Origin of the sequence: Corynebacterium sp., assembly GCF_030532195.1 — a bacterium.
Classification (GTDB): Bacteria; Actinomycetota; Actinomycetes; order Mycobacteriales; family Mycobacteriaceae; genus Corynebacterium.
The window spans coordinates 57293-114963 of sequence record NZ_JAUNLP010000004.1 but is presented as its reverse complement, the minus strand read 5'-3'; the positions used below and the strand labels follow the sequence as shown (position 1 = coordinate 114963).

General features: G+C 59.8%; 54 protein-coding genes (2 of these 54 running past the window's edge). 11 read left to right on the top strand and 43 right to left on the bottom strand.

Annotation, left to right across the window (positions count from 1 at the left end):
* A protein-coding gene (gene guaB, locus Q4E11_RS05940) for an IMP dehydrogenase (RefSeq protein WP_303164384.1) crosses the window boundary here: on the bottom strand, nucleotides 1-151 show its 5' portion. 1379 nt of this gene lie to the left of the window's left edge; 151 of the gene's 1530 nt are visible here — the first part of the coding sequence; its start codon is at nucleotides 149-151; its stop codon lies beyond the left edge, outside the window.
* A gap of 174 nt (nucleotides 152-325) precedes the next feature.
* On the opposite strand from guaB, the gene Q4E11_RS05935 reads away from it, so the two are divergent.
* Nucleotides 326-694, top strand: a complete 369-nt coding sequence (locus Q4E11_RS05935) for a DUF5319 domain-containing protein (RefSeq protein ID WP_303164574.1) — start codon at nucleotides 326-328, stop codon at nucleotides 692-694.
* A gap of 136 nt (nucleotides 695-830) precedes the next feature.
* Nucleotides 831-1154, top strand: coding sequence for a WhiB family transcriptional regulator (locus tag Q4E11_RS05930; protein WP_303164383.1), 324 nt, complete (start codon nucleotides 831-833; stop codon nucleotides 1152-1154).
* Between the two features lie 91 nt (nucleotides 1155-1245).
* Here Q4E11_RS05930 and groL read toward each other — a convergent pair whose 3' ends face one another.
* The 10 genes from groL to Q4E11_RS05880 all read right to left on the bottom strand — a co-directional run bounded on the left by groL (nucleotide 1246) and on the right by Q4E11_RS05880 (nucleotide 12124).
* The gene (gene groL, locus Q4E11_RS05925; protein WP_303164382.1) at nucleotides 1246-2850 is read right to left on the bottom strand and encodes a chaperonin GroEL; all 1605 of its coding nucleotides are present in this window, start codon (nucleotides 2848-2850) and stop codon (nucleotides 1246-1248) included.
* 18 nt (nucleotides 2851-2868) lie between these two features.
* On the bottom strand, nucleotides 2869-3168 hold the full coding sequence (gene groES, locus Q4E11_RS05920; RefSeq protein ID WP_209654806.1) for a co-chaperone GroES: 300 nt from the start codon (nucleotides 3166-3168) through the stop codon (nucleotides 2869-2871).
* Nucleotides 3169-3324: 156 nt separating this feature from the next.
* Nucleotides 3325-4182 (bottom strand): hypothetical protein, encoded by an 858-nt coding sequence (locus Q4E11_RS05915; protein ID WP_303164381.1) that lies wholly within the window; start codon nucleotides 4180-4182, stop codon nucleotides 3325-3327.
* A gap of 107 nt (nucleotides 4183-4289) precedes the next feature.
* Complete coding sequence (gene tsaD, locus Q4E11_RS05910) at nucleotides 4290-5363, bottom strand: tRNA (adenosine(37)-N6)-threonylcarbamoyltransferase complex transferase subunit TsaD (protein WP_303164571.1); 1074 nt, start codon at nucleotides 5361-5363, stop codon at nucleotides 4290-4292.
* Nucleotides 5364-5418: 55 nt separating this feature from the next.
* On the bottom strand, nucleotides 5419-5847 hold the full coding sequence (locus Q4E11_RS05905) for a hypothetical protein (protein ID WP_303164380.1): 429 nt from the start codon (nucleotides 5845-5847) through the stop codon (nucleotides 5419-5421).
* Between the two features lie 81 nt (nucleotides 5848-5928).
* Nucleotides 5929-7665 carry a pyruvate dehydrogenase gene (locus Q4E11_RS05900; protein WP_303164379.1) on the bottom strand — a complete coding sequence of 579 codons (1737 nt, stop codon included), beginning with the start codon at nucleotides 7663-7665 and terminating at the stop codon, nucleotides 5929-5931.
* 31 nt (nucleotides 7666-7696) lie between these two features.
* Complete coding sequence (gene rimI / locus Q4E11_RS05895; protein ID WP_303164377.1) at nucleotides 7697-8161, bottom strand: ribosomal protein S18-alanine N-acetyltransferase; 465 nt, start codon at nucleotides 8159-8161, stop codon at nucleotides 7697-7699.
* A complete protein-coding gene (gene tsaB / locus Q4E11_RS05890; protein ID WP_303164376.1) occupies nucleotides 8158-8823 on the bottom strand; it encodes a tRNA (adenosine(37)-N6)-threonylcarbamoyltransferase complex dimerization subunit type 1 TsaB in 666 nt (221 codons plus the stop codon). The genes rimI and tsaB overlap by 4 nt, the downstream gene beginning before the upstream one ends.
* A 23-nt stretch (nucleotides 8824-8846) precedes the next feature.
* Nucleotides 8847-10460: an alanine racemase gene (alr, locus tag Q4E11_RS05885; RefSeq protein ID WP_303164375.1), complete on the bottom strand. Its 1614-nt coding sequence runs from the start codon at nucleotides 10458-10460 to the stop codon at nucleotides 8847-8849.
* Complete coding sequence (locus tag Q4E11_RS05880) at nucleotides 10457-12124, bottom strand: NAD(P)H-hydrate dehydratase (protein WP_303164373.1); 1668 nt, start codon at nucleotides 12122-12124, stop codon at nucleotides 10457-10459. Before Q4E11_RS05880 ends, alr begins: the two co-directional genes overlap by 4 nt.
* Nucleotides 12125-12148: 24 nt before the next feature.
* Between Q4E11_RS05880 and Q4E11_RS05875 the strand changes: the two genes are divergently transcribed.
* From Q4E11_RS05875 to Q4E11_RS05865, 3 genes are all read left to right on the top strand, one after another.
* Complete coding sequence (locus Q4E11_RS05875) at nucleotides 12149-13180, top strand: triacylglycerol lipase (RefSeq protein WP_303164372.1); 1032 nt, start codon at nucleotides 12149-12151, stop codon at nucleotides 13178-13180.
* Between the two features lie 150 nt (nucleotides 13181-13330).
* Complete coding sequence (locus Q4E11_RS05870; RefSeq protein WP_303164371.1) at nucleotides 13331-14086, top strand: hypothetical protein; 756 nt, start codon at nucleotides 13331-13333, stop codon at nucleotides 14084-14086.
* Nucleotides 14087-14503: 417 nt separating this feature from the next.
* Nucleotides 14504-14683 carry a hypothetical protein gene (locus Q4E11_RS05865; protein WP_303164370.1) on the top strand — a complete coding sequence of 60 codons (180 nt, stop codon included), beginning with the start codon at nucleotides 14504-14506 and terminating at the stop codon, nucleotides 14681-14683.
* On the opposite strand, the gene glmS is transcribed toward Q4E11_RS05865, so the two are convergent.
* A complete protein-coding gene (gene glmS / locus Q4E11_RS05860) occupies nucleotides 14666-16540 on the bottom strand; it encodes a glutamine--fructose-6-phosphate transaminase (isomerizing) (RefSeq protein WP_303164369.1) in 1875 nt (624 codons plus the stop codon). The two genes, Q4E11_RS05865 and glmS, sit on opposite strands and share 18 nt — an antisense overlap.
* Nucleotides 16541-16641: 101 nt before the next feature.
* On the opposite strand from glmS, the gene Q4E11_RS05855 reads away from it, so the two are divergent.
* Nucleotides 16642-17493 (top strand): dienelactone hydrolase family protein, encoded by an 852-nt coding sequence (locus Q4E11_RS05855; protein WP_303164368.1) that lies wholly within the window; start codon nucleotides 16642-16644, stop codon nucleotides 17491-17493.
* Between the two features lie 5 nt (nucleotides 17494-17498).
* Here the strand turns inward: Q4E11_RS05855 and Q4E11_RS05850 are convergent, their stop codons facing one another.
* The 18 genes from Q4E11_RS05850 to eccCa all read right to left on the bottom strand — a co-directional run bounded on the left by Q4E11_RS05850 (nucleotide 17499) and on the right by eccCa (nucleotide 38386).
* Complete coding sequence (locus Q4E11_RS05850) at nucleotides 17499-17801, bottom strand: hypothetical protein (RefSeq protein ID WP_303164367.1); 303 nt, start codon at nucleotides 17799-17801, stop codon at nucleotides 17499-17501.
* Nucleotides 17801-18976 carry a hypothetical protein gene (locus tag Q4E11_RS05845; protein WP_303164365.1) on the bottom strand — a complete coding sequence of 392 codons (1176 nt, stop codon included), beginning with the start codon at nucleotides 18974-18976 and terminating at the stop codon, nucleotides 17801-17803. The genes Q4E11_RS05850 and Q4E11_RS05845 overlap by 1 nt, the downstream gene beginning before the upstream one ends.
* 38 nt (nucleotides 18977-19014) lie before the next feature.
* On the bottom strand, nucleotides 19015-19329 hold the full coding sequence (locus tag Q4E11_RS05840) for a hypothetical protein (RefSeq protein ID WP_303164364.1): 315 nt from the start codon (nucleotides 19327-19329) through the stop codon (nucleotides 19015-19017).
* A 117-nt stretch (nucleotides 19330-19446) separates the two neighbouring features.
* Nucleotides 19447-20640 carry a hydroxymethylglutaryl-CoA synthase gene (locus tag Q4E11_RS05835; RefSeq protein WP_303164363.1) on the bottom strand — a complete coding sequence of 398 codons (1194 nt, stop codon included), beginning with the start codon at nucleotides 20638-20640 and terminating at the stop codon, nucleotides 19447-19449.
* A 161-nt stretch (nucleotides 20641-20801) separates the two neighbouring features.
* Nucleotides 20802-21860, bottom strand: coding sequence for a hydroxymethylglutaryl-CoA reductase (locus tag Q4E11_RS05830; RefSeq protein ID WP_303164362.1), 1059 nt, complete (start codon nucleotides 21858-21860; stop codon nucleotides 20802-20804).
* Nucleotides 21861-21946: 86 nt separating this feature from the next.
* Nucleotides 21947-23005, bottom strand: a complete 1059-nt coding sequence (locus Q4E11_RS05825; protein WP_303164361.1) for a phosphomevalonate kinase — start codon at nucleotides 23003-23005, stop codon at nucleotides 21947-21949.
* 33 nt (nucleotides 23006-23038) lie between these two features.
* Nucleotides 23039-24016, bottom strand: coding sequence for a diphosphomevalonate decarboxylase (gene mvaD, locus Q4E11_RS05820; RefSeq protein WP_303164359.1), 978 nt, complete (start codon nucleotides 24014-24016; stop codon nucleotides 23039-23041).
* On the bottom strand, nucleotides 24013-25038 hold the full coding sequence (gene mvk / locus Q4E11_RS05815) for a mevalonate kinase (protein ID WP_303164358.1): 1026 nt from the start codon (nucleotides 25036-25038) through the stop codon (nucleotides 24013-24015). Before mvk ends, mvaD begins: the two co-directional genes overlap by 4 nt.
* 4 nt (nucleotides 25039-25042) lie before the next feature.
* The gene (idi, locus tag Q4E11_RS05810; RefSeq protein WP_303164357.1) at nucleotides 25043-25699 is read right to left on the bottom strand and encodes an isopentenyl-diphosphate Delta-isomerase; all 657 of its coding nucleotides are present in this window, start codon (nucleotides 25697-25699) and stop codon (nucleotides 25043-25045) included.
* 16 nt (nucleotides 25700-25715) lie between these two features.
* Nucleotides 25716-27059 carry a phosphoglucosamine mutase gene (glmM, locus tag Q4E11_RS05805; protein ID WP_303164356.1) on the bottom strand — a complete coding sequence of 448 codons (1344 nt, stop codon included), beginning with the start codon at nucleotides 27057-27059 and terminating at the stop codon, nucleotides 25716-25718.
* A gap of 76 nt (nucleotides 27060-27135) precedes the next feature.
* Nucleotides 27136-28824 (bottom strand): VanW family protein, encoded by a 1689-nt coding sequence (locus tag Q4E11_RS05800; protein ID WP_303164354.1) that lies wholly within the window; start codon nucleotides 28822-28824, stop codon nucleotides 27136-27138.
* Nucleotides 28825-28878: 54 nt separating this feature from the next.
* Nucleotides 28879-30795 (bottom strand): acyltransferase family protein, encoded by a 1917-nt coding sequence (locus Q4E11_RS05795; RefSeq protein WP_303164352.1) that lies wholly within the window; start codon nucleotides 30793-30795, stop codon nucleotides 28879-28881.
* A gap of 251 nt (nucleotides 30796-31046) precedes the next feature.
* A complete protein-coding gene (gene rpsI, locus Q4E11_RS05790) occupies nucleotides 31047-31607 on the bottom strand; it encodes a 30S ribosomal protein S9 (protein ID WP_303164351.1) in 561 nt (186 codons plus the stop codon).
* On the bottom strand, nucleotides 31604-32047 hold the full coding sequence (rplM, locus tag Q4E11_RS05785) for a 50S ribosomal protein L13 (protein WP_005509852.1): 444 nt from the start codon (nucleotides 32045-32047) through the stop codon (nucleotides 31604-31606). The genes rpsI and rplM overlap by 4 nt, the downstream gene beginning before the upstream one ends.
* A 291-nt stretch (nucleotides 32048-32338) precedes the next feature.
* Nucleotides 32339-32626 (bottom strand): WXG100 family type VII secretion target, encoded by a 288-nt coding sequence (locus tag Q4E11_RS05780; RefSeq protein WP_303164350.1) that lies wholly within the window; start codon nucleotides 32624-32626, stop codon nucleotides 32339-32341.
* Between the two features lie 46 nt (nucleotides 32627-32672).
* Nucleotides 32673-32999 carry a WXG100 family type VII secretion target gene (locus tag Q4E11_RS05775; RefSeq protein ID WP_303164349.1) on the bottom strand — a complete coding sequence of 109 codons (327 nt, stop codon included), beginning with the start codon at nucleotides 32997-32999 and terminating at the stop codon, nucleotides 32673-32675.
* Between the two features lie 200 nt (nucleotides 33000-33199).
* Nucleotides 33200-34543, bottom strand: coding sequence for a type VII secretion-associated protein (locus tag Q4E11_RS05770; protein ID WP_303164348.1), 1344 nt, complete (start codon nucleotides 34541-34543; stop codon nucleotides 33200-33202).
* A gap of 3 nt (nucleotides 34544-34546) precedes the next feature.
* A complete protein-coding gene (gene eccCa, locus Q4E11_RS05765) occupies nucleotides 34547-38386 on the bottom strand; it encodes a type VII secretion protein EccCa (protein ID WP_303164347.1) in 3840 nt (1279 codons plus the stop codon).
* A 147-nt stretch (nucleotides 38387-38533) separates the two neighbouring features.
* Between eccCa and eccD the strand changes: the two genes are divergently transcribed.
* Nucleotides 38534-39940, top strand: a complete 1407-nt coding sequence (eccD, locus tag Q4E11_RS05760; RefSeq protein ID WP_303164346.1) for a type VII secretion integral membrane protein EccD — start codon at nucleotides 38534-38536, stop codon at nucleotides 39938-39940.
* Nucleotides 39937-41157: a type VII secretion-associated serine protease mycosin gene (gene mycP / locus Q4E11_RS05755; RefSeq protein WP_303164345.1), complete on the top strand. Its 1221-nt coding sequence runs from the start codon at nucleotides 39937-39939 to the stop codon at nucleotides 41155-41157. Before eccD ends, mycP begins: the two co-directional genes overlap by 4 nt.
* Here mycP and eccB read toward each other — a convergent pair.
* A complete protein-coding gene (gene eccB / locus Q4E11_RS05750; protein WP_303164344.1) occupies nucleotides 41119-42558 on the bottom strand; it encodes a type VII secretion protein EccB in 1440 nt (479 codons plus the stop codon). The genes mycP and eccB overlap by 39 nt on opposite strands.
* 116 nt (nucleotides 42559-42674) lie before the next feature.
* On the opposite strand from eccB, the gene Q4E11_RS05745 reads away from it, so the two are divergent.
* On the top strand, nucleotides 42675-43862 hold the full coding sequence (locus tag Q4E11_RS05745; RefSeq protein ID WP_303164343.1) for a hypothetical protein: 1188 nt from the start codon (nucleotides 42675-42677) through the stop codon (nucleotides 43860-43862).
* A gap of 589 nt (nucleotides 43863-44451) precedes the next feature.
* Here Q4E11_RS05745 and Q4E11_RS05740 read toward each other — a convergent pair.
* The 8 genes from Q4E11_RS05740 to infA form a co-directional block, all read right to left on the bottom strand.
* Nucleotides 44452-46569, bottom strand: a complete 2118-nt coding sequence (locus Q4E11_RS05740) for a DUF6541 family protein (RefSeq protein WP_303164342.1) — start codon at nucleotides 46567-46569, stop codon at nucleotides 44452-44454.
* A complete protein-coding gene (locus Q4E11_RS05735; RefSeq protein WP_303164567.1) occupies nucleotides 46569-47441 on the bottom strand; it encodes a tRNA pseudouridine(38-40) synthase TruA in 873 nt (290 codons plus the stop codon). Before Q4E11_RS05735 ends, Q4E11_RS05740 begins: the two co-directional genes overlap by 1 nt.
* Nucleotides 47442-47712: 271 nt before the next feature.
* Nucleotides 47713-48192 (bottom strand): 50S ribosomal protein L17, encoded by a 480-nt coding sequence (gene rplQ, locus Q4E11_RS05730; RefSeq protein WP_303164341.1) that lies wholly within the window; start codon nucleotides 48190-48192, stop codon nucleotides 47713-47715.
* Nucleotides 48193-48229: 37 nt separating this feature from the next.
* Nucleotides 48230-49255 carry a DNA-directed RNA polymerase subunit alpha gene (locus Q4E11_RS05725; protein WP_303164340.1) on the bottom strand — a complete coding sequence of 342 codons (1026 nt, stop codon included), beginning with the start codon at nucleotides 49253-49255 and terminating at the stop codon, nucleotides 48230-48232.
* Between the two features lie 69 nt (nucleotides 49256-49324).
* Entirely contained in the window at nucleotides 49325-49930 is a 606-nt protein-coding gene (rpsD, locus tag Q4E11_RS05720) for a 30S ribosomal protein S4 (RefSeq protein WP_303164339.1), read from the bottom strand.
* A gap of 24 nt (nucleotides 49931-49954) precedes the next feature.
* Nucleotides 49955-50359, bottom strand: a complete 405-nt coding sequence (rpsK, locus tag Q4E11_RS05715) for a 30S ribosomal protein S11 (RefSeq protein ID WP_016422078.1) — start codon at nucleotides 50357-50359, stop codon at nucleotides 49955-49957.
* Nucleotides 50360-50362: 3 nt separating this feature from the next.
* The gene (gene rpsM / locus Q4E11_RS05710; RefSeq protein ID WP_303164338.1) at nucleotides 50363-50731 is read right to left on the bottom strand and encodes a 30S ribosomal protein S13; all 369 of its coding nucleotides are present in this window, start codon (nucleotides 50729-50731) and stop codon (nucleotides 50363-50365) included.
* A gap of 297 nt (nucleotides 50732-51028) precedes the next feature.
* Complete coding sequence (gene infA, locus Q4E11_RS05705) at nucleotides 51029-51250, bottom strand: translation initiation factor IF-1 (RefSeq protein WP_016422077.1); 222 nt, start codon at nucleotides 51248-51250, stop codon at nucleotides 51029-51031.
* A 310-nt stretch (nucleotides 51251-51560) separates the two neighbouring features.
* Here infA and Q4E11_RS05700 point away from each other — a divergent pair, with 310 nt between their 5' ends.
* Complete coding sequence (locus tag Q4E11_RS05700) at nucleotides 51561-52967, top strand: metallophosphoesterase family protein (RefSeq protein ID WP_303164337.1); 1407 nt, start codon at nucleotides 51561-51563, stop codon at nucleotides 52965-52967.
* Nucleotides 52968-53010: 43 nt separating this feature from the next.
* Here the strand turns inward: Q4E11_RS05700 and map are convergent, their stop codons facing one another.
* Complete coding sequence (gene map / locus Q4E11_RS05695; protein ID WP_303164565.1) at nucleotides 53011-53808, bottom strand: type I methionyl aminopeptidase; 798 nt, start codon at nucleotides 53806-53808, stop codon at nucleotides 53011-53013.
* Between the two features lie 182 nt (nucleotides 53809-53990).
* Here map and Q4E11_RS05690 point away from each other — a divergent pair, with 182 nt between their 5' ends.
* Nucleotides 53991-54602 carry a hypothetical protein gene (locus Q4E11_RS05690; RefSeq protein WP_303164336.1) on the top strand — a complete coding sequence of 204 codons (612 nt, stop codon included), beginning with the start codon at nucleotides 53991-53993 and terminating at the stop codon, nucleotides 54600-54602.
* Nucleotides 54603-54747: 145 nt separating this feature from the next.
* Here the strand turns inward: Q4E11_RS05690 and Q4E11_RS05685 are convergent, their stop codons facing one another.
* The 3 genes from Q4E11_RS05685 to secY all read right to left on the bottom strand — a co-directional run.
* On the bottom strand, nucleotides 54748-56349 hold the full coding sequence (locus Q4E11_RS05685) for an HNH endonuclease signature motif containing protein (protein ID WP_303164335.1): 1602 nt from the start codon (nucleotides 56347-56349) through the stop codon (nucleotides 54748-54750).
* A 240-nt stretch (nucleotides 56350-56589) separates the two neighbouring features.
* Nucleotides 56590-57141 carry an adenylate kinase gene (locus Q4E11_RS05680; RefSeq protein ID WP_303164334.1) on the bottom strand — a complete coding sequence of 184 codons (552 nt, stop codon included), beginning with the start codon at nucleotides 57139-57141 and terminating at the stop codon, nucleotides 56590-56592.
* Nucleotides 57141-57671 carry the final stretch of a preprotein translocase subunit SecY gene (gene secY, locus Q4E11_RS05675; RefSeq protein ID WP_303164333.1) on the bottom strand. Its footprint extends 807 nt past the window's final position, so the window shows 531 of its 1338 coding nt (coding positions 808-1338); its start codon lies off the right edge, out of view — the gene reads right to left on this strand; the stop codon is at nucleotides 57141-57143. The genes Q4E11_RS05680 and secY overlap by 1 nt, the downstream gene beginning before the upstream one ends.

The window sequence follows — 57671 nt, the reverse complement described above, 5'->3', positions numbered from 1 at the left end:
GCTCACGGGTGAGTTGCGTAGAAGTATCAACACCGGAGGGAATGACATCCGATGCATCCGGCAGCAGCAGAACGTCATCGAAAGTAAGGCCGACTAGTGGAATCTTGTTGGGATTGTCTCCGCCGAGGCTAATTCCCGTGGGGTTGGTCATGGACTCCTCCTGCTCCACCCTTGCCATCATCAGGCCAGGGGCGCTATCGCTTCGTGGTTGCCAAACGTTATATACAGGGTAGTCCCTCAAGGACTAAACGCGACAATTAGGAGGACAATATTGTCCTCCAAAGCTGTTACGGTAGGCACTGTGAACAATGACTTCTTCTCATCCATGCCGCGGGATCCCTTTGAAGGTGACCCCAATGATCCGGCGAGTTTCCTCGAACCGGATGAGCCTTTTGCCCCGCTGACGGAGCAAGAGCAACGAGAGGTCATTGAGGATTTGGCCGCGGTAAGGCTATTCCGCACTGCCCTGTCCCCTGAGGGTTTGCTGGGCGTTTCCATGTTGTGTGAGGACTGCGGCAACGAGCACTACTACAACTGGGACGTCCTGGAGAACCACTACCTTATGTTGCTCTCAGGTCAGGAGTCCCCGGTTCACGAGCCCCAGTTCGACCCAGACCCGCACCGTTACGCGCCGTGGGACTACTGCGCCGGCTTTGTCGACGGGCTCCGTTCTCGCCGACCTGGTCGTTTCTAAAAGTTACATAAGAGTTCGACGGAATTGTTTTCTCAGTATCCCCGTTAGTCTCCTGCGGTTTACCAACCGTTCATAGTTGGCTTACACACTTGAGCTCACTGCTTCAAGAAAGTTCAGTGAGGAGACATCAGTTCCGATGACGTACATCGACCACTTGCCCGGACCGAATGCGGATTTGTGGGATTGGCAGCTGCACGGTTCCTGCCGCGGGCAGGACTCCGCGACATTCTTCCATCCAGAAGGCGAGCGCGGACGTGCGCGTAGCCTCCGCGAAGCCCGTGCAAAGGCCATCTGTCGCTCCTGCCCTGTTCTTATGCAGTGTCGCGCGCACGCGCTGAAGGTCGGCGAACCATACGGTGTCTGGGGAGGTCTCAGCGAATCTGAGCGCAATGAGATTCTCCGCGCTGCACCGGCCACCCGTGAGCGCGAGCTGGAGCGCATTCTGGTTGCTGCTTCCTAGCGGCAGCAAAAAGCTCCCCACCCAAAATTGGGCGGGGAGCTTTCGTGTTATTTAGAGGTGACGCTCTGGTGAGGCCACTCTCTGGTGAGGCCTAGTGAGAGTGGCCCGCTTCCGGCTCTTCCTCCGGCTTGTCCACAACGGACGCCTCGGTGGTCAGCAGCATGCGGGCCACGGAGGTTGCGTTGACGACTGCGGAGTGAGTGACCTTGACCGGGTCGATGACACCGGACTCAATCAGGTTCTCGTAGGTATCGGTAGCGGCGTTGTAGCCAACGCCGTTTTCCTTCTCCCCGACGTGGTACACGACGACTGCGCCGTCCTTGCCAGCGTTCTCGGCGATCCAGAAGGTCGGGCGAGTCAGAGCGTTAGCAACTGCGCGAACGCCGACTGCCTCGTCGCCCTTAAACTCCTCGGCGAACTTCTCGAGCTCACGAGAGATCTGCACCAGTACGGAACCGCCACCGGCGATGACACCTTCCTGCGCGGCAGCACGTGCCGCGTTGATGGCATCTTCGACGCGGAGCTTGCGCTCGTTGACCTCGGTCTCAGTAGCAGCGCCGACCTTGATGACGGCCACACCACCGGAGAGCTTAGCCAGACGCTCTTCCAGCTTCTCGCGGTCCCAGTCAGAGTCGGTGCGCTCAATCTCAGCGCGGATCTGGTTGCGACGCTCTTCAACAGCCTCTGCAGTGCCAGCACCGTCAACCAGAACGGTCTCGTCCTTGGTGATGGTGATGCGACGAGCGTTACCCAGAACCTCGAGTCCGACGTCCTTGAGCTGCATACCAGTATCCGCCGTGACGACGGTTGCACCGGTGACAACTGCCAGGTCATCCATAAATGCCTTACGACGGTCACCGAAGTACGGCGACTTCACAGCAGCGACCTTAAGGGTCTTGCGCATTGCATTGATGACCAGCGCGGACAGAGCCTCGCCCTCGATGTCCTCAGCCATGATCAGGGTCGGCTTACCGGTCTCGGCGATCTTTTCCAGGATTGGGAGGAACTCTGGCAGGGAGGAAATCTTCTCGCGGACCAGCAGAACCTGAGCGCCATCGAGAACTGCCTGCTGAGCTTCAACGTCGGTGATGAAGTACGGGGACAGGAACCCCTTGTTGAAGGACACGCCCTCGGTCACGGACAGCTCGGTGGCAATCGACTGCGACTCCTCGACGGAGACGACACCGTCCTTGCCGACCTTGTCCATGGCACCTGCAACCAGGTCACCAATCTCAGTGTCGCGCGAGGACACAGTTGCAACCTGCGCGATTGCAGCAGAGCTGGTTACCGGAGTTGCGCGCTGCTTGAGCAGCTCGACGGTCTTCTCCGATGCAGCCTGGATACCGCGGTTCAGAGAAATCGGGTTAGCACCTGCAGCGACATTGCGCAGGCCCTCGTGGACCAGTGCCTGTGCCAGCAGAGTTGCGGTGGTGGTGCCGTCGCCGGCAACGTCATTGGTCTTAACTGCGACGGACTTCACCAGCTGAGCGCCAAGGTTCTCAAACGGATCCTCAACGTCGATATCGCGGGCGATGGTCACACCATCGTTGGTGACCAGCGGGCCACCGAAGGCCTTGTCCAGGACAACGTTACGACCCTTCGGGCCAAGCGTGACCTTGACTGCGTCGGCAAGCGTGTCCACACCGTGCTTGAGGCCTTCGCGAGCCTCTTCGTTAAAAGCAATAAGCTTTGCCATGTGTGGCTACGTCCTCCCTTAGTTCTCGATAACTGCCAGGATGTCGCGCTGAGACAGCAGCAGGTACTCCTCGCCCTGGTACTTCAGCTCGGTGCCGCCGTACTTGGAGAAGATGACAACGTCACCTTCCTTGACGTCCATTGGAATACGGTCATCATCGTCGGCCCAGCGACCCGGACCAACGGCGATAACGGTAGCTTCCTGCGGCTTTTCCTTAGCGGAGTCCGGGATAACCAGGCCGGAAGCCGTGGTGGTCTCTGCTTCGTTGATCTGAACGAGGACGCGATCCTCGAGCGGCTTGATGTTGACGTTCGCCACGATGAATTCCTCCATACATGCGGTGATCTGATGTTCTTTGTGCCGGTTGGTCTGCCGAGCACAGCCGTCGTCGCGGGTGAACAACTGTGTGTCAAACAACCTTGTTAGCACTCTACCCTCGCAAGTGCTAACACTCAACAACAACGAGCGCTAATGCTAATTGGTCAACTTGTCCGGATTACATGCCAGGCGGCCAAACGCAGTAACCGTCATACCGTGTTCTTCGATGAACTCATCGCTATAGCAGGGTCCACCAGAACCGGTTTCGTAGTGACTATCTGGCTCAACCCGGTGCCAGGCACCGTCTTCCCATTCGTACGCAGAGATGGCGCCAGTATTCGCAGGCCCGCCTACTGCCCACCAACCATCACACGCGACGATCGCGAGATCTCCCCGGGAATCCGGGAACGCCGATGCCTCACAGTCCCCGCTGACGGGAGCTGCCGAAGTACCCGGCGCCTTCGTACTCTCCGACGTACACGCCGTCACCGCATTCCGGAATCCTTCCGGCGCGCCTTCCTTCTTCAGCCGATTCATGTCGTAGCAGGCATAGTCACTGGGCAACTGTGTCCCGTGCCGCTCATACTCGCTCCAGCCATTGCCGTCCCACCGCAATGCACCGAACCCGCCAGTATTCTTCTGGCCGATTACAGCCCAAGCCCCATCGCAATACTCAACTACCAGAGTGCCTGGATTATCACTGAGCATCGAAGGAGCACAGCGATTCTTAGCACCCTGTTGCTTCTTGGTGTCCTGCTTTTTCGGCGCAACCTTTACCGTCTCGGTCGCAGTAGACGTAACTGTGTGTTTCGGCGACGCCTCTTGCCCCACCCCCTGCTCAAACCACTGCTCGGTACGCCCACTCATTGTCAGATAGAGCAACACTGCCGCGGCAACAATTGCAACGATGAGCAACACAATTGCCGTCCACAGCACTCCCCGCTTCAAGTTTTGCTTAACGGGCTCCGGCTGATTAGTGGGTTGAAGCTCCCAACCGCTGTAATCCTTATTCACTTAACAAAACTTTAACACGGTTCAAAGCTGTTCGCGGCTCGCATCACGCTTGACGACGATGGTTGCGCCCCAGCCCCAACCGGCAAACTAACTCGGTAGGTTATAGCTCATTGCACTACGGGTTCCTCAACGGGCATGGAAGGATCAGTCGGGCAGCCGTAGCCCGAGGGTTTGGCACCGGCGGCAATGAGGTAGGCCGCCGCGGAGCCAATCATGACTCCGTTGTCGGTGCACAGTTTGATTGGTGGAACGTGCAGTGTAATGCCTGCGGACCGCGCGCGAGCTGCTGCCAGTTCACGCAGGCGGGAGTTTGCAGCCACGCCACCGCCGAGCAACAACGTCGTGGCTCCGACATCTTGTGCGGCGCGGACGGCCTTCTTGGTCAGCACATCACAGACCGCTTCCTGGAAGGAGGCACAGACATCCTCAACCGAGTACTCACGCCCTTCCTTCTCGGCGGCCTCAACATAGCGCGCCACAGCAGTCTTCAAGCCAGAGAAGGAGAAGTCGTAGCGGGCATCCTGCTGGCGCATCATCGCGCGTGGGAAGGCAATGGCCTTGCGGTTACCTTGCTTGGCCAACTTGTCGATGATGGGCCCGCCTGGGTAGCCCAAACCAAGCAACCGCGAGACCTTGTCGTATGCCTCTCCGGCAGCGTCGTCAAGCGTTGACCCGAGTTCTTGCATTGGGCGACCCGCGCCTTCTACGCGGAGCAGCTGCGTGTGTCCGCCGGATACCAGCAGCGCGACGGCGTTGGAGAGGTCCGCCCCGTCGAGCGCGCCGACGGCGACGTGACCCGCCAGGTGGTTGATGCCGTAGAAGGGAACTCCCCACGCGGCGGCATAGGCCTTTGCGCCGGCGGATCCGACAAGCAATGCGCCTGCCAGGCCAGGGCCGACGGTCGCAGCGACGGCGTCGGGGATGAACGTATCGATACCGAGTTTCTCCGCTGCCTGCGCGCGAGCCTCAGAGACCACAGGCTGCAGGGCTTCCAGGTGTGCGCGGGAGGCAATTTCGGGAACTACGCCACCAAAACGGGCGTGTTGTTCCATGGAGGATGCGACGACGTCGGCAAGCACTTCTACCTCGGGTACGGCAGCGACATCGGTGTCGTCGTAGTGCACGCGCATTACTGCGGCGCCAGTTTCATCGCAGGAACTCTCGATTGCCAGCAGGGTCAACTCGGTCATGCCAGTGATGTTACTAGCGCGGTGTTCGCGTGCTTTGCAGGGTTCTTTAAATTTCCAGGTGACCAAGGTTCTTGACTGCAGCGCGCCAGAGCTGGAATTCCTCTGGGTAATCATCGTGGTAGTGACGAACTGCGCGCATGCCGTCCTTGATGCGGTCGATTTCCTCATCGCCGATATCGTTGCCCTCTGCGTCGACAAAGATGACCGAACCGCAAATTGCGGTGGTCGGGTCCGAGAAAAATGCCGAGTTACCAGTAGCCGCCTCATTGCGCCCCAGGGATGCTACCGGGTTCGGTTCAGCACCCTCGTCCTTGGCCTTTGGGTTGTACAGGGCGGCGTAATCGGTGCCGTCTTCCTGAAACGCAACGGACACGCGGTCGGAGGAAACGCCGCCGAGGAATGTCGCTGCGGCATCCAGCTCAAACTCGATGGTGCGGTGCGTCAGGTCAGGGTTGACCAGAAAACCTTTAATCATGTGGTTAGAGGTACCGCACCGCACCCGCTCGCGCATCTCGAATGTGCTACCCCCGTTACCCGCCAGCGTCGGGGTCGAGAGTTACGGACGCGGGATATTGCGCAGGTTGGAGCGCGCCATATCAATCATCTGGCCGACGCCACCACCGAAGACCGTGCGCGTAGCCGCCTTGGAGAAGCCCATCAGCATGTCCCAGGTGATATTGGCCGGGATCGACAGCGCGTTCGGATCGGTAATCATATCGACCAGCACCGGACCGTCATAGGCCAGCGCCTCCTGAATCAGGCGTGGAGCATCGGCCGGATCCTCAATCCGGATGGTCTTGATCCCCAGTGCCTTGGCGATACCTGCGTAGTCGACACCATCGTGGTCTGTCTCATGCTCTGGCAGCCCCTGGACCAACATCTCCAGCTTGACCATGCCCAGCGAGGAATTGTTGAAGACGAACATCTTAATCGGCAGCTCTTCTTGCTTGACCGTAATCAGCTCGCCGAGCAGCATGGCCAGGCCACCGTCACCGTTGAAGGAAATCACCTGTCGGTTTCGGTCCGCTGCCTGCGCACCAATTGCATGTGGCAACGCATTGGCCATGGTGCCGTGACGGAAAGAACCGAGCTGCTCACGCTTGCCGTTCGGGGTGACATAGCGGGCGGCCCAGACATTGCACATACCGGTATCGACGGTGAAGATGGCATCGTCATCGGCGTACTTGTCAATCAAATCGGCGACGTACTCCGGGTGAATCGGCAACATCTTCTCAACGTTGCTGGTGTAGGCCTCAATGACCTGGCTGAGCAGGCGCTCATGGTTGCGCAGCTGCTTGTCCAGGAAGGAGCGATCGGTCTTTTCCTCGACGTACGGCAGGATGGTCTCGATGGTGGCGGCCACATCGCCGACCACTGGGTACTTCACCGTAGTGCGGCGGCCAATGGCGCGACCGTCGATATCGACCTGCGCCACATTCTTGCTGGGCAAAAAGTCGTTGTACGGGAAGTCCGTGCCCAGCAGAATCAGCAGGTCAGCGTCATTGGACGCATCGTGGCAGGCGCCATAGCCAAGGAGCCCGGACATGCCCACGTCAAAGGGGTTGTCGTACTGGATGTACATCTTGCCGCCGAGGGCATGACCCACCGGCGACTTAATCTTCTCCGCGAGTTTGAGAACCTGTTCGCGGGCATCCTTCACACCTGCGCCACAGAAAAGAGTGACGGTGTCGGCCTCGTTGATGGCGTCGGCAAGCATTGCCGCCTGACCAGCGTCCGGGAACAGAACCGGACGACCACTGCTGATGGTGGACGAGACAAATTCATCGCTTTCGACTTCGTGCGTGCTGACATCGCCGGGCAGTACCAACACGGAGACACCGTGTCCGGTCATCGTCGACTGAATGGCGTGGTGCAGGATAACGCTGCCCTGCTCGGCAGAGTGCACCATCTCGCAGTAGCCGGAGCACTCGTTGAAAATCTGCTCCGGATGCGTCTCCTGGAAGAAATTGGAACCAATCTGCCGCGACGGAATATGCGAGGCGATTGCCAAGACCTTGGCACCGTTGCGGTGGGAATCATAAAGTCCCTGAATAAGGTGGGTATTACCCGGCCCACAGGAGGCCGCGCAGACGGCTAGCTCACCGGTGACGAGGGATTCCGCACCAGCGGCAAACGCCGCGGCTTCTTCATTGCGGACGTGAACCCACTCGATGGAGGATTCACGAACCGCGTCGACTACGGGGTTCAAGCTATCTCCGACGAGTCCGAAGATTCGCTTGACCCCCTGACTCTCTAGGGTTTCTACGAGCTGCTGTGCGAAGGTTTTTGCCATGCCTCCGGTCTAACGTGGTTTTGTCACTCCGTCAACATTTAGCGGGGCGAAACATCGTGTACGCGTCGGCGCCAGAGCCTGGATAGTAGTTCTTCCGCAGTCCCATATTTTCAAAACCGTAGGCACGATACATCGCAATCGCCGGCTCATTGTCCGTGCGCACTTCCAGATACACCGGCCCCGGGTCCTCCGCCACTGCCGCCATCAGCGCGTCCATCAGCTGCGCACCAAACCCACGCCGCTGCCACTTCTCCGCCACACCGATGGTGTGAATCTCATACTCGGCATCGCCCGTCGGACCCAGCTTCGTGATTCCCGCATACCCGCACAGCTCATCGCCGTCCGCAATGCCGACGTAGAAATTATTGGGCGCCGACAGCTCCGCCGCAAACGCATTCTCGGGCCACGGATCGTCGCCGGCGAAGAGCTCCGCCTCAATCGCCGCACACGCCTTCGCCGCAGGTGGGCCGAGACGCACAAGCTTTACGACGCTCATCGCATAGCCTTCGGGACAACCGCATCCGGCCTGCGCAGATACAGCGGCACCAACGGGCTCGGGGTGGCATCGAGGTCTGCGACTCGTACCAACGATTCCGGAGTGGGAAGCACCTCGACAACCTCAGTGTCCTGCAGGTTGAGGCCGTCAATCTGCTCAATGTGCTTGACGCTGCCACGTGCTTGCACAGGGGCGAAGTCCGGGATTTCTGCCGTGATAAGTCCGATGACATCTGCGGGCTTGGCCACGGCTGGGCCGAAGATGCGCTGGCCACCTCGGTAGGCGGTGAAGTAGACCTCTCGACGACGCGCGTCGGTGACGACCAACTCATCGCTGGTGTCGCTTGCCAGCGCGTCCAAGCTGCAAATGCCGTGGCACGGGATTCCCAACGCATCGGCGTAGGACGCTGCGGTGGCCATGCCGACGCGCAGCCCGGTAAACGGTCCCGGACCGCAGCCGACAACCACACCGCCCAAATCGTTGGCTGCCAGGCCACTGTCGGCCAGCGCCTGCTGAATCAGCGGGACGAGCACCTCGTTGTGAGCCCGTGCGTCCAGGTGCAACTGCTGGGCGAGTGTCGTCAGCTCACGGCCATCGTCCGAAACCTGGACGATCCCTGCTGTGACCTGCGGGGTCGACGTATCTACGGCGAGAATGTTCATGCTTTGCACTCTACTTCCCCGCGCTACTTAACCCACTGCCAGGTGACAACGCGAGCATCGTCGGTACGCGAACGGTCAATACTGACCAGCAGGTAGCGATCGGAGAGTACCTCAGCAAGACCCGCGCCCCACTCGGCGACCACCACGCTGTCCTGAAGGTCAGTATCGAGGTCCAGCGAATCCAGCGCATCGAAAGCATCGCCTTGTGAGCCCGGCCCCTCCTCACCGAAGAGCCTGTAGGCATCGACGTGAATAAGTGTGGCGCCATCGCTTGCCAGGGGGCGGTGCTCGCGAGCAATGGTGAACGTCGGCGACGTCACACGACCACGAACCTCCATGCCGCGGGCAATGCCCTGCGTCAAAGTGGTCTTTCCGGCACCGAGCGGACCGTCGAGAATAACCAGTTCACCGGAGCTGAGCATGCGTCCAATCTGTTCGCCGAGCTCACGCATGTCCTCCGCGGTCGGTACAACACGGCTATGCACGTAACGACGCTGACTCCTGCCCTTCGGGGCCGTCAAAATCTCATAGTTAATGGTGCCAAAGGCCTCTGCCATTTCATCAAGTCCCGGCTCACCCAGCGCTGGGTCACCGACGATGACCGCCGTATCGCCCGGCACGACATCAGTATCCGGCCCCAAGTCCACCACGAACTGATCCATGCAAATGCGCCCCACCTGCGGATAGCGCTTGCCATCAATACTGACCTCGAAGCGGCCCGATGCCGAACGCATCATGCCATCGGCGTACCCACACGGGACAATTCCGACGGTGGTATCGCGGTCAGCCGTCCAGGTCAGCCCATACGACACTGACTCTCCTGCCGGCAACTTCTTCACCAACACCACGGAAGCCTCCCAGCGCATTGCCGGACGCAATCCATGGGTCATACCCGCAATTGGTTCGCCCCCATAAATTGCGAGCCCTGGGCGCACCATGTCAAACGCCAAGTCCGGGCGTGTCAACGCTGCCGGCGAATTCGCGGCGTGGTTAATCATCTCCGCCACGCCCGCTTCACGCAGCGCACTCAGTGCAGTGCGGAAATTCTCCGCCTGCCTATCGACGCTTTCATTGCCCGGCTCATCAGCGCACGCAAAGTGCGTGAATGCACCGGTGATGCGCAGAGCGCCCTCCTTATGCAGCGCCGCCAGCGGTTCGACCGCTCGGTCAAAATCTCCATTGGCCATGGAAAAACCGGAGCGCCCCAGGCCGGTATCGACCATCACCGTCACCCGCGGAGTCACGGACAGCTCGCGGCCGGCGCCGACCACTGCCTGCGCATGTGCCATCGAGGGAACACCGAGGTCAATATTGTCCGCGACTGCGCGCTCAATCAACCAGGTGGCTGCCGCATCCCAAATCCATGCGAGGATGGGGATGGTTCGGCCGTCGTCAAGCGCGGCGCACAGTTTTGCGCGAAGGGAAATTGCCTCCTCAAGCGTGGCGACACCGAGCTGCGTCGCACCGCCTTCCAAGGCCGCCAACGCAGACTGCAGCGCTCCCTGCGAGTAGCCGTCCGCCTTCACGACGGCCATGAGTTCGTCAACCCCTGCAATGGACTTGACGGTCTTGACATTGTGGGCGATTGCGTCGAGATTAACGGTGTGGGTGAGGATGGCTGGTGCCGAGGAAGTCATAGCGATATTTTGCCACTCCTGTGTTCTTGAGTGAACCATGCGGTGGCCTCCCGGACGGATTCGGCGATATCGAGTGCACAGCACGGGGCCGGGCCAAAGTCGGTGCTTGCGGCCAAATATGCGGCGCGCGCATGAATAACTGCTGGTAGGTAAAGACCTGCGCCACGTGCAACCCAGGCGCCGATGAGTCCGGACAAGACATCGCCAGAGCCGGGTGTTGCCGCCCAGGAGTTGCCGGCATCCAGCACAATCGTGCGGTTGGTTTCGGGGTTGGCGATGACGGTGCGCCGCCCTTTAAGGAGTACCTCGCAGTGGAGCGTCTCCGCGAGCTCACGGGCATCGGTGATTGCATTGGTGACCTTCTTGCCGGTCAGTCGCTCGAACTCGCCGGCGTGCGGCGTAAGAATTGTGCGCAGCTGCCGGTTTTCACCGCGGTCCCGGACGAGCTGTTGCAGACTCTCGTCGCCTGCGAGCAGAGTCAGCGCGTCGGCGTCGATTACCACGGGCTTGTCGGTGGCAAGAATGTCACGCAGCTCAGCGGCTGCCTGCTCATCGGTGCCGCGACCCGGGCCGACAACCCAGGCGTCAACGCGTACCTCGCTACGCGCCACGGTGTCCGGCTTTGCGATAACCGTCGGCAGCGCCGTGGTGATGCGAGCACGCGCGGCCTGATCACCGACGTAGATGACCGCCGGGCTGGTGGCGCGCACCGCCGCCGTCGCGCACAGCACGCCAGCTCCTGGATACTTCTCACTGCCTGCGGCGATACCGGTGACCCCGGTGGAGTACTTGTGATCGTGAGCGCCGGGTTCGAGCTCGGTCATGTGGTTGGAGATCAGCGGGAAATCAGCGCTGAGAGCCTCAAAGAGCTCCACGGTCGGGGCGTGATTGTAGGCCGCATTCTCGTACAGCGTCTGCCCCAGTCCTGGAAGCTCGGGCGAGAAGCAGTCGAGGGAAATTTCATGTAATTCCACGTCACCGCAGGCCTCCGAGAGCGCATGGGCGTAGCGCAGCCCGCCGAAGGTCACAGTCACGGCAGCCGTGACATGGGACGGCAGATATGGGTTTTCGCCCTCTGGCAAGTCCGGGTCAGGGTTGAGAGTCTGCTCCGGTGGATCAAAGGTGCGCCCGGTGTCCGCTTCAACGCCGCTGGGCACGTCAACGGCGAGCATGGGCACGCCTCCCAGGTGTGCCTCACGCACCAGCCAGGCGGCCTCTTCGCGCAGGGCACCGTGGCCGCCAAGGCCTACGATGCCGTCGATGATCAGTGCATATTCGTCGCTGATTGCCCACAAAATCTTCGACAAATCCGCCTCACGGTCACGTCCTTGCCCACCGAGTGGCAGCACTCGCCCACCGGCAAGCTCAAAGGCCTTCAATGCCCGGTCGTGTGGCTTGGAGCCCAGCAACACCGCATCGACACCATGCCCGTCAGAGGACAAGTCCCGCCCTGCATACAGCGCGTCACCGCCATTGCCGCCGGAGCCGACCAGCAGCAGCACGCGACCTTGACCAGGTTCCGGGGTAGCTTCAGAGAGCATCCGCTCGGCGGCCTGGCTCACAGCCGCGGCTGCGTGGCGCATCAGTTCGTCGTCACGCGTTTGTGCATCCAAATAAGGTTGTTCTGCAGCACGAATTTCGGCAGCTGTATAGCAGTACGTCATGCCACCAGCCTACGATTAGCCCCTATGGATGACTACCCCAACAGCACGCGCATTCCCGGCCCCAGGCTGCGAACTTTTCCGCTGGCATACCTGCGCTCGCTTCGTCATCCCGAATGGTTGCCCCATGGTGTGCAGGACATCCGCGAAATTCTTGATGGCACCATCACGGCGAATCTCGACGGCTATGAAAATCGCACGCCAATTGTGCTGGTCCACGGCACGTGGATGAACTCATTTAATGCGTTTGCCATGCTTGGACCGTTTCTCGCCAGGCATCGCCCGGTGTTCACACTGGACTACGGCACCGACTCTGGCGCGCTGGTCAGCCATCTGCGCAGCGTCAAGGGCACAGCTGACTTGGGCGAGGCGTTTGACGAGGTCACCGAACTTCTCAACCGCTTCCGCACCCACCTCAACCTCTCCCGCATCGACCTCATCGGGCACTCGCAGGGCGGACTGCACTGCCGCAGCTACGCCAACGCAACGATCGATTCGCTTTACGACGACGCTCTTGCCCGGGGGCTTAGCGAAGAAGAAGCCGAACAGTTTGCTGCCGACAACAGCCCCGTGCGAGCAGTTATCTCGCTTGCGGGAAATCACCATGGCACCAGTGCGTGGGGTGCCCGGCGCGTGTTGCGGGTAGCGGAGCGACTAGGGCTACCTATTCGTATTCTGGTTGACCGCTTGATTGGTCGCGCAGGCCTGCAACAGTTATTGGACTCGGAGTACATTGCGACACTCAACCGCACGGTGCGCGGTGTTACCAGGCGAGGGCCGCACTACCTGAATATCGGCACTCCTTTCGATACCATCGTCAGACCATGGACTGGTGCTCACTTGCCAGAACGCACTGGTCATCGGATTATCAATGTCAACAACGCCTCCGGCGGTAGCGATTGGTCAGATCATCTCGCGCTGCTCTACTCCCCCAACACAATGGCGCACATTCGCGAGTTTTTGGATGAGCTTGATGGCGCTGAATTGAAAGCGGAGCTTCGCCGTCGCGTCCGCGTTCTGCCGATGTATGGCGCGCTACCCAGATGGCGTCGACGGTAGAAAATTTTTAGAACGAATCCTCGATTTACTATTGACCCCTTTTCAAACATGTGTACGATTGAGATTGTAAGGAACATTTGTAGGGGAAATTTCTAGAGGAGATTTCTAGGCACGGCTTCGGCTGACAAAGAACTATCAGGGGGACATCTGATGTCATCGCCGCCCATTGACCTACCAGCACCAGGACAAAAGCCCTCGTGGGCCAACCAAAAACCCGACGATCCCATTAGCGCTGCCGCCCGTGCGGTCAATGCCGCTGACCTTCAACTCATCGATGCCTGCGCACCGGGCCGCGAGATTGATGTCAATCATCATCTCGCCCGAATCAGCATTCGAACAGGTCTTAGCCGCGGAAAGTGCTCGACTCTGTGTGAAATTGCGCTGATGTTTGAGCGCATGCCCAACGTCAGGGCACTTATTGAGTCAACACATTCTTTTTCACTGGCTCACCTTCGCACCATCGCCAATGGTGTTGCTGGGTTGTCACCCGACCAAACTGACACTGTTGAGCCACGCTTGATTGAGCTGCTCACACCGACGCGCCCCAGACAAGCAATGATTGGTGTCTACACGCTCTCGCGGTTGATTGGGGACTTGGTGTCCGAGTTCAATGACTGTGCTCGCAATGATGGCACTCAGCGCGTCCCCGAGGGCGAAACGGTCGGCATTTCCGATACTGGCGACGGCAAACACAAAACAGTCACTGCCATCCTTGAAAGTGACCGAGCCACTGAATTCATGGCCACCATTCAAGGTATCCGCAATGCCGCGGTTAATCGCGGCGAAGAGTGCACGCAAGCTGAAGCGCTACTACAGCTTGCACAGCGCTCAACCAATGCCGAGATTGTCATTAATGTCTACCGCGAAGTGGGCGGTGGACCAGCTTGGATCGACGGCGTGGGCTAGCTCAGCGAAGTCGCCACCGAAGAGTGGATTGCCCGCGCAACGCACATTCGAATCTCCGCAGACAGCAGGGTCGACGGCTATCGCCCAACAGAAAGCCAAGTAGCCCGTGTCCGTGGTCGTGACGGATTCTGCCGCTTCCCGGGCTGCGATGTTCCGGCAAATAAGTGCGATCTGGATCATATCCAGCCCTATGACCACGAAAATCCAGAACAGGGCGGTCCTACCGATACCGAAAACCTCCACTGCCTATGCCGCCGGCACCACAACCTGAAGACGCATGAGGGCTGGGACATCGACCGCTACCCCGACGGCACTGAAGTCTGGACATCCCGCGATGGAGATACCGCAACTAGCGTTCCGGCAGGGCCGCTGAAGAACGTCGGCAAGCAGACTTTTGACCAGCGAGCGACACGGAAGATGAAGACAATCCAGAAGCGAAACTTGGACTGGATGTTGTCATTCTGCGATGTGCCGGATGAGGTCTACGAGTTGACGGAGGAAGACGAAAAACGCCTCGAGTCCCTCACGGATGAGGAAATCGAGGCGGAGATTGAGCAGTACGAAAGGACTCGGGGCGAACTATTCGACGGTGACTGACTTGGCCAGGTTGCGAGGCTTGTCGATGTCCTCGTTACCGCACTGTCGAGCAATTTCAGCTGCGAGGAACTGGAGCGGAATGGTGGACAGTAGCGGCTGCAGGAGCGTCGAAGTCTCCGGGATCTCAATCAGGTAGTTGGCGAATGGCACCACGGCCTCATCGCCCTCTTCAGCGATGACGATGGTCTTGGCACCACGAGCACGAATCTCCTGGATGTTCGAGACAATCTTGGAGTGCAGGACAGCGCGACCCTTCGGCGACGGCACCACGACGACAACCGGCAAGTCATCCTCGATAAGTGCAATCGGACCGTGCTTGAGCTCACCAGCTGGGAAGCCCTCAGCGTGAATGTAGGCGAGCTCCTTGAGCTTCAGTGCGCCTTCGAGAGCAACCGGGAAACCAACGTGGCGACCGAGGAAGAGCATCGTCGGGATGGCGCCGATTTCCTTGGCCATTGCGATGTACTCATCGCCCTTGTCGACGACCTTGTCAATCAACGCCGGAATGGACTCGAGCTCTTCGAACTCGCGGGTGACCTCATCGGGATACTTGGTGCCACGTGCCTGTGCCAACGCCAGACCCACCAGGTAGTTAGCGGCAACCTGTGCCAGGAACGACTTGGTTGCGGCCACACCAATTTCTGGGCCGGCATGGGTGTAGAGCACAGCATCAGACTCACGCGGGATCTGAGCGCCGTTGGTGTTACAAACTGCGAGAACGCGAGCGCCCTGCGACTTGGCATGGCGAACAGCTTCGAGAGTGTCGGCGGTCTCACCAGACTGGGAGATGGCGACAACCAGAGTCTGTCGGTCCAGCACCGGGTCACGGTAGCGGAACTCGGAGGCAACCTCGATTTCCACCGGAATACGAACCCAGTGCTCGATGGCATACTTCGCCAGCAATCCCGAGTGGTATGCGGTACCACAGGCGACGACGAAGACCTTTTCAATGTCACGCAGGTCCTGGTCGGACAGACGGGATTCGTCCAGCACAATTCGACCGTCAACGAGGTGACCAGCCAGCGTGTCACGCACAGCTGCAGCCTGCTCGTGGATCTCCTTCATCATGAAGGAGTCGTATCCACCCTTCTCAGCAGCGGCGAGATCCCAATCGATGGTGAACGGACGACCCTGCTGCTCATTGCCTGCAAAGTCCATGATGCGGTAATCATCAGCGGTGATGATGACAACATTGTCCTGCCCCAGCTCAACAGCCTCGCGAGTGTGAGCAATGAAAGCCGCAACATCGGAGCCAAGGAACATCTCATTTTCGCCCACGCCGACAATCAGCGGAGTGGAACGACGAGCAGCAATGATCTTGTCCGGGTGATCGGCGTGGGTAAACAGCAAGGTGAACGCGCCCTCAAGGCGGTTGAGCACTGCCAGTGCAGATGCCTCAAAGTCGCCAGCGGTGGAGCCACCATCAGAGCCGTCCATTGCTCGTGCGAGCATGTGAGTTGCAACTTCAGAGTCAGTCTCGGACTTCAGCTCAATACCAGCAGCCTCGAGCTCATCACGCAGCGGCGCAAAGTTTTCGATGATGCCGTTGTGGACGATTGCCACCTTGCCGTCGTACGACAAGTGTGGGTGAGCATTCTCATCAATCGGGCGGCCATGAGTAGCCCAACGAGTGTGCCCGATGCCGGTTGTACCAGAGAACTTTTCGCGTCCATCCGCATCCAGCGCAGCCTCGAGATTCGCGAGCTTGCCGGCCTTCTTCTCTACAGTGATATGCCCCTGGTCGTCAACGATGGCAACACCAGCGGAGTCATACCCGCGGTACTCCATGCGACGTAGCGCGTCGACGGCAATATCCAAGGCGGGCTGATGACCCACATATCCAACGATTCCACACATGCCCCATAGGATAACCCGCGAAGTCGTAAATCGTCACAACGGTAGAGACATCCTGCCTCTTTTTAAGCAAAGGTGGACTCGTTATAGATAAGCTGGGCACTGTGGCTGAGAACTTGAAGACTCTTACATCCAATCTTTCCAAGCGTGGACCGCACCGCGTCATGGTCGGTGACCTCGCCTTTACCGGACTGCCCGGCAAGGTATATACCCCTGCCGAGGGAAACGGCATTCCTGGCATCGCGTTTGCACACGACTGGTGCACACCGATTGCGGAATACCATGCCACCCTGCGCCACCTGGCATCGTGGGGCATCGCTGTGGCCGCCCCGGATACCGAAAATGGAGTCGTAGCCGACCACCGCGGCCTGGCAAATGATTTGGAGACCGCGCTGCAGATTCTCGCAGGCGTCCGCCTCGGTGAGGGACAGGTCGTCGTTCATCCTAAGAAGCTCGGTGTCGCCGGCCACGGTATGGGCGCTGGTGTCGCAGTCCTCGCCGCAGCTGGTCACGACATCATTTCTGGCGTGGGCTGTGTCTTCCCCGCTACCACTGCCCCTTCTTCCACTGCCGCCGCCACCAATGTATCTGCGCCTGGTCTCATTTTGGCCCCGGGCGAGGACAAGTGGCTAGACCGCGGCAACCCGGCTCGTCTGGGCGTGAAGTGGAAGGGCGACATGGTTTACCGCGAAGTAGACGATGCCACTCAGGGCAGTTTCTCGGAAACTACTCTTCTGCGCCGTCTGGCCGGTTTCTCCAGCTCCAAGGTGAAGCACCAGGAGACCGCTCGCGCGGCACTTACTGGCTTCCTGCTGGCAACTGTCGGTGATGACAAGAAGTACGCCGACTTTGCTGACCCAGAAACCGAGATTAAGGGCACGACCAACCGCGACCTCGAGTGGCTGATCAAGCAGCTTCCGGAAAATCCGGAGCATTCGCTCATCCCTGGTAAATAAACCAGTCAGGATGCCCCTCTAATCGACTTCACAGTCGGTTTCGCCCGCTTATCAGTCTCGCGGCCGAACAGCCTCACCACCGCTCCCTTCGGCCGCCCCTGGCGACGCTGTTCGTCTTCGCGCACCGTCGCTACTTGCTCGCTCTTTCGCTCACGCGCTTGACGACGCTCTTCTAATCCTCGCAGTTTCTCCTGTGCTCTTTGTGCGGTTGATTCGAACTCCTGCCTCACAGCAGCAGCGGTGTCGTAATACGTCTGGCCTATGCGGTCATACTTCGCCGTATGCCTGCTTGGTGTACGTCCTGTCACTACCACTCACCTGCTGACGGTGTATTGACCGACCCTGCAGAATCATCAGACTCCTGTGCGTCGGGCACATCTTCAGGAGTCACGGGCGCCGTCTGCTGTGGAGTTGGCGCTGCCTCCGGCTCTGTTTCGGGTGTTGCAATTCCCAGATGCGCTAGCTTTTCAGCTGGCGGTGGTGGCTCTGGAGGTGGACACTCTTCCTCTACCACCGACTCCGGCTCCGGCGGCGGCGGTGGCGGCGGAGGGCAGTCTTCTTCTACCACGGGCTCGGGTGGCGGACATTCCTCTTCTGTTGCTGGAGCAACCACGCAGGGCGCTGAGTCAACTTCTACCGAGATCTCAAGGTTAAGCAGCGACGATGCATAGCCCTGCGCAATCCCTGCAATGCCAGCAGTAATGCCTGCAGTAATGCCCGATGTAATTCCCGTTGCCAACTCACCGACAAGACCTGCCGATGCCCCAACAGTCGCGCCGCTGCCTGAGCCTATTTCTACAGGAGCTGGCGGAGTCACTTCGGTGGGGATCATGATTGTTGATTGCCCTCCTCCACTTCCGACTCCGCTCGCGCACGCAACCGCAGTGACACCCGAGCAGGTGGCTACTGCAGGCGGCTCGGGCGGAGTTGCGACTACCGCAGACTCGGTGTCACAGGTCGCCTGTGCCAGACACTGCTCCACAGTGGAGTTTCGAGCCTCATAGAGCTGGTCTGTGGAATCGACAAGACACTCGCACATCTGGTGGGCAATCTGTGCTGCTTCTTGGCCGAACTCCGGATCGTCGACAAGCGCTTCGCACTGGTCCAAGATCTCGTCGGTCTGCTGCGTGATCTGCTCGGCCTGCTGCTCACAGTCTTCGAGAATCTCGTCGACCTTGGTGCCGCAGTCGCCCACGCTCTGCGCGCCATCGGCGGCATCGTCGTTGTGCTTTTGGCAGTCCTTAGCGGCGTCATCACAGCGCTCGCGCGTGGCATCGGCAGCATCGCCCTTTAGTCCGCCCCAATCAAAGGCCATGCCAATGGTCATGGTGGAGGCGATTACGCCGAGTGTTTCTGCGAATTTGGACAGCGGGCTGCTATTCCAGCCATCGGCACGCTTGATTTTGTCGAAGAGCTTCGGCAGCCTCTTGCCGATTCCTTTCAGCCCTCCCCTGGCACTGATGCGGCCGCCTCTTGATAGCACCCGACTTAGCAGCGGTATTATTCGCGCAACCCACGGCATTAGCTGGCCACCTCGATTCCGCTGAGCTGCGTGGCCCCAACATCGTCACCATCGGTGAACACCTGCCATTGCTCGCGGACCGCCGGTGCATGGCGCTCCAGTCCCGCGTACATAGCTTTGCCGTGAGCGCACAGCCTCGCAGCGGCCTCCTGCAACTGTGCACCGTGCTCAGCAAAGCCCTGGCCACAGGTAGTTGTGGCAATCTCCGGAGCACTGCGCCACTGCGCCTGCCCGGCGACCGCGTGCTGCTCCACACTCCTGGCTGCGGCAGCCACTGCCTCTGCCGAAAAGTGCACTCTATTGACTGCGGACACGAAAAATCCCCTTCCCCCGCGAAAAACAGTTCTCAATAACTGTTAGGCGCGGAAAAAGGGGATTCGGTTCCATCCAATATTTGCCCGGGTGCCCCCGCACCGGGGGCGGGACTCAAGCTACTTGCGCGCGCGGTAGATGCGCTTGCAGCCCTCAACACCGGCGAAGCTAAACGGACCGGTGCCAATCAGAGCGTCGTCGCCGAGGTTGGAGTAGTTACCCGGATCCTCATGAGTGACCTGGGCGTGAGCGTAGTAGGTCGGATCATCGAGCTTGACGCGAGACGCCAGCTCGCGCGCGTTTTCCTCGACGCGCAGCTGCGACTCGTAGCCCTCCACCACGGTTGCGGTGAAGAACTCGGCGACAGAACCCGAACCGTAGGAGGCAATGGCGACCTTCTTACCGGCCAGATCCTTCTCGGTGTCCAACAGGCCGAGCAGACCAAAGTATGCCGACGCAGTGTAGGAGTTACCGATGATGCGGTTGTACACCGTCGTTGGGCCGAGCTGACGAGTCTCGTCCTCAGCGGTGAGCTCGACACCATTGTTGGCCGACAGCTGGCGGTGAGCCTTGTAGGCCATCTTGGTAAACGGCTGGTGGTAGCTGAAGTAATCAATATCGCTGAAGCCGACGCCACCGCGTGCACGGTAGTCCTCATATGCACCCTGAACAGCATCGATGTAGGCGCTGATGGACAGCTTGCCCTCGACCATCGCCTGGCTGCGGTGGTTCGGACGCCAAAAGTCCATGACCTCGCGGGTGAACACGCCGGAGACCGGGTCGATATTCAGGATGCGCGGGTTGGCAGTGACCAGCATCGCCACGGCACCGGCACCCTGCGTCGGCTCAGCTGCGGAGTCCAGGTCATAGCGAGCAATATCGGAGGCTACGACAATAACCTTTTCCTCCGGATTGCGAGCAACCAGTGCGCAGGCGAACTGCAGCGCGGCAGTGCCGGAGTAGCAGGCCTGCTTCAGCTCCACCGAACGGGTCTGTGGAGCCAGCCCCACCAGTTCATGCACGTAGACCGCGGCGGCCTTCGACTGGTCAATGCCGGTCTCGGTCGCGAACATGATGGTGCGCACACCCTCAATGCCGTGACGATCGACAATCTTCTTGACCGCAGCCGCGGCCATCGTCACCGGGTCTTCATCGGACGCCACCACACTGGAGCGCTCCTGCCCCAGTCCCTTGTGGTACTTTGCCGGTTCTGCGCCCAGTCGCGGCGCAATATCGGCCAGGTCAATGCAGTACGAACCCGTCGCAAAGGCGATGTCATCAATACCGATCGGGGTCACATTGCTTGTTGTCATCAAAACCGTGCCTTCACTGCCTTTACAGTTTTCAGAAATACAGGGCAATTATCGGGTGAGATAAATTTTGCCCACAAAAAGTTAAATACCTACTACAAAAATCTAGCGCGTTCACCTGAGATTTGCCTTAGGTTTTGCGAATTTTTGCAAAACCCGCTTCACTACTTCTTCGCGCGCTCAATCGCGACGTGAGCCTCCATCAGCTCACCCGGATTCGTCTGCGCAGCCAGCAGAGACAGCTCACCGCACCACACAATCGCCGCGCAGCACGCTGCTAGACGACGTGCATTCTCGCCCGGCTCACGGTCCTCCTTGCAGCCGAGTGCGGTGAGGTTCTTCTCCACGAAGTCCAGGCCCTTACCATTGCCGACCGACCCGACGATCAAGTGCGGCAGGGTGCAGCTAAAGCGCACGGAGCCGTCGTCAAGCGCCTCGACCTGCGTGAGTCCCTGCGAGCCTTCGACGATGTTCGCGGCATCCTGACCGGTGGCCAGGTAGAAGCCCAGCAGCATGTTGGCGTAGTGAGCGTTACCGCTGCGCAGCGAACCGGCCATGATGGAGCCGACGAGATTCTTGCGCTCGTTGAGCTCGGCCAAACGCTTGGCGGTGGTGCGCAGACGTTCACGGACAACCGGCTCCGGAATGACGGCCTCGGCGATGACGTACTTGCCGCGGCCGAGAATGCCGTTGACGGCGGAGGTCTTCTTGTCGGTGCAGTAGTTACCGGAGATGGAGCCGTAACCCAACTCTGGCATCTGCTCCATGAGGTAGGACATCAGGCGCTCGGAAGCCAGCGTTGCCATGTTGTGGCCCGAGGCATCACCAGAGAAGAAATCAAAACGGACAAACAGCAGGCGCGAGGCGATCTGGAAGTGGATGTCGACCAGCTTGGCAAAGCGGGAGGAGGACTCCACGACCTTCTTCAGCTCGTCATAGCGAGCGGCAATATTGTCGCGCGCTTGAACCGCAGCAGCTGCCGAATCGAGGGTGAAAATCACCGAACGAGTCATCTTCTCGCTGACCAAGGTACAGGTAATACCGCCCTCAATCATGCGAGAGACCTTCGCACCGCGACCGCACGACGGCCACAGCGGAGTCTCATAGGTCGCCAGCGGAATCTTGACCTCGTCATTCATGACATTGCCGCTAATGCGCACCGGGCCAATCCAACTCAGCGGTACCTGTGCATATTCCAGGTCGTGGGTGGTGTTTTCAGCCATTGTCGTAGCCGACCCTTTCTAGTTCGTTTCAGTTATATCGGCAGCTTCGCCGACTCTGCCTAAATTCTACGGTCAAAAACCTGTGGTCAAAGTTTCGTGGCAAGCGTAAGCGGCAGTGGCTGGATTCCCGCCGCCTGCCACTTGGTAGCAATGCCCGTGACATCGCTATCAGCGGCAACCAGCGCAATCCCACAATCTCCGCCGCCGGAGCCACTACTCTTGCCTGCACCAGTTGCGCTAGTGGCAATATCGGCCAGCGCCGCCAGCTTCTCCGTTTCTATGATGAGATTGCGATCGCGCTCATAGTCCTGCAACAGCGCACGATTTTCGCGCAGGCAGGCAAAGGCCGCGGCGTGGTCTCCGTCGGCAAGCGCCTGCCAGAGCTTTTCGCTTAACGACGAAACACTGCGTACAAACTCCGCGTCAGCACCGCCGGCCTTCGCCAATTGCGAATCGGTCTTGACGGGGCTACCAGTCCAGCCGACCAGGAGTTTTAGCCCGCCAAGGTCATGGCGAGATTCGATACGCAGGTTCGGCCAGGTGACCTCGGTAGCAGCCACTGGATCGGCCTTGACCATGGCTGCCAGCGCCTTGGGGTTTGGGCGGCGGTAGAGCACGACCCCGCCGTGTGAGGAGCAAGCGATGTCCCCGCCGGAGCCAGCAGCGCCCGCGAGCCACGTGGCCACAGAGGCAATCTTGTAAACGTCCAGCGAATCCAGCGCCAATCCCAGCTGTTGGCCCAGCGCACGGGTGACTGCCACCGCCACCGCGCCTGAAGAACCCAGCCCGTACTTGGCACCACTTGCCGCGTCATCGAGGTCGGACTCGATGCTGAGGCTAACTGGCAGGGCGGCGAGCCCATGGCGGCTGGCAATGCGGTAAACCAGGGAAATGACGTGAGTGACAATGTCATCCGGCGCGTCCACGTCGATGACACGTCCCTGCTCCGGGTAGTAAGAGGAGAAAATGCGCGGCTGCTCGCCGTCCCCGCAGAAAGTCGCGGTCGCTGTGACATAGCGATTTACACCGGCGATGACGGCCAGGCCATCTTCATCCATGACCGCGTACTCGCCTGTTAGATACAGCTTGCCGCAGCCGCGTCCGACCGCGGCTTTTGCTGCAGTAGCCGCTTTCGCCTTACTCAACAATCCTCTTTCTTAAACCTCGCACCAAGTGCCTCACACCAGGTAAGCACCGGGGCCCGAGCCGGAGACCAGCACATCGATGTCGGCAAACTCGGCGCGGAACCGCTCCGCGATCGCCTCGGCATCGGCGCTCCGGCACAGCACCTTCACATTCGGCCCGGCATCCATGGTGGCGTAGCACTCGGTGCCCTCGTCACGCAGCGTGGCGACGAGATCCAGCGCCGCCACCGAATCTGGATTCCAGTAACGCACCGGCGGAAGTGCACCGAGCATGGTGGCATGCATGCGCATGGCGTTGGCCTCTGCCAGCTCGCCCACCGCAGTGAAATCCGCGGCCGCAATTGCTGCCTTCATCTGCTCGATATCGCGCGGCACTTGTTCCACCCAGGCCGGAAAGAACGGTGAGGTCTGCACCGTGCGGCGCATGGCGGCACGACTGTCAATCTTCTTGCGCCCAGGCGCCAGCACCGCCACCACCAGCGAGAGGTCCAGCCCCGAATCCGGCAGCGCCACCGCGTGGCTGGAGGCGTCATCGTCACCCGGCAGCCATTCCACGAGACCGCCGAAAATGGAGCGACACGCAGAACCGGAGCCGCGGCGAGCCAGTGCCGAGAGCTGCTCTGGGGTGTAATCGAGACCATAGGCCTTAGCCGCAGCCAGTGCGAGTGCCGCAAAGCCCGAGGCCGACGATGCCAGCCCCGCCCCCGTTGGAATCTCATTGGTACTGGTCACCGTGGCAAAACTAGCACTGCCCGCGCGCTCGCGCACCAAATCCAAAAACTTCTGGACACGGCTTAAGTCCTTGCCGACCATCTCCTGGCCGTTCAGAGTACCCGAGTCGGCTGTGGCGCTGGAATCGTCGATAAGCGAAACTGTCGTTGTCGTCGGCGCGATGCCGAGTGTGAGAGACAGTGACCCCGTGGCGGGCAGCTGTACGGCTTCATCGCGCTTGCCCCAGTACTTGATCAGGGCGATGTTGGGATGCGCGATGGCGGTAGCGGATGTTGTCACGACGGATTGACCTCCACAGTCCAAGTAGCAACAGCATTGGCGCCCATCATGGCATGGCTGACCAGATCAGCCTGATCTGCGGAGTCCGCCAGCGCCATCACGCAGCCCCCACAGCCAGCGCCGGTGAGCTTGGCGCCTTCGGCACCCGCCAGACGCGCGGCGGTCACCAGATCGGTGATGGACTCATGCCCCACGCCGAGCTCTTCGAGAGCTTCCTGCGCCGCATCCATGCGGTGCCCCAGACGCGTGACATCGCCCCTGGCCAAGTTGCGCACGGCCGAATCAGTCAGCTGCTCCAAGTTGTCCAGCAGTTCCTGGCCGCGCACGCGGTGCGAATCGACGAAACCGCGCACACGAGCGACGGCCAGCGACGTGGAACCACGCACGCCGGTATCACCGATGACCAGCCACATCTTCTTGCCCACCTCGAGGGGACGGAAATCCCCCTGCTTGAAGTAGACCGGTCGCGTGGCACGAGTGGCAATGGCATCCATGCCAGACGGATTGCCGTGAGCGAGGCGCTCGGCCTCCTGCACCAGATCAAAACGCTGCTTTTCCGTCAGCGTGCCGTCGGCGAAATCACGCACGGCCTCCACCAGCGCATGTGCCACGGCGGCGGAACCGCCCAGCCCCGCAGCCGGTGGAATGCCGGAGCGCAGACGCACCAGCATATTGCGCTCTGGCAGATCAAAGGTGCGCAAGCCCGCGCGCAGTGCGGCGGCGATGGAGGCAAAGCGCTCCGGCAGCTCATCGATGCTGATGACCTCGCCGTCCATGGAGAACAGCACCGGCGAATCCTCCACCACGTCAATCGTGGCCATCGTGCGCAGGGAGGTCACGGGCAGTGCGATTGCCGGCTTGCCGAAGACCACCGAGTGCTCACCAATCAGAATGGACTTGGCGTGCGCTTCACCGAAGGCAGTGCCTTTATCCCCTGTCAGCGAGTAGTACTCCCCAGTCTCCAGATCCGGGTCCTTATCAATGCCATAACCATCGACGCTGGCGTTATCTACGCTGGTCACGAGGCTACACTTCCTTTTCCGAGACCGACTGTGCAGCGGCCTGCGCCGCTGCTGGACCATGAATGCCCGGCACTCCCTCAATGTCGAAACCGAACTTTGCGAACTTCTCCGCCCCAACGCCCCAGACGTGGTTGAACCACTGCGTCATCGGCTCATTGGCACGGCGCTCGGCCAACTCCTGCGGCATCACGTAGATAACCTCGTCTACCTCGTCAGGGTTGATATCCACAGAATCGGTATCAACATAGCCGGCATAGACGTGGTTGTACTCATACTCCGCAAGTCCCGAGCGATCGTCGGTGACTCGGTAGATGACAATGCCAATCTCCTCCAAGTCGGAGACGGTTGCACCCAGCTCTTCGCGTGCACGACGCTCCACCGCCTGCGCCACAGGCTCTCCCGGCAGCGGGTGCGAGCAGGTCGCATTCGTCAGCAACAGCGGCGAGTGGTACTTGCCCTCTGCTCGTCGCTGCAGCAGCATGCGACCTTCGTGGTCAAAGAGGAACAGCGAGAAAGCACGGTGCAAAATTCCCGGTGGAACGTGCGCTTCCAGCTTGCCGACGGTACCGAGCACGCGCCCCTCATCATCGACAACCTCGACTTGGATGTCTGCTTCACCTGGGGCGAAGCGGGCCTTAATGTCCTCTAGAGCATCGTTCATTTCCACACTCCTGACTCTAGACGGCAGCTACCACAGCAGCTAGCTCGCCTGCGATCTTTCGCGCCGACTCCCCGTCAGCAGCCTCCACCATCACACGGAACAATTCCTCAGTGCCGGAAGGGCGCAGCAGCACACGTCCCGTCGTGCCCAGCTTCTCCTCCGCCCGAGCAATGGCGGCCTTGACGTCCTCCGACTCCAAAATGGCGGCCTTGTTGGACACCGGCACATTAATCAGCGTCTGCGGCAGCACCTTCATCACACTTGCGAGCTCTGCCAGCGACTTTCCGGTCTGGGCCATGCGCGCCATCAGGTACAGACCGGTCAGCGTGCCGTCACCGGTGGTGGCGTGGTCCGGAATCACGACATGCCCCGATTGCTCACCGCCGAGCGAGTAGCCACCGGCATTGAGGTCGGCCAAAACGTAGCGGTCGCCCACCTTGGTAGTGCGCAGTGCAATATCGTGCTTTTCCATTGCCAGCTTCAGGCCGAGGTTACTCATTACCGTCGCCACCAGCGTGTTGTGGTGCAGCAGGCCCTCTTCCTTCATGGCCACCGCCAGGATTGCCATAATCTGGTCGCCATCGACGACGTTGCCCTGCGAGTCCACTGCCAGGCAGCGGTCAGCATCACCATCGTGAGCCAGACCCAGGTCAGCGCCGTGCTCCAGCACTGCCGAGCGCAGCACATCGATGTGTGTGGAGCCGCAGCCGTCGTTAATGTTGTAGGAATTCGGCTTGTTGTGGATTGCCACCACATCTGCACCGGCGGCCGCGTAGGCCATCGGTGCAGCCTGCGAGGCCGCACCATTGGCGCAGTCCACGACGACGCGAATGCCGTCGAGCTTGGCGCCGACAGCGCGCGACAGGTGGAACAGGTAACGGTCGAGGCCGTCCGGCGCCTCTTCAATTACGCGACCAACGCCAGTTCCCGTAGGTCCGGTCTCCGGGAGGTGCTCGAGTGCCAGCTCGATTTCCTTCTCCACGGCGTCGTCAAGCTTCGTGCCGCCAGCTGCGAAGAACTTGATGCCGTTGTCCGGCATCGGGTTGTGCGAGGCGGAGATCATCACGCCCATGTCCGCGCCGTAGTCGTCGGTGAGAAACGCGACTGCCGGAGTTGGCAGCACGCCGACGCGCAGCACATCAACACCCTGCGATGCCATGCCAGCGGACAGCGCAGCGGCGAGCATCTCACCGGACACACGCGGATCGCGGCCGACGATAGCCAGCGGGCGACGCCCCGACGGATTAGTGCCACTGGTGAGCACCGTCGCTGCAGCAGCGCCCAGCTTCAAGGCCATTGGTGCGGTCAGCGTCTTATTTGCCAACCCGCGGACGCCATCAGTTCCGAAAAGACGTGCCATTATTGCTAGACCACTCCTTGGGGGTTTTAAGTGTCAATGCTGTAATACTTTAGCCGTTTGAGGTTCTTGTTCCAGATTAACCACACGATACGATCGGCTGCGGATCGTAAACCGTCGTCGTCGTCTCGCGCGAGATCTCCGCGCCCGACAGATCTCGGATGATGCGCGTGTCTGAAGTGGTAAAGCCCGGCGCGCCTGACGACGGCTGGCAGTTGTCACCACTTACCTGCATTGTCGTGGGCGAAGTCGGAGCCCAGCGGCCGCCATTGACCGACTCCACATCAACCTTCTTCACGCCCTTGATGCGCACCGTCACCTCCGAGTCCGTGGCGAAGGACTCGATAATAATGGGCGTATCGGAGGAGTTCTTAAATGCCAGATCAATAGCACCCTCATACACAGTGGCCTCACGACCTGCTGGGTAGCGCGAAATGTAGTAGCTGTGTGGCGTGTGAGTGACATCCTCCATGCCGGCGAAGTACGAGGCGTTGTACAACGTAGTTGCAAACTGACTGATGCCACCGCCGACTGCGGTATCGGCGTGACCGTTGAGAATAATGCCGGACTCCACAAAACCCTGTGCAGTTCCGCGCGGTCCCGTATAGCCATTGAGGCTAAACGTGTCACCCGGGGCAACGAACGCACCATTGACCATCTGCGCGACCAGGCGGATATTGGTGCCCGATGCCGCACTGAATCCACCCGTGGTGAACTCACCGATGACATCATCGAACGTGGCGTGTTCCGCCTGCTCGGTGGTGTAGGTCGCGGGCTTGTCCTCGTAGACCGCATCGAAGACGCGCTCGTCCTGCGAAGTCACGCGCGGGGCGAAGTCCTTCATCGTCTCGTCCCATTTCACGGCGACACCGTCTTGCGACGGTATGACCTCGCGCGCACCGCCGTCGAAGCGTAACGACGCATTGCGCTTCTCCACCTCGGTCTCGCTGAGACCTTCTGCGAGAATCTCCTGCGCACGATCGACGTTGACATCGGCGGCCAGCTTGCCGTCACGAGATACAAAATTCACAATCTCGCCCATGCGCTCCGGCGGGATAATGCCATCGATGTTGTCGCGGCCCTTGGCGATAATCGGAGACGAAACTGCAGCTGCCGCCTCACCTTCAGCCGCCTCGCGAACCTGGTCTTCACCGATAACCGGATCCTGCTCCGTCGGCTTGATATCAATGCCGCCGGGCAGCAGCCACTTGGCGACCAAGTCATCGCTGACCGCGGTGCGATCGACATTTTGGCCAATGACCGGAGGGGTTTGCTCTACACGGCCGTCGACAAGCTTGACCTCACCGTCGACCGCCGGAATGGACAACTCGGTGACCAGACGATCGACCTGCGGCTGAAACTTCGCCTGATCGACGTCACTGACCAGATCGAGCTCACGCTCGGTGAAGAAACTGCGAACCCACGTGATTGGATTGGCCGTCTGCTTGCCAGCTCGGTTGACGGTTTCCTCCCAGTTGATGCTGAGACCGGCATCAACGGGCAGCACCTCGGCGGCGCGCTCACCTGCCCGCAGACGCACCGGATGGGTGGCGATGTCGCCCAGTTCCTCCTCGAGCTTCGCCTCGGCATGGTTAGCACTCAGCGTGGAGATATCGACTCCCGCGACGGTGGAGCCGCGTGGCACATGGCCCTTGTTCAGGACGTAGTCAACCGCGAAGAACACGCCGAAAAGAGCGAAGATACCGACGATGACGCCGAAGGTAATCTTCGCCCCGCGGTGCTTTGATGAGGATTGCTGCTTTGTCACAAACCCTCACCTTACCGTTAAAGTGCGATTTCCTTTTAGTTTGCTACCTGCTAGCTAGACTCCACAGATCGTAGGAATGCGCTTGTCGTTCTTTGTGTACTGCTTAAACGCATCGTCAATGGCATCGGCATAGACCTCGGCACCTGCCGGGGTCGGGTGAATGAGATCGGCGCGCAACTTGGACTGATCATCGCGGACACCATGGCACCAGTCGGCAACATAGACATTGTCCCGCTTCTTGGCGGCGTCGAGAACTTCCTTTTCAGACTGCGGCATCCATACTCGGTCACCGTAGGGATTAATAAGGACAACGATGCGATCTTTACCGAGCGAATCGAGAATGTCATCCAGCAGCTCATCACTGGATGCCGCGGCGGACTGGTTGATGCCAAGGCCCAGCACGACGAAGGAGTCAAGGGTGCCGGCGGCCTTCATGCTCTCGATGATGGCCGGCGCAGCCGGATAGCCGCGTGAGACCGCGGCATCGATGTAGATTCCGGGGAACTTCTCCTCCAACGCCTGCGAGGAGGCCAGCATCACCGAATCGCCGATTGCTGTGATTTGGTCACCTCGCGGCATAACGCGCTTGGCCAACTCCGCCTTCTCGGCCTTTTCGGCCTTCGCACGCTGATCTGCAGCCAGCTGGAGCTGTTCTTCCAGACGAGTCATCTTCGGGGCCGTAAGCATGCCGAAAGCAGCGCTGGCGACGACAACTAGCGCCAGACCGGCGGCAACACGCGGCTGCCACGTACCGGCGTAGCTCGTGCCGGAAAACTGTGACAACCAGCCGCGGTAGCCCATGCGGCGAATCGGTGTCTCAACATTCTTGTACGACCAATTGGCCAGCAGCAACGACAGCGCAATGCCAGCAAATGCCGCCGGAGCCTCATACTGCGCTGCCTCCATACGATCCAGCAGCTCACGGATGAGCACGATAATCGGCCAGTGCCACAGGTACAGCGAGAAGGAGACCTTGCCCAACCAGCACAGCGGGTTCCACTCGAAAATCTGACGCACCGGTGATGCACCGCGTACGACGAGATAGAGCGTGGCCGCGGTCAGCAGCGATGCGAATACCAACCCACCCTGATAGGTCACCGACGAGGTATCTGCCATAGTGAACAGCACCAAGCCGAGGAAGATCAGCGGTAGTGATGCAACAACAAACGCCTGCGCGGAGCTGCCGAAGAAATCACGAAGCAGCGGTTCCCTTCTCGGCCAGGAGTCCGCCTCCGAGCGTGCCGATGTCGATGTCAGCACCAATGCCAGCGCCGCGCCAAAGAGAAGGCCGAAAGCATGTGTATCCGTGCCGTAGTAAACACGTGTGGGGTCGGCGTCTGGATCATAGCGGCTGACCATCCACACAAATGAGGCAGCGGCACCGACACCAGCGACCGTTGCCATTTTCTTATAGGACAACTTCAAGGCAGCCAGGGCCACAAAGATCAACGGCCAGAACAGATAGAACTGCTCCTCTACCGCCAATGACCAGTAGTGAGCTAGCAGCTGCACCCCGGAGTCAGCGAAATAGGACTGAGAGCCGGCAATCTGTGTCCAGTTATTGACGAAAAAGATTGTGCCGAAAAACTGCGTCGTTAAGCCGACTGCTGGATCTCCGCCGATCAAACCTGCGACGGCGACCGAAATGAACAGCACGAACATGGCCGCTGGTGCGATGCGACGCAGACGCCGAAGCCAGAAATCCTTCAGATTGATGCGGCCGGTAACGGCGTGCTCGCGCACCAACAGCGAAGTGATCAGGAAGCCGGAGAGCACGAAGAAAATGTCCACACCGATGTAACCGCCGGGCAGGACATTGTCGAAGTAGTGGTAAATCACCACTGTCGAGACAGCGAGGCCGCGCAGCCCGTCAATTCCGGGCACGCGACGAATACGAAACGGGTGCTTCGATGGCTTCGACGCGCTAGACATCTTCGTCGAGTCGGTGATCTTTGTAGTAATCGTGCTCACCGCCAATGAAACTTCCTTCTTAACTTGCACTTCGTAAGTGGGTCGCGAGACCGGATTGTATCGGACAAGTGTCAAACCTACGGGGCTTTATCAAGAAATGCAGCTATCGCAGGTTATCGGTGCGTTTTGGTTTTCCACACGGCACTTTATAGCAAAAAAGCACCTCTGACCTGCGAAAAAATTGCAAGCCAAGGTGCTTTCTTGAATGCTCGCCACACCAATTGGTGCAGGATGCGAAGAGGCAGTAAAGCTTAGCGCTTGGAGTACTGCGGAGCGCGACGGGCCTTGTGCAGACCAGCCTTCTTGCGCTCGACGGCACGAGCATCGCGGGTGAGGAAGCCAGCCTTCTTCAAAACGCTGCGCTCCTCCGGGTTGAACTCGTTGAGTGCACGAGCGATAGCCAGGCGCAGAGCACCGGCCTGACCGGACGGGCCACCACCGTTGATGTTGGCCTTGATGTCGAACTGGTTCTCACGCTCGACCAGGACCAGCGGGTCCTTGATTTCCTGCTGGTGCAGCTTGTTCGGGAAGTAATCCTCGATCTCGCGGCCGTTGCAGACGATCTTGCCGGAACCGGCGGTCAGGACGACGCGAGCGACGGCGCGCTTACGACGACCAACGGTCTGGATCGGGCGGTCCAGGGTCAGCGGAGCTGCCGGAGCCTCGACCTCGTCAGCCTCGGTTGCAACTGCATCGCCGATGGAGGAGGTGAACTCCTCGGTGGCAGCAGCAGCGGCAGCCTGAACATCGTCGTAGGAAGCCTCGGTGGCCTCTACGTTCTGGTTCTCATTGACATCCTGTGGGTTGGTCACTGTGCCACCGCCTTGATCTCGTAGTTTTCAGGCTTCTGACCGGCGAACGGGTGCTCAGAGCCGGCGAAGACGTGCAGCTTCTTGATGGACGCACGGGAAAGCTTGTTGTGCGGCATCATGCCCTCAATAGCCTCAGCGATAACGCGCTCCGGGTGAACCTCGAGAGAACGACCCAGGGTCATCGACTTCAGGCCGCCCGGGAAGCCCGAGTGGCGGTAGCGCATCTCACGTTCCCGCTTGTTAGAGGAGACGTGCACCTTATCGGCGTTGATGATGATGACGTGGTCACCGCAGTCGACGTTCGGGGCGAAGTATGCCTTGCCCTTACCGCGCAGCAGATCTGCGGCGTGAGTAGCCAGACGGCCGAGAACAACGTCGGTAGCGTCGATGACGTACCACTTGCGCTCGATGTCACCGTCCTTCGGATGGAAAGTAGACAACATGACTCCTTTTAGGGTCCGTGTAGATTTGCCAGCCACTGTGCACACTGTTGTTCCTCCCCGGCGGCCGGTGGAGACCCGAGGCAACATCGATGTGTGCGCACACAGATTGGCTACTTTACCCTGCGTACGCCGGATAACAAAAAAGCCAGTCTCCCCCTCCCCAATGAGACTGGCTTTTCTGCTCCCCCGCGGTAGTAAATGCTCCCCAATATTCCCTCCCCGGGGAGCATATTTATTTTTAGGCGGCAGGCCCTTTTACGCGCTCGCTTATCCCCCGCTTGTCCTCGCTTATCCCCAACTAGCAGCAGCGCGGCGGTTGATATCAGCCATGCGGTCGCTGCCAGCGCTGACAGTGTCAGCGATGGTGTTCAAGATGACGTTGAGCTCTTCAGCTGCGCTATCCCATTGCCGCTGTGCATTCTGATAGGACTCCGAGGAGTCACCTTCCCAGGTTGCCACCATTGGTGCGATGCGCTTCTTCAAATCCCCCAGCAGATTATTGATAGAGCCGGACGTCGAGCGAATGTCCGACGCCGCACCGTTGATGCCACCAAAGCCGTAATGAATCGGTTCCATGAAACTATTGCCTCCTTATATATGTTTCGGTTTTTTAGATTTCCGGTTAGAGATTGAGCAGCGACGCTCCGGCGGCAGCAACCTGCTTCAGCGATGCTGCACCTTCTTCCTCGCCCTCATCGAAGCTGGTGGAATTGGCACGAATGTTGTCTGCGATATCGCTGAGCGCATTCGACAGCCGAATCGCCGCATCATCCCAGCGCAGCATCAGGTCATCGAAGCTGTTCTTGGCCTGACCCTTCCAATCCCCCGCCAAACCATCAACGACGCCTCGAATTCGGCTCAGTTCTCCCTGAGCTTCCGAATTGACACCATCGACATCACCGGCCGTGGTGACCATCTGGTCAGATTCAGCTGCAAAAATGTTAGCCACGTTGTGTCCCCCTTTAATTTTGAGTGTGGAATGTGACTGCTTTACGACGGTTCTCACTTTCCCCACGTGAGAATCTTTTAACTCCCCCGCGTTAAAACCCCGTCATATTGTTTGGCGCGAAAAACCTCGTTTCGGTTCCATTTTCCTTTTTCTTCCTGCACCCCCGACTACCCCCCCCCCGCCCCCCCCGACAGTGATTTTTACAGCTCGGGCCTGGCACTTTGCACAGCACGATCGCATACCGGTCGGCTCTCGGGAATCTGTGAACCTCGGAATTGACACCCCACGCTGATCTGCACGCTATCGACAATCTTGTGATGCCACAGCACCACCGAATTGCCGGACGGCAAGCGCTCAACAACGACCACAACGTCCAGGCCCATCACGTGCTTGCGCTCTGGAGTCGACTTAGTGGGATCTGCCGCCGTATCACTGCTCAACCCGGCGACCACGTGATCGAGGGTCGTCGTGTCCGTGAGCGGATACGCCAGCGCAAGCACACGCATATCGCCACCATCCACGGCTGTCATGCGATCAAGTGGGCTTGTTGGATCGAGTTGCCACTCACCGGGGAAGGTCACTGCCACACCGGCTCCTGTCAGTGTGACCTCCGGTGGTGGTTCAGGAGGCGGCGACATTGTGGGTGATGACCGGCGTGGCAAATCGGTGGTAATACCGTCATCGATGTCGCTGTCGGTCCCCTCACTGACGCGCCAGGCCACGACTGAGATGACCACGACCAACAGCAACAATGTCGCTATAACTAGCATCGGTACCACGCCGCTCGGCCTGCCAGCCGTCGCTGCGGTGCCTACATGGTCTGCGGTGTCTGCGCCCTCTACATCCGCCGGCGGCTGATGCACCGAGGTCAGGGCACTGGCTTCGGCGGGCTCTGCAAGTCGGTCCGCTGGACAGTCGAAGACCAAGAAACCGCGATCGCGCAACCGGTCAGCAAGCAGTGCGCGCCTCGGCTGAGTCATCCCCGGTGGCACTTCGGCCACGATGAACTCAATGTCCTCCTGCCAGCGCGGTGGATATTCGGTAATGCCACGGCCTCCGGAGACCTCAACATCATCCGGCATTCCCAATGGCTGCTCCGGATAGACCGTGAGTTGATACGCCAGTGCAATGACCGTTTCGACCAATGCGGCACCGTCATCGGCGGTTACCAAATGTGTCATTCGGCTGGCAGGTGACTCGCCACTTACTCGTGTCACACAGACGCGGCTGGGTTCCACTTCAACCACAATGCTGTGAGCCACCGTTGGTGCGTCGAGCTCTAGCACTGCGTCGGCAAGCGGAAGGAGATACGGATTGAGCTCGGCGTCCAGCAGTGCGAGTGCGAGGCGCTGCTGTCTGGGAACGCCCCAGTAGCTGGGCACGATGACGGTGTGCATGCTGTCGAGGAGATGCCGCGGGCCGATGATATCTACAACTTCGCCATCATCGGGTGCGCTTAATCCCCACAGATGCCACGTGCCATGACGCAGCGTGGGCAGCTGCTCGGAAGCTGTTACTTGGTTGCGCACATCCACTTTCATCATCAGCTACTCCCCTTCGGCCAACCAACCCATTTGGACAATCTGGGGTTTTCGTCCATGGACAATCCAGTACCCGCGGCCGGGTGGCTGCTCTGTTGGTTTGATGCCGAGAATCGGGCCGTCGTCACGCGTGCCGTCCATGACAAAGACGCTGGCTCCTTGGTCCTTGACGGCTCCCATCACCTGGTCGTGCAGTGCGCGCAATGCGCCACTAATGCGTCTGGCGAAGAAGATGTTGAGCCCGATATCCGCGGCGTGCGCAATGACCTCCGCAAGCGGCAGCAGCGGATTAGTACGCGCACCGGCCACCAAGTCGTAGTCGTCCACGATGATGTTGATGACCGGGCCACTCCACCAATTGCGAGCCTTCAGCTGGGCAGGCGTGATATCCGGTTGCGGCAAACGCCCTTTGAGAACCTCCGCCAGCTCGGCCAGCATCGGTTCTGCCACCGCAGCCGAGCCCGCATAGCCAGCCAGCCGGTCCTGCGGGACTGCCTCCATCAGGCCGCGGCGGTAATCGATCACGACAAATTTCGAATCCCGCTGAGTATGCCGGAGCTGATGGATAATTCCCCGCAACGCCGCGGTGCGCCCACTGCCAGCCGAGCCGAATATCAGCAGGTGACGATCCTTTTCAGGGTGAAATACCACTGCCCCAAGGCCCGCCTCCTCCAAGCCCACAGTCACAGCACCTCGCACCGCTTCAGCCGGACGTGGCAACCTGGCGATATCCACCCGCCGAGGTAGCAGTTGCAGCTTCGGCGCCTGCTCACCGGCGGGCACAGCAGCCGCAATCCGCTCAGTGTCCTCAGCTCCGGTGGATGCCACCAGCATCGCAAACCCACCTGGTGCCACTCCCCTGCCAGGACTCTCCGGCACCAACTCCGCGGCTTTGCGGTCAATCACTGAATCAATGGCTTCAGCCTGCCGCAGCTCAATGCGCGTACCAATCAAATCGCGCACACTCGGCCGCATTTCACTCCAGCGATAGGCGGTGAGCAGCACGTGAATGCCCACGGCAAGGCCCTCCGAGATAAGGGCCTGCACCTCATCGCTCAGCGTCGGATGCTCCGTTTTGAACGCGCCCCAACCATCGATGACAAGCACCGAATCCGGCTGGCCAGCTGCTCTGGCCGCCTCCGGGGACAGCCAACCGTTGGTCCGAAACAGCTTCTCGCGCCGGGAGACCTCGCGCCGTAAGAAACCGATTGTGCGACGAATCAATTCCTCATCACCGCGATGGGCAAGAGCTGCAACATGTGGCAGGTTCGCCAGATCGCTCAAGCCACCAGCACCGCAGTCCACAATGTAAAAATGCAGGTCACAAGCGCTGATGCCGTCGGCAAGCGCGAGAATCGCCGTGCGCGTTGCGGTTGTCTTGCCAGACCGCGGTGCCCCGACGATGGCACCGTGCCCACCGGTTGAGCGCAAATCGATGGTCAGCGGATCTTGACGTTGAAACAGCGGTTTATCCACAAGCCCAATCGCACCTGTCAGCCGCGTGCGCGGGCTGTCGGCGGCGGGCGCTAGCTCAATGGCCTCGGGCAGCGGCGGCAACCACACCCGATGCGCGCGCACCGGCACATGCCCCACCGCCGCCACGACCGCGCCAAGTACCGTCTGTTCACTCTCTGACGTCGGGTTTTGTTCGCCTGACGCCAAGTCGCTTATCGACGGCCCGACAGCCTCCTGCGAGTAATTCGTGGCGGTAAATTCGGCAATTGTTGCAGTTCGACTCGGTGCCACAGCACCGACGCCCGCCACCTTCGCGCTCACCGGCGGCCCTGAAACGTAGGCCGAACGAAACCGCACCGGCTCCGCAGCAGCCGATTTGATGTAGCCAATACCGGGGATGGCTGGCAGATGATAGGCATCGGGAACGCCCAGCACACTGCGCGATTCCGCGACCGAAAACGTCTTGAGCGCAATGCGATAGGACAGGTGAGATTCCAGCCCCCGCAGCCTGCCTTCCTCCAAGCGCTGACTGGCAAGCAGCAGATGCATATGCAAACTTCGGCCCAGCCGGCCAATGGCGACGAAGAGTTCGGCAAATTCGGGCCGCGCCGTGAGCAGCTCCGAGAATTCGTCGACCACAATCACCAACGCCGGCATGGGTGGGGCATCAATCCGCCCGGCGCGTCGGGCCTCCTCATAGTCACTGACACCAGCGAGATTTCCGGCGGCACGCAGCTGCTCTTGGCGACGCGTCATCTCGCCTCGCAGCGCGTCCTCCATGCGATTGACCAGGATGAGCTCCTGCTCCAGGTTGGTGATAACCGCCGAGACATGCGGCAGACGGTCCAGCCCCAAAAAGGTCGCGCCGCCTTTGAAATCCACCAGCACAAAGTTCAGCTGATCTGGGCCATGCGTTGCGGCAAGGCCGACCACCGTCGTTCGCAAAAACTCTGATTTTCCCGAACCTGTCGCACCCACGCAGAGCCCATGCGGCCCCATACCACCCTCGGCACTTTCCTTGAAGTCCAGGTACACCGGCGCGCCATCATCGTCCGCACCCACCGGGATTTTCAACCGCGCCTGCCCCAGCCGCGGCCGGTAGCGCAACGTCGTCGGTGGCGGATACAGACCGAGCTCCGCCATCACCGGATCGGCGCTGGTCACAGCGCTGCCTTTGGCTGCCGTCTGCTTTACGACACGAGCCAAGCTGCGCCCTAGCACTTCCGCCTCAGCGGGACCCAAAAAATCCGGTAGACCAATCTCCTCGCGCCCCGTCGCGGTCTCTGCAGCCACAGTCTTGTCATCCACCACCAGCGCAATGCCGTGGTTGACCGCCGCCCCCCACAGCAGAGTGTCCTGCTCTACCACTGTGACCAGCACAATTGAGGTATCCGAGCCGGCGTTATCAAAAACTGGAGCCAGTTCGGTGACATCGAGGCCGTCCGCTGTGCCACCGAGGTCTTCCAACACAATCATCACAGCAGCGGGAAGCGAATCAACCTCTGCGAGTGACTGCGCCAACTGCGCACAGCCCACTGCCCGCAGACGCGCTGCCCCACAGACGTCCTCCGCCGTGGGATGGGCATGGTGCGGCACCCATTTCAGCCAGTCCCACTGACCGGTACGCCCACCATCCACCACGGCAATCAGGCAATCATCCGGCCGATGCAGCGCTGTGGCCTGCGCAATCATCGCGCGCGCCAGGCCTCTGGCGGCAGCCATGTCCCCGGTAAGTGCGATGATGTCGAAAGCCGCTGCGTCAATGGCAAAGGGCACGCGGTCAACCTGACGGGCCGAGCGAATGACCTCCCGCAGTGCCACCGCTGAGACCGGATCGAGTTTCTCCGGAGCGGGAATCGCCGGCGGGTCCACCGGTGTGGCCGGCTGCTGCGTTGCCACACCAATGCGCAGCTGCAGGAAATCCGAGTCGCCTCGGCTGCGCTCGCAAGCCCGCCCCAGCTGCTCCAATTGCCACAGCGCCTGCGGTGCAGGATGAATAAATTCAACCGCCTCTCGCTGCTTGTTGCCGGCCTTCGCCACCGCGCGCCGAATACTGGACAGGTGCCGTTGATAATCCTTGCGGGCAGCCGACATGTCTTTGGTGCCCGAGCTGCCCGACACCATCATGCCAACGGTAGAAAAAACCATGAGCAGCGGAAACATAAATGACATGGGATTGCGCCCCATACCGGAGACAAACATCAGCGCCACCATGCCAACTACGGCCACCACCATCACCACCGGCATCAGCGCCCGCATCAGCGGCACTGGTTGTGGTTCCGGTGCCTCCGGTGGCGCATCCGGTGAAATTGTCCCCGCCATCGGCTGTGGACCGAGGCTACGAGTAGCCGACGTTACTGCCTGCGAAGTTACTGCCTGTGAACTGGTCACTAGAAAAATCCCCCAGAAAATATGTCGTCTCGATGACCAATCCCCCAGGCCAATCGATGTGCTCACAGCATAGAGCACACCCCGGATTGCCGCAGTGCTCAAGTAGCGAAAATCGCCCAAGTAGGACACTCTAGAATCACGAAAAGCATGAAAGATTCATGGGGGGAACACATGCTGGGGGAACTTATTCGCGTCCGCATTGACGCAGCTCATCTACCGGAAAGCACAGATCGCGCCCACGCCGATCTCGCGCTTCCCACCCACATTGCCGTCGCAGCGCTCCTGCCGGATCTGCTACGGATTTTCAACATCGACATCGCCGATTTTCCACTTGCCACCTGGCAACTGCGCACCGCCACAGGCCAAATTTTGCGTGCCGACGACACCCTCGTCGATGCCGGTATTACCCATGGTGACCGCTTGGTTGTCATCAACGACCCCGGACCGGTTCCAGGGCCCCGCATTTTCGATGCCGCCGACGCCATTGCCGACACCGCGTACACCGATGGCATCGGTACCGCTGATGTGATTGTCGGCTGTGTTGCCGCGCTCATTGCCACAGTCGCGGTAGCTGCTGCATCGCTGAGCCTTGGCAGCACGGATGTCACCCTCGGTGCTGCCGTGAGCTTTGTCGCGCTACTCGTTGTCGCAGGGTGCCTGCGCATTGGATTGGTACGTCACGCTCGGGCTGCCATCATCTGCACACTCGAGATTCAATTGCTCGTTTTGGTAGTCAGCTTTGCCTTAAGTTTTGTCGGTCTAGAGACGGGCCAAATTCTGGCTGCCTGGCCACCCACCGCTGCCATTGCCGCCGGTTTCGCAGTCACCGGGTTGGTATTCCTACTAGTAGACGGCAACAACCGGATGACCTGCACAATCGGTGCGACCAGCCTCGGACTGTCGATTCCCTGTGGCATCTACTCCGCCACCATCGCGGCCTTTCAGCAGCCGTCCCACGCCGGCGCAGTCAGCGCCGCCAGCGCGCTCATCCTGCTGTTGATGGCACCATCCGTCGCCATCAAAGCTGCAGGCATCCGCGTGCCCAAAATCCCCGCTGCCGGCGAAAGCTTCGACGACAACGCCACACAGACGACACCTGCCCACGCACCGCGGCGCGCTGGCTGGCTTCTCGACGGCATTATCGTCGCCGGAGCCGCAATGCTTACCACTTTCACACTGGTGGCGCTGCTTTCCAGCTCCGGCGAGAGCCGCAACTGGTTGCTGGCCATGGCTGCTGCAATCATTATTTTCGGCGCTGTCCACTCCCGTGGCCAGGCTCGCAAAGTCGCATCTACAGCCATGGCGCTTACAGCGCTGTCGGTCGCAGTGACCGTCGCAATGCAACAATGGTTTGCCGGCAATTGGCCGGTCGCCGCTGCGATTGTCGTGCCGATGCTCGCTGGTACGGCGCTGAGTGCGCTACCGGCGACCAGGATTTCACCGACCACACGGAGGTTTGCTGAGCTCACCGAGGCCTGTGCCATCGCCGTAATTCTGCCGATTGCGGCCATTATTGCTGGCCTGCCGGAGTTCGTAGGTGGGCTGCTCCAGTGATTAATAATTTGCGGCTGATTACCGGGCTTGCAGCCACCGCGATTTCGATCTCGGCTCTCATCCTTCATCCGACTGCGGATGCACAGAGCACTCCAGAGTGCGTGGGCACGAGGCTGTCGTCGTCAAGCGCTGTGCAGGAGCCGACGGTGACAGAAAGAGTGCTCCGGTTTCGTCAAGCATGGCAGTTGACGACGGGCCTCGGCGTGAAAGTGGCGGTGATTGATACGGGCGTGGCGCCGAACATGCGACTCGGCGAGGTGCTCGACGGCGGTGATTTGGTCGATGACACCAGCGCACTAGTAGATTGCGACGGGCACGGCACCCTCGTCGCAGGCATCATTGCCGGGCTGCCCGGACCGGATGGCTTTGCCGGCCTTGCGCCCGACGCGCAGCTGCTGTCCATTCGGCAGACGTCTGGCAAAGAGGGCAATTTGGAAACACTTGCCCACGCAATCGACACGGCGGTTGACGAAGGTGCGCGCGTGATAAATATTTCGTTGACCTCCTGCTCGCCCGCTGAGGCCATGCCCAAAGGCGCGCTCGAAGTCACCGAAGCGGTGGCGCGGGCAGAGGCAGCCGGCGCCGTAATTGTCGCCGCCGCAGGCAATACAGGCGAGCACTGTCAAGCGGGCTCAGTTGCCTGGCCAGCGGTTTTACCGGAAGTGCTGGCGGTGTCAGCCATGCAATTTGATGAGGTTGGCGCAGTGATTCCAGCTGATTACGCCATGACGGGAAAGTGGGTTGATGTCTCCGCGCCGGGCGGTCCGGTACTTGGCCCGGACCCGCGCACACCGCAGGGACTTATTGATCGCCACGTGGTGGGCTCCGGTGAGACCGCGCGTGCCCAGCAGATTGCCGGTACTAGTTTTGCTACGCCTGCAGTGTCGGGCACGGCGGCGCTGCTGCTCTCGCGGCATCCGGAGCTCTCACCTGCACAGGTGCGCGAACTTATCGTCTCCTCGGCAAGCCCAATCAGCTCCGAGTTGGGGCTGGGCCGCGGTGTGGTGGCCCCTTATGATGCACTGATGTGGACCACGGTCGATACGGTTGCACAGAGCCACGTTGACGCAGCCCCGGCTCCGGCACCGACGCCTGCGGTGTCGAGTCGTGGGCAGCGTGCGCCACTGCGTGCCACCGGGCTGCTGGTGATGTGTGCTCTGCTGCTCGGCGGCTGGCTGCTACTGCGCCTTGGCCGGAGCACCGGCCAGCGGCCCTAACGCCGCCTGTTTACTCAGCTCCGGGCCAGCTCGCAGGGCTGCTGCGACCTCCCAGTCCACTTCTCGAGTACCGCCGACCTCGGGGCTGGCAGCGGCATTAAATCCCATGGCGGCAAGCGTCGTGCGGTCGTGGACGGCAAAGCGCATTCCCTCCGGGGAAATGACATGGACCGCACCGCCCACGCTGACGGCAACAGAGCTGCGATCCGCACTTCGAGCATCGACGAAACCGTCCACGGCCTGGCCTGATCCATCGGCGTGTGGATAGTCCACGTGCCGGCCACTCGGCTTATTCTGCGACCACTGCATCATCGCCTGTGGCTGTCCCGCAACGCGGCCTGCACACAACCAGCCGCTGTTGTCGGCAAACGTCAGCGGAGTCTCCGGCAAACCTGGGACAACGGGTGCTGCCGCGACGGGCACCGCAGCTAACTCGTTTTCGCTAGCTTCCATAACTGGTGACTGCGCAGCTAACAACTCTCCTAGCACCGGGGAGAGGGTCGCGGCGCCGTCGTCAAGCACGACGACACGGCGCGCGCCCACTTGCACCACATTTCCGATAGTGTCGAACGGCGCGGCAAATGCAGTGCGGGCGCCGCGCCCTGGAATGTTCGGCGCGACCAGCGTTGGGACCTCGGGAATCGCCCGGAGAAATGCGGCGCTGACGGGGCGAACGGGTGCGGTTTCCACTCCCAGTGCGCGAGCTACGGCGGCGTGCTCCGGGTGATGCGGATCGAGCAGTGAGCGATAGCCCCGGCTGACCAGCCAATAGCTCTGGCCATCGGTGACGATGGCGCTGTCATCGCGCGATTTAACCAGTTCCTGCGGGTCGCCATCGACTTCCGACATACGCACGACGGTCTGCGTGACCACGCGCGGATGCGATAGCTCCTGGCCGGTTTGCTCACAGATTTCCAGCGCCAGTCCGCCAGTGGCTGCACCAGCTGCCCGCGTCGATGATGGCTGTGCCGATGTTGGTGCCGACGCCGGCACTGGCGGCGCTGCCTCAATGCCGACCGCGAAACTGATTTCCTCATCATCGAGCGCGCTGGCCCGCACCCGCTTCGGCTCAGCGGGACTGCCCAAGATCAGGCGCGCCGAGGCCAGATTGGCAACCGGATGCAGTCGGTCATTGATACGCACATGCAGGCTTTGCGTGCCCGCCACAACTACTAGCTGCTCACCGCGACTCGACCCGCCCTGCGGCCGTACCAAGGACAAAATTGCCGTGCCCGCCGCCAATAAAACCACCAGTGTGCAGCCGATAAACAGGGCACGCGAACGAGTGCGCAGCGGATCGTGCAACATTCTCGAATCCGCCCGCACCAACGCGTGCTCAATACGGCGTACCAAAAACCTATGCCCACTGACCTGGCTAGGCGTCGTCGGTGTACGTGGCATGAGTATCCCCCAAAACTAATCCCCCACAGTTGTTACTCCCCTGCAGAGTAAGCCAGGTCACGCTACTGTGCGACCAGGGGAGAACTTTTTGGGGAAAACATTGGGGGGATTTTCTCATGAGCTTTGCACTGTGGCTACTCACCGTCACCGTCGTCATCACAATCGTCGCACACATTCCCGTGCGCGGCCGCAGCATCCGCGATCTCCTACGGCGCTCCGAGCACGGCGCACTACGCGGTCTTCGTCTCACACCGGGGCTTCGCAGGCAGCTGTCTACCACCGACATCATTTCGCTTGCCGACGATAGCCCGGTCACCATCGACGCACTGTGCTTTTATCAGCTAGCACCAGAAATCCGTGGCGAGCATGCGCATCGATATTTCCGGGCAGCCGAGCGATATGTTGACACTCCTGAGCCGTGGACTCACCTGATGGTCACGCTTGAGGATGCAGCAGATGGAGATCAGGCACTGAGCTTCCTCAGCCACCGTCTGGGGCTGCTTGGCATTCGCGCGCGCCCACTGACGGACAGCGAATGTGCGCTTGCTGCTGACTCCGAGGCCATTGTGCAGCTGCGCCGGACAGGCCGTTCACGCCACGTTGCAGCGCTGGGGCGCAAACCGCATCTGTGGCTTACCAGGAAGCGTGACCTCTCCATCACCTGTGGTCCAGCACAGGTGATTGGCGTAGGTGACAGCGGTCAGACAATTACAATGTGCCCTGCTGATGTGCCACGCCTGAGGGTTAACTGTGGCGAACAGGACATCTGCGAGCTGCTCATTGGCACACTGTCACTGGGGTATCGAGTTGGGATTCGCACCTCCAGACCGCACTACTTCACCGTGGCTCTTGGACTTGGTGCCGTACTCATTGCCCGCAGCGGGGACGACACGGTCGATGTGGTGGTTATCGATGAGTATGAGCCCGATCTGAAGACGGGCACGGCTCGCATCATCGAGGTAATCGCGGACAGCGACGATAACGCCTGCCCCACTCTGACGATGGGAGAATTCACCTGGACGCTCGCCACCGCGCGCACCACCACGCAGCTGCGCCCACTGACAATGCGCGCTGCTACAGGCCTGACTACTACCGCACGTGCGGAAACTCGTGCGGAAACTACTGTCCCAGATTCGGCAGCAGCTGATCCAGTGTCGGCAGGCCACCGCCTTCGCCCGGCAATCCCGGAAGACCCGGGGCACCTGGATCTGCCGGGGCATCGCCCTGGCCGCCTTCGCCCGGAGCGCCTTGCTGAGAGTCTGCTCCAGGAGCCGCATCTTCCTTCGGCATCTGTGCACCGGTGACAGTGCCCGCATCAATGGTGGCGTTACCAGTCGGGCCGGAGCACTCGAGCGTGGACGGGCCATATGCGGTGCAGGTGAAACCGTACGCGCTCAAGCTGGAATGTGCTGGTAGCGTCTTCATCTCTGCGACTTCTGGGAAGGTCAGTACCTCATAGGTCACGCCACCTGGATTCCACGAAACGGCATTGGCAGGCACCTTGTTACCCGTACCATCGCCCACCATCGGCGGATCCGCCAACTCGGTTTCGCATGCCAGGTAGGAGTCACCGTTCAAGTCATTGAGGAAGCACCTGGTCTTGTCATCTTCCAACTTGAACAGGCGGGTGTTCGGGCCATCGGCTGGCGTATAGTCCGCGTCATTGACCGGCGTAATCTTCGGAGCTGCCTTCGGTGCGGATGACTCAGTCGATTCCGTTGGCTTCGGTGTCGTCTTCGTGCTTGACGACATCTCCGAGCTAGAGGTGGACGTGACAGCGCGATCGGAAGTCTCAGGACTTTCCGGCTCATCATTTCCACAACCGACCAAAGCGAATGCCATCATCGCTCCGGCCGCACTCATTGCCATAAATTTATTCATCCGCATGGTGTCCTAACCTACCCGACCATCGCTCCATCCCCTAGTAGCCGAAGGTGGAATGACTTCTGGGGAGCTCGCTCGCATCTGATCAATTCGCTGAGGCGAAATCATGTCATTAATGGCGTAGATAATCACCTGTCTATCGCGATAAACAGGGGTCACGCCCGGTGCCCACCATAGTTTCTCCGACAGAGTCTTCGGAGTCTTTTGGTAATCCCAGTAATTTGGGGGTGACAGATAGATGAATCCGACATTGAGCTTTCGCGCAGCCTGGTCGACCTTATTCAAATCATGCGGGCGGTTCACTTCGCCAGTGCCCAGGAAGTCAGCGTGCCAATAGAGCATCGACGTTGCGGTCTGTGGACCGGCTACCGGCCAGGCATAGTGCGGGAACACCACCGGCAGGCCGTTTCGCGCATACATCCAGCCAGAGCCCTCTGCCGGATTGGTAAACGTGCGGTGCTCATGCGCCTCCGGCTGCTTGGCCAACCAATCAAAGGCCTTCAAATCCGTACGGGTAATCAGTCGCCATTCACGCGGCGTCTTGTACGAATAGTCCGCAACATCAGCATTCGTTGCCACACCGTAGACCACCAGAGCCGCCGAAGTCACCGTCGCCAAGCTGAAACTGACGACCTTCCCCGTCGACGGCACGCGATTCTCGCCGAATCGCCCAATACCCGTGCATGCCCACGCCACGGCAATGCCTGCCGACGCAGAAACCAAGTAGGCCGTCACCATCACCAATCGATGTGGCGTGGAATAGTGCAAATCCGTGTACAACGCCAGGATGTCCCCGGCCGCTGTGCCAAAGTGCTTAATCGCGTGGGTTGTCATCACCACGGACACCAACCACGCCGGCAGCACCCAAGCGCGACGACGGTCGAACTTGTTAAAGGTCAGCAGCGCAATCCCAATGAACCCGACAATGAGAATTGGCCAATATGGGCGATAGACCTCAGCGTGGCGAGTCAGCAACGTCACCGCACGGTACCACGAACCAAAGCGGTCGAGCCCCTCCACCTCAGCGGAGACCTCACGCACATCCGCGGTCTGAGCGGCACCGGACAGCCACTGTGGCAGCAGTACTGCCACTGCTGGCAGGAAAGCGGCTGCAATCACCGCGACGTCGTAAAGCCGTGCGCGCACCTTCCCCAGCTCTGGATGAGCCGGGCGCGGAAGGCGGTAGAACAACCACCACATCACGCCGAGCAGACCGACCGTTGGCACCGACGATGGGTGCAACTGGCCGATACCGATGATGGCCAGGGCCACAACGAAAATGCGCTCAGGCCGATGTGGCAGAGAGGTGGCTAGGGCGAAGACCGTCATCGCGAGAGCGATGGCCACCTGATACGGCCAGGCACTAACGAAGACGCCGATGGGCATGAGTACTGGCAGCGCCGCGGAGACAAGCGCTGCGATGCCTGCCCCCAGCGCCGAACGCATGTCATTGCGATCTGCGATACGCCACGCCAGAGCTGCGGCAGCCGTCGGAATGAGAACTGCGGGGAGAACCACGTCGAGATAGTTCATCACAGCTGTAATAGGCAGCTTGATAATCAGCGCCCACAGTGCACCAAAGGCGTGCCATGCTGCTGGATAGTAGGACTGCGCATGAGTTTCTACATTCTGAATCTCGCCCATTCTGGTGGCCGAGGCCATGCCGTTTTCGGTAATCGAACGGATGACATTGGCATGCCAGAGGGTGTCCCAACTCTGCTGGATTGTCTCCATCCCCTGCGGCATCGAGGAGATCCGGCTAACGGCAGTCCACGCGAGAACTATCGCCGCGACCACAATTCCAACACCTGCGACTGAGCCACGGCCAATATCAGTCCACCGACTCGGTCTCGGCACTGCCTCAACCGGCCGACGTCGCCGCATAAGCGAACTGCCGCCACGCCAACACAGGGCAACCGCCACCGCGATCAACCAGCACACTAATGCACTGACCAGGGTGAACCGAATATTCACGGCACCGAGTACCCAACCGGCTAGCCCCGCGACGCTAAACGTCACCGCCGGCCCCACGACCAACGCCCACGGCAGGCTAAGGCCGCCGGCCCGGGCGACGATGGCACCGGGAACAATCAGTAGCAAGACCAAGCTTGCAATTGCCCATACCACTACCGATCCACCCTCCCGATTTCCTCTGCGTCACGACGTTCCCGCGTCTGCTCCGCCCGTGCGGCCAAGTCGGCCGCGTCCGGATAATCAACGCCGACTAGACTGAGCCCTCTGGCCTCCGCCACCGGCACCAACGAGGAGCGTTGCTTCTCCCCCAGCAGGTCTTCAGTAAATTCCACCGGACGGCGTCCCTCCCCCACGGCCAAGCACGCGCCGACTAGAGAACGCACCATCGACCAACAAAACGCATCAGCTGTCACATGCGCTTCATACAGCTCGGGTTCCTCCCCCGTCGAGACATCAAACCACTCGAACCGCTGCAAATCACGCGTCGTTGTCGCATGCGGCTTATGCCGGCAAAACGCCGCAAAGTCATTGAGTCCCACCAACGCATCCGCTGCGACCTGCATTCGAGCAAGGTCGACACCGCGACGCCACTGCGATGTATCCCGAGCGCGCGTCGGCAGCGGACCGCTGGGGCACGTGGTCACGCGATAGACGTAGTGACGCCGAAGCGCCGAAAACCGCGCATCAAAGCCCGGATCCGCGAACGACGCATCGCGCAACGTCACGTCACTGGGCAACAGGCGTGCTATACGACGAACCAAGTTACCTGGGTCACCTGCAATAGAGCGCGTATCCAAGCTCGCCCTGGGCACATCAGCGTGAGCAACCTGCCCGGATGCATGAACGCCAGCATCTGTACGACCCGCCACTGTCAGTTGAACAGGAAAGCGCAATACCTTTTCCAAGGTTGATTCGAGCGTTGCCTGTACAGTGCGTACCGACTCCCCAGTTGGCTTGTCCTTCTGCGCCGCCCAACCGTGAAAATCCGTACCGTCATAGGCAATGTCGAACCGCAGCCGAACCATGTCGGCGTTACTATCGCGGCCACTGTCGCTGCCGGCTGGCACGGTATCTGGGGTTGAGGGCATAAGTGTCGTCACGGTTAAAAGATTGTAGCTGGCACACCGGATTGGAAAATACACATGCGTGCTGGCTGCTGATATTGGTCTGTCGAATACGCGCGCTGCGGCCGTCGTAAAGCAAAGATCCCCACTAACTGTTCGCATGAACAAGTAGCGGGGATCTTAAGAATGCTACGGCCACGTTAGGCCGTTGGCGCTAAGAGGCGCTGCGAGATTACTTCTCCTCAGCTGCGTCCTCAGCCTCAGCCTCGTCGGCCTCAGCTTCCTCAGCCTTAGCCTCTTCAGCCTGCTTCGAAGCAGCTGCACGAGTTGCGCGAGTTGCCTCTGCGGTTGCGGTCTCTTCCTCAACCAGAGCAATCAGAGACATCGGAGCGTTGTCGCCCTTGCGGTTACCCAGCTTGATGATGCGGGTGTAGCCGCCGTCGCGGTCAGCGAACTTCGGAGCGATCTCCTCGAACAGTGCCTTAACTGCGTAGTTGTCGTTGAGCAGCTTGGCAACGTTGCGGCGGTCTGCGAGAGTGCCGCGCTTTGCCTTGGTGATCAGCTTCTCTACGTACGGACGCAGCAGCTTGGCCTTGGTGTCAGTGGTCTTAATCTTGCCGTGCTCGATGAGCTGCTTCGACAGGTTGGCCAGAATCTTCTTCTGGTGCGAAGCGGAGCCGCCGAGACGGGCACCCTGCTTAGGGGTAGGCATAGGTTTCTCCTCGTTTTAATGAAGTCGCGTCGGTGAACTACTCGTCGTAGCCAGCGCTTGCGCCATCAGTCCATTCAGCGTCGTCATCCGAGTCAGCATCCAAATCGCTGACAGCAGCCGGATCGAAGTTGTTCGGGGAGTCCTTCAGAGCCAGGCCGAGCTCAGCGAGCTTTTCCTTGACCTCGTTGATGGACTTATCACCGAAGTTGCGGATATCCAGCAGGTCCGACTCAGTACGAGCAGCGAGCTCGCCGACGGTGTGGATCTCCTCACGCTTGAGGCAGTTGTAGGAGCGCATGGAGAAGTCCAGATCCTCAATCGGAGTCTGGTACGCAGCGACATCCTCAGCCTCACGCGGGCTCGGGCCAATTTCAATGCCCTCAGCGGTCTCGTTCAGTTCACGTGCCAGGCCGAAGAGCTCAACCAGGGTCTTGCCTGCCGACGCCATTGCGTCGCGGGCAGTGATCGAGTTCTTGGTCTCAACGTCGATGATCAGCTTGTCAAAGTCGGTGCGCTGCTCAACACGAGTAGCTTCAACCTTGTAGCTGACCTTCAGAACTGGCGAGTAAATCTGGTCCAGCGGAATGCGGCCGATTTCGCCACCGGAGTTCGGGGTCGCCGGCACGTAGCCGCGACCGCGCTCGACGATCATCTCGATTTCCAAGCGACCGGAGTCATTGAGAGTTGCAATGTGGTGATCCGGGTTGTGGACCTCCACACCTGCCGGGCACTCAATGTCTGCAGCGGTAACCGCACCAGCGCCCTCACGACGCAGGTAAACAGTTGCCGGCTCGTCGAACTCGCTGGAGAGCACCAGACCCTTGATGTTCAGGATGATGTCAGAGACGTCCTCCTTAACACCCGGAATAGTGGTGAACTCGTGCAGCACGCCGTCGATACGGATGCTGGTTACTGCAGCGCCCGGGATGGACGACAGCAGCGTACGACGAAGAGAGTTACCGAGGGTGTAGCCGAAACCTGGCTCCAGCGGCTCAATGATGAACCGAGAGCGCGAGGAGTCGATGTAGTCCTCAGTCAGCGTAGGGCGCTGGGAAATAAGCATGTTCGTAAATCCTCCAGGTGGCGACCGCTATATGACGCCATAGGGAATGAATGGATGCAAGCGAAGATTTTACTTCGAGTAGAACTCGACGATCAGCTGTTCCTGGATCGGAATGTCGATCTGTGCGCGTTCCGGGGTCTGGTGCACGAGGATGCGCAGGGACTCAGGAACAACCTGGAGCCATGCCGGGACGACAGCGTCGACCAGGTTCTCCTGTGCCTCTTCGAACCAGATCATCTTCTGCGACTTCGGTCGCACGTCGATGATGTCGTACTGGCTTACCTGGAAGGACGGCACGTTGATCTTCTTACCGTTAACGGTGAAGTGGCCGTGGGAAACCAGCTGACGAGCCTGGCGGCGAGTGCGAGCCAGACCAGCGCGGTAGACAACGTTGTCCAGACGCGACTCCAGCAGGACGACGAGGTTATCGCCAGTCTTGCCCGGGCGACGGTGTGCCTCGGCGTAGTAGCGACGGAACTGCTTTTCCATCACGCCGTAGGTGAAACGTGCCTTCTGCTTTTCCTGGAGCTGGAGCAGGTACTCCGACTCCTTGATACGAGCGCGGCCAGCCTGCCCCGGAGGGTAGGGACGACGCTCAAAGTTCATGTCGCCACCGACGAGGTCGACGCGGAGACGACGGGACTTACGGGTTGCGGGACCGGTATAACGGGCCATTAGTGTTCTCTCCTTACCCTATTCCTAGACGCGACGACGCTTCGGCGGACGGCAGCCGTTGTGCGGCTGTGGGGTCACATCCGAGATCGAGGACACCTCAAGGCCAGCGGCCTGGAGGGAACGGATAGCGGTCTCGCGGCCCGAACCCGGACCCTTGACGAAAACGTCAACCTTCTTCATACCGTGCTCCATGGCCTTACGAGCAGCGTTCTCGGCAGCCATCTGAGCAGCGAACGGCGTGGACTTACGAGAGCCCTTGAAACCGACGTGACCAGAGGAGGCCCACGAGATAACAGCGCCCTTCGGATCCGTGATGGAAACGATGGTGTTGTTGAAGGTGGACTTGATGTATGCGTGGCCCTGAGCCACGTTCTTCTTTACAACGCGACGGCCGGTACGACGGCCGCGTGCGGACTTCGGAGCTGCCATGTTTTACTTCTTCTTTCCGGCGATCGTCTTCTTCGGACCCTTACGCGTACGAGCGTTGGTCTTGGTGCGCTGACCACGGACCGGCAGGCCACGACGGTGGCGCAGACCCTGGTAGGAACCAATCTCAATCTTGCGGCGAATGTCAGCCTGAACCTGACGGCGGAGGTCACCCTCGACCTTCCAGGTAGCTTCAATCACGTCACGGAGCGCAGCAACCTGCTCATCGGTGAGAGCGTCGGTGCGCAGATCCGGAGAGATGCCGGTCTTCTCCAGCAGCTCAGCGGCACGGGCTGGGCCAATGCCATAAATGTAGGTAAGAGCGACCTCCATACGCTTGTTGCGCGGCAGGTCAACTCCAGCAAGGCGTGCCATACGGCAAATTCCTTCCGGTTGATGCGGTGGTTTACTCCACTGCCATCCTTTCCAGATCGAGCTAACTCGGTCGGACGCCGAGTCGCTACAGATGTTTTAGAAAGGCTCCAGCCACCGTTGCCGGAGGTAATCTCGCTGACTTCTATAAAAGCTTGTAAGACACGACTGATTTCGACGGAACGCTGGGTATACACCCAATCCACGAAACACAGCCGCCACTAGAAGCAGCTAGGACGGTGGAGTTTTCGGTCTAGTTAGTAAACGAACTGCCTGCCACTTTGTGACAGCTAGCCCGATTTACTTGTAGCGGTAGACGATTCGCCCACGCTCGAGGTCATACGGAGAAAGCTCCACGACAACTCGGTCTTCCGGGAGAATACGGATGTAGTGCTGGCGCATCTTGCCACTGATATGGGCGAGCACCTTGTGCCCATTGTCCAGCTCCACTCGGAACATCGCGTTCGGCAGGGGCTCGACTACGCGGCCCTCGACCTCAATTGCGCCTTCCTTTTTAGCCATGTCCTCCACGTCTCTCTGGTGGATACCCGGGGGCTCCCCGGCACCAGTTGGGAAATCTCTACTCTGCCTGGTGTTTTTAGCAGTTTCTGGCAGCGAAAAATGCCGCTGCGCGGACACTGCACCTACACCATCGCCCAACTTTACACGCGACCAGCATTTTTACCAAATATCTCCTGGATACCCGCCCGGTGCGATGCTCGTGGGCATCTGATTAGAATATTCATCGGCACAACTTTGACAAGTCGGAACTTTATATTGGTTTTTACCTTGCGTTTACCGATTGGCCATTGGCACCCACGACATTAGTGTCATGCCTATTGATATTTCTCTAAAAGCACTTAGCTCTAATACAGCCTTCAAGGCGCAAACTCGGTCACGCAAGGAGATTCGCTTCAACACCCGTGCGATTGCCGCTTTCGCAGCTGCTGCATTGTCGCTACCATCCGTCGTCACGCCAGGCATGACCCCCGTTGCGGGCGCTGAAACCAACGCTCCCACTACCGAAGCTGTGAGCACCTCCGCCCCGCGGACAAACGCAATCCCCGGTGTCGCCGAGCGCATTATTCTCTCTCCCGCCGCCGATGCCTCGACCGGTATGAACGTTACCTTCCGCACGCCTTCGGCCGGCGCCAGCGTTGAGTACCGCCCATCTGGAACTGAGCAAGTTGTCTCTACGCCCACTGTCGAAACTGGCAAGGGCGATGGAGTCCACCAGTTCGCGGCGCTGACTGACCTTTCGCCTGCCACAGAGTATGAGTACCGAATCATCGGTGCAGATGGAAATGCCGGCCCTTGGGACTCGTTCCGCACGGCTGCCGCCGATGCCCAGCATTTCAACTTTGTCTACTTCGGCGATGCTCAAAACGGTCTGACTGAAGAAGCAAAACTATCCGCACAGGCGGCATACTCAGCTGTCCCAGACGCTGCGCTCGCAGTACACACGGGCGACCAAATCAATAACGCCGACGACGATGAGCAGTGGGGTCAGTGGTTTGAAGCGCAGGGAGCTACGGCTCGCACAACCCCAATGCTGACTGCCCTTGGTAACCACGAACTGATGGGCGATCCACCGGCAAAGAACTTCCAGAACCACTTCACTCATCCGGACAACGGCCCGGCAGCCCTACCAGATTCCACCTACTTTGTGGATTACCAGGGTGTCCGCTTCATTACCTTGACCTCTAATAACCTGTTCCTCGGCCAGCAGGCGAAGTTCCTGGATGAGGCTCTTTCTTCCAATCCGAACCAGTGGTCCGTAGTGATGTTCCATCAGCCGGTCTACAACGCCACTACTAAGCGCATTACCACTACAAACCTGCGATACTTCGGCGACATTCTGGAAAAGCACAATGTCGACCTGGTACTCAACGGCCACGATCACGCCTACGCACGCGGTCACCGTACCGACAATGAAGTCAATGGCGAAAACACGGGCCCGGTCTACATGGTGTCGTCGTCGGGCTCCAAGTTCTACGAAGCCGAAGCTGAAAACGCGGCCTGGGATAACAACGGCGCGAACCGCAAGGTTTGGGCAAAGGAAACCGCGACCTACGCCAAAACCTCGGTTGAGGGCTGCACTATGACGGTGAATTCTGTCATTACGCACGAGGGTGCTGACAGCTACACCTCGAACAACATCAATGGTCCAGGACAGACAATGGATTCATTCACTATCGACAAGTGTGGCGAGTCCAAGCACGTCCGCGAAAACCTCTAGCCCCACAGGCTGTAGCTCAGCGGGCTACTGCACGACGGAGATTTTATGATCGCGGGGTCAGAATCCTCGGGCCGTCCGCCGTGGCGGCGACTGTGTGTTCCCAGTGGGATGCCGGCATACGGTCGGCGCTTACGACGGTCCAGCCGTCGTCAAGCTCATCGCTGCCCCACTCGCCACCAAGAATGAGCATCGGTTCGATGGCCAGAACCGACCCTTCCACGATGCGAGGCCCCTTGCCTGGCTTGCCCTCATTGGCGAGAAAAGGATCCATGTGCATCTCGCGGCCGATGCCGTGCCCGCCGTATCCGTCAACAATTCCGAGTTCGATCTCATGACGTAGTTCGGCGTCACGCGTCGCCATCTCAAGCGCGTACGAGATATCCGTCAGGCGCGCGCCCGGCACCATCGCCTTAATGCCTTCGGCGAGGACCTCGGAGGTTGCAATATTGAGCTTTTCGACGTCCTCAGCGAGCTTGCCCACACCAAAAGTGAGAGCCGAATCGCCGTGCCAGCCATCGAGGATTGCGCCACAGTCAATGGATACCAAATCGCCCTCTGCAAGAACCGTCGACGGCGACGGAATACCGTGGACAATAACTTCATTTACAGAAGCACAAATGGACGCAGGGAAGCCTTCGTAGCCGAGGAACGAGGGCTTGGCACCGGCATCGGAAATGATTTGATGCGCCACCTCATTGAGGTCAGCTGTAGTAACTCCCGGCTTAGCCGCGTTACGGCAGGCCACGAGAGCGCGACCGACGATTTCGCCGGCCGCTTGCATAGCATCCAGCTCCCCTTTGGTGCGGGCGGGAACTACTTTGCGGCGGCGTCGAAAACTCATCACAGGCCTTGACTCTACTCCGTTGGTACCACTGCAGCATAAATGCCGGACATGGCCACACCTTCGTGATGAGGTGCGGCGTCGGTGCTGGCTAGGAGTGAACGTGGCGCAGGTTAGACACGAACTAGGCTCAGACTCTCACCGATTTACTCCACAACTCCACCTGACTTACGATGACTTCCATGCATTCTTTTATGAAGTCGACGACTGCCCGCAACGTCAGCGCAGTGCTTGCCGCTAGCTCCCTTCTCCTCGTCGGCGCATGCTCAAGCAACCCAGAACCGTCGTCGGCTCCTACCGTTCCACCAGCAGAATCCTCCGCCGCCCCAGAGGGCGCTCCTGACCAGGACGGCAACTCGGACAGCACCAAGGGCTTCATGGGAACTGCTGCCCTGCCGGAGCCCATTCAGAATCTGACACCTGCCCCGATTAAGGAGAAGATTGGCAGTTGTGTCGAGTCCGATGATGCCAAGCCAATCATCCTCGGCAGCGAAAGCGTTCACGGTTTCACCTGCGTGATGGGCACCGATTCCGGTTCGGCAGCCATGGTCACCACCGCAGAAGACCCGGCTACCGTCCAGCGAATCAATGAGATAGCAGAGTCTGTAGAAAACTACGCTCCCTATGACCTTCCGGGTAAGCGGGCCTTCAGCGGCGTCAATAACAGCTCACCTTTCGTCATGATTATTGATGAAACAAACAAGGTCTACCAGGAATTCGTCTTCGCGAATGTCCCCGCCGATCAGGCACAGCCGCTTATCGACGAAGTCATCCAGGATTACCAGCAGGGTTAATCCGCCCGGCAGCCACTCGACCTGCCCAGCCCTGACAACGCACCCACGCGCACGCCCGAACTACGCGACTGCATCGCTGGGTGCGATTTTCGTTTTCCCGGTTAACTCAGCCATAACGCGCAGTCATCCAACTCAACGAACCCGCTCAGTCTCCGTCACCACCATTGCTCTCGCCTTCACTGTCCTCCCCTGATCCGCGATCCCCCGTAGCTTGATTGCGACGATACGCACGGCGCAACCAACGTCCCGGATTATCAAAGGCACTTGGATCCTGGTTTACCAAGTACCTTCTCTTTCCTACCTCACTTTTCTTCGCTCCTGCCTCTCTTTTCGCCGCCTCGCTTCGCGGCTCAACCCACATAACTCGCTCGACAGTAGAGCCGACCTCTTTATCCGCCGCCTTTTTGTCATCATCCGAGACCTCACCGTGTGACGCTAGTTCGTCCGGGCGCACAGTCCACCAGGCATCCGAATCTCGACGAGCGTCATCAATTTTCCGATGCGTTCCCGGATCAACGAATGTCAGATTGGAGATATCCGTCGGCCCACCTTGAGCCCACGATTGGATATGGTGCATGTCGCACATCGCTGGCGGAGTTGCCTTACCTGGTGCCGAAGCCCCTCCTTCTTCACCGCACAGCGCAAGATATTGCGCCATTGTCCCTAGCCTCTGCGATCGCCCGAGGAACAGGCTCTGTCCCTTATCCCCCAATACCTGCAAGAACGAATTCCCCGCAACGACCTGCCCAATCGCCTCTGAAACCGTGAGCCTGACACCCGCATCACTTACCGCTTTGCCCGTGCCGGGCAACGTGAACTGCTCTCCTTCGCTGAGTTCAACTCCGGCAATCTTGGCAATATCCGAAATATGCGCCACCGTCACAATTGAGGTGGTGCCTCGAACAGGCTTCAACTCAGCCCCTTTGCCATAGCCGCCCGCTACCGTCGCTTCCAACGCATCGTGAAAGCGCTGCTCCGGATTCCGCTCATCCTTCGCGCCTTCTTTTAGCAAGCCTCCAGGACGAGCATGATCCGCCTGCAGCCGCTTGAGCATCGCTGCAAAACGCGGTGTCAAAACTCCCGATAACCGACTCATGCCATCAGCGCGCTGCGGCCCGACTTTTATCCCTCGAAGGCGCTGCCGATCCTCATCCGTGTACGGATCATCAATGCCCAACATCGCCCTGAGCCTGTGCGACAACGCGCCGAGATCATCGACACGCACCTCAGCGATGATCTCACTAACATGCTCATCAAGCGCCCGCGTCACCCGCGTATGCTCCGTCTCCGGCATATCTTTAACCGCTTTGTCAATCTTCTGCACTGCATCTCCGCCGACGACACCGTCTGCCACTTTCTCGCGCAGCGCGGGCATTCTGCCGTCTTCGCTTGCCGACGTAAAAAGCTCCGCATCCTTGCGGAGGCGCCCTAAACAACTGATTCGCTGCCTCGCTTCCGCACGGGAAATATGCGCATTCTCCGCAAGCCACGCGACCTTCCGGTGGTCAGCGGAGGGAATCTCAGGGGCCAGAGCTGCCAGGTATTCCGCATCTACAATTGCCAACCGCTTTCGTGCCCGTTCAATCCACGCGTACGCATCTCGCATATGCACGGCTGGCAATTCCCCGAAACACTCAACAACACGCTGCGACAATGCCTCAAATTGCGTAACCACATTGAGAATCTGCGAAACGGTAAGCGTTTCCCGACTTCCCCGTTGCCCATCCTGCTGACCTGGCTGAACCATTTCCCCCCCTCCTTCCACCGCGATGGAAGTATTTTCAACACCCCAAGTATCGCACACCCATTCGACCCACACAATACCCTGTGCCAACTTTTTCAAACATTCTTTCGCTTCTCTCAATACAAAAAACCGCCCTTCCAGACCAGATACAGTCCGAAAAAGCGGTTTCTACTAAACGGCCAAGAAATAATCGGCCAAAAGATTAGCCGCAGCAGGCGCAGCAGCCGCAACAGCTCGGCGCTATTACTTTAGCTTCTCCAGCTCAGCCATCGTACGCTCGTTAATCTCCTCAACGGTGCCCTCAGCGGCGATCTTGATGATCTTGTCCGCGTAGTGGTCCAGCAGCGGAGCGGTCTCATTGGCGTACACGTGCATGCGGTTACGGATAACCTCTTCAGTATCGTCCGCACGGCCACGAGCCAGCATGCGCTCGACGACGACATCCTCCGAAACATCGAACTGAACAACCGCGTCCAGCTCAGTACCCAGGTTCTTCAGCAGGCGCTCTAGCTCCTCAGCCTGGCCGACCGTGCGGGGGAAACCATCGAGCAGGAAACCCTTAGCAGCGTCGTCCTCATTCAGACGGGACTCGACCATACGAACGGTCACATCGTCCGGAACAAGGTTGCCCGCGTCGATGTAGGACTTTGCCTCGATACCGAGCGGAGTGCCCTCGCCGATGTTTGCGCGAAACAGGTCACCGGTCGAAATGTGCGGAACACCCAGCTTCTCCGAGAGGATAGCTGCCTGAGTGCCCTTGCCTGCACCGGGAGGACCTACTAGTACGAGTCGCATTACTTCAAGAACCCTTCGTAGTTACGTTGCATCATTTGGCTTTCAACCTGCTTGACCGTCGTCAGTGCAACACTGACCAGAATCAGCAGCGCCGTACCTCCAAACATACCGCCTTGGCCCGCCTGCGCGTCACCAAGTCCCAAATCGAGGGCAACATTTGGCAGAACTGCAATCAGACCCAGGTAGAGCGAGCCGACACACAGAAGACGCGTGAGGACGTAGGACAGGTATTCAGCAGTCGGACGACCTGGTCGGAAGCCCGGAATGAAGCCGCCGTACTTCTTCATGTTCTCCGCTTGTTCGTACGGGTCGTACTGCACCGAGGTGTAGAAGAACGAGAAGAACACAATCATCACGAAGAACAGCAAAATGTACTGCCAGCTCGACGGTGCCAGCAGGTACTGAATGACGTTGCGCTGCCACCAGTTGTCAGTGTTCGGGTTCGACTGCCCCGACTGAACAATCTGGGTAATCAGCACCGGCACGTAGATCAGCGAGGAAGCGAAAATGACCGGAATAACGCCCGCCTG

What these genes read in the sequence shown, in the direction of transcription:
- Q4E11_RS05690 (WP_303164336.1), top strand. Translation starts at nt 53,991, where the DNA reads ATGCATTCTTTTATGAAGTCGACGACTGCCCGCAACGTCAGCGCAGTG.
- glmM (WP_303164356.1), bottom strand. Translation starts at nt 27,059, where the DNA reads ATGGCACGTCTTTTCGGAACTGATGGCGTCCGCGGGTTGGCAAATAAG.
- Q4E11_RS05835 (WP_303164363.1), bottom strand. Translation starts at nt 20,640, where the DNA reads ATGACAACAAGCAATGTGACCCCGATCGGTATTGATGACATCGCCTTT.
- Q4E11_RS05680 (WP_303164334.1), bottom strand. Translation starts at nt 57,141, where the DNA reads ATGCGACTCGTACTAGTAGGTCCTCCCGGTGCAGGCAAGGGCACTCAG.
- Q4E11_RS05900 (WP_303164379.1), bottom strand. Translation starts at nt 7,665, where the DNA reads ATGGCAAAAACCTTCGCACAGCAGCTCGTAGAAACCCTAGAGAGTCAG.
- rpsD (WP_303164339.1), bottom strand. Translation starts at nt 49,930, where the DNA reads ATGGCCCGTTATACCGGTCCCGCAACCCGTAAGTCCCGTCGTCTCCGC.
- rpsK (WP_016422078.1), bottom strand. Translation starts at nt 50,359, where the DNA reads ATGGCAGCTCCGAAGTCCGCACGCGGCCGTCGTACCGGCCGTCGCGTT.
- idi (WP_303164357.1), bottom strand. Translation starts at nt 25,699, where the DNA reads ATGAACGATGCTCTAGAGGACATTAAGGCCCGCTTCGCCCCAGGTGAA.
- glmS (WP_303164369.1), bottom strand. Translation starts at nt 16,540, where the DNA reads ATGTGTGGAATCGTTGGATATGTGGGTCATCAGCCCGCCTTGGATATT.
- Q4E11_RS05745 (WP_303164343.1), top strand. Translation starts at nt 42,675, where the DNA reads ATGAGCTTTGCACTGTGGCTACTCACCGTCACCGTCGTCATCACAATC.
- Q4E11_RS05700 (WP_303164337.1), top strand. Translation starts at nt 51,561, where the DNA reads ATGCCTATTGATATTTCTCTAAAAGCACTTAGCTCTAATACAGCCTTC.
- Q4E11_RS05735 (WP_303164567.1), bottom strand. Translation starts at nt 47,441, where the DNA reads ATGGTTCGGCTGCGGTTCGACATTGCCTATGACGGTACGGATTTTCAC.
- Q4E11_RS05930 (WP_303164383.1), top strand. Translation starts at nt 831, where the DNA reads ATGACGTACATCGACCACTTGCCCGGACCGAATGCGGATTTGTGGGAT.
- Q4E11_RS05725 (WP_303164340.1), bottom strand. Translation starts at nt 49,255, where the DNA reads ATGCTTATTTCCCAGCGCCCTACGCTGACTGAGGACTACATCGACTCC.
- eccB (WP_303164344.1), bottom strand. Translation starts at nt 42,558, where the DNA reads ATGCCACGTACACCGACGACGCCTAGCCAGGTCAGTGGGCATAGGTTT.
- rplQ (WP_303164341.1), bottom strand. Translation starts at nt 48,192, where the DNA reads ATGCCTACCCCTAAGCAGGGTGCCCGTCTCGGCGGCTCCGCTTCGCAC.
- Q4E11_RS05905 (WP_303164380.1), bottom strand. Translation starts at nt 5,847, where the DNA reads ATGATTAAAGGTTTTCTGGTCAACCCTGACCTGACGCACCGCACCATC.
- Q4E11_RS05880 (WP_303164373.1), bottom strand. Translation starts at nt 12,124, where the DNA reads ATGACGTACTGCTATACAGCTGCCGAAATTCGTGCTGCAGAACAACCT.
- groL (WP_303164382.1), bottom strand. Translation starts at nt 2,850, where the DNA reads ATGGCAAAGCTTATTGCTTTTAACGAAGAGGCTCGCGAAGGCCTCAAG.
- Q4E11_RS05935 (WP_303164574.1), top strand. Translation starts at nt 326, where the DNA reads ATGCCGCGGGATCCCTTTGAAGGTGACCCCAATGATCCGGCGAGTTTC.
- rimI (WP_303164377.1), bottom strand. Translation starts at nt 8,161, where the DNA reads ATGAGCGTCGTAAAGCTTGTGCGTCTCGGCCCACCTGCGGCGAAGGCG.
- Q4E11_RS05875 (WP_303164372.1), top strand. Translation starts at nt 12,149, where the DNA reads ATGGATGACTACCCCAACAGCACGCGCATTCCCGGCCCCAGGCTGCGA.
- tsaB (WP_303164376.1), bottom strand. Translation starts at nt 8,823, where the DNA reads ATGAACATTCTCGCCGTAGATACGTCGACCCCGCAGGTCACAGCAGGG.
- Q4E11_RS05780 (WP_303164350.1), bottom strand. Translation starts at nt 32,626, where the DNA reads ATGGAACCGATTCATTACGGCTTTGGTGGCATCAACGGTGCGGCGTCG.
- Q4E11_RS05685 (WP_303164335.1), bottom strand. Translation starts at nt 56,349, where the DNA reads ATGGTTCAGCCAGGTCAGCAGGATGGGCAACGGGGAAGTCGGGAAACG.
- infA (WP_016422077.1), bottom strand. Translation starts at nt 51,250, where the DNA reads ATGGCTAAAAAGGAAGGCGCAATTGAGGTCGAGGGCCGCGTAGTCGAG.
- Q4E11_RS05865 (WP_303164370.1), top strand. Translation starts at nt 14,504, where the DNA reads ATGAAGACAATCCAGAAGCGAAACTTGGACTGGATGTTGTCATTCTGC.
- eccD (WP_303164346.1), top strand. Translation starts at nt 38,534, where the DNA reads ATGAAAGATTCATGGGGGGAACACATGCTGGGGGAACTTATTCGCGTC.
- Q4E11_RS05770 (WP_303164348.1), bottom strand. Translation starts at nt 34,543, where the DNA reads ATGATGAAAGTGGATGTGCGCAACCAAGTAACAGCTTCCGAGCAGCTG.
- map (WP_303164565.1), bottom strand. Translation starts at nt 53,808, where the DNA reads ATGAGTTTTCGACGCCGCCGCAAAGTAGTTCCCGCCCGCACCAAAGGG.
- Q4E11_RS05870 (WP_303164371.1), top strand. Translation starts at nt 13,331, where the DNA reads ATGTCATCGCCGCCCATTGACCTACCAGCACCAGGACAAAAGCCCTCG.
- alr (WP_303164375.1), bottom strand. Translation starts at nt 10,460, where the DNA reads ATGACTTCCTCGGCACCAGCCATCCTCACCCACACCGTTAATCTCGAC.
- Q4E11_RS05830 (WP_303164362.1), bottom strand. Translation starts at nt 21,860, where the DNA reads ATGGCTGAAAACACCACCCACGACCTGGAATATGCACAGGTACCGCTG.
- rpsM (WP_303164338.1), bottom strand. Translation starts at nt 50,731, where the DNA reads ATGGCACGCCTTGCTGGAGTTGACCTGCCGCGCAACAAGCGTATGGAG.